This window comes from Rhodococcus sp. P4_F3_2, from assembly GCF_056401335.1.
This window is the reverse complement of record NZ_JBFUJN010000018.1, coordinates 1-57,671: the sequence shown is the minus strand read 5'-3', so window position 1 is coordinate 57,671 and position 57,671 is coordinate 1. Positions and strand designations below refer to the sequence as shown.

General features: G+C 63.3%; 50 protein-coding genes, 1 tRNA gene, 1 pseudogene and 1 riboswitch (1 of these 53 running past the window's edge). Of the genes and pseudogenes, 25 read left to right on the top strand and 27 right to left on the bottom strand.

Features of this window, described 5'->3' with window-relative positions; genetic code table 11:
- From AC1DWA_RS19520 to AC1DWA_RS19510, 3 genes and pseudogenes are all read left to right on the top strand, one after another.
- Positions 1–214: the end of a TIGR02677 family protein gene (locus AC1DWA_RS19520; protein WP_019748531.1), read on the top strand. The gene continues 1,292 nt to the left of window position 1, outside the view; 214 of the gene's 1,506 nt are visible here — the last part of the coding sequence; the start codon falls outside the window, past its left edge; it ends in the stop codon at positions 212–214.
- Positions 211–1,653, top strand: coding sequence for a TIGR02678 family protein (locus tag AC1DWA_RS19515; protein WP_019748532.1), 1,443 nt, complete (start codon positions 211–213; stop codon positions 1,651–1,653). The genes AC1DWA_RS19520 and AC1DWA_RS19515 overlap by 4 nt, the downstream gene beginning before the upstream one ends.
- Positions 1,650–5,651 (top strand): annotated as a pseudogene (locus tag AC1DWA_RS19510) (TIGR02680 family protein); the annotation flags it as partial. The gene AC1DWA_RS19515 and the pseudogene AC1DWA_RS19510, both read left to right, overlap by 4 nt.
- Positions 5,652–5,694: 43 nt before the next feature.
- Here the strand turns inward: AC1DWA_RS19510 and mshC are convergent.
- Together mshC and AC1DWA_RS19500 are read right to left on the bottom strand one after the other, a co-directional pair.
- A complete protein-coding gene (gene mshC / locus AC1DWA_RS19505; protein ID WP_020969678.1) occupies positions 5,695–6,936 on the bottom strand; it encodes a cysteine--1-D-myo-inosityl 2-amino-2-deoxy-alpha-D-glucopyranoside ligase in 1,242 nt (413 codons plus the stop codon).
- A gap of 10 nt (positions 6,937–6,946) precedes the next feature.
- The gene (locus AC1DWA_RS19500) at positions 6,947–9,136 is read right to left on the bottom strand and encodes an MMPL family transporter (RefSeq protein ID WP_257209740.1); all 2,190 of its coding nucleotides are present in this window, start codon (positions 9,134–9,136) and stop codon (positions 6,947–6,949) included.
- Positions 9,137–9,166: 30 nt separating this feature from the next.
- On the opposite strand from AC1DWA_RS19500, the gene AC1DWA_RS19495 reads away from it, so the two are divergent.
- Entirely contained in the window at positions 9,167–9,628 is a 462-nt protein-coding gene (locus AC1DWA_RS19495; protein ID WP_003946187.1) for a MarR family winged helix-turn-helix transcriptional regulator, read from the top strand.
- Here the strand turns inward: AC1DWA_RS19495 and AC1DWA_RS19490 are convergent.
- The 4 genes from AC1DWA_RS19490 to AC1DWA_RS19475 are packed head-to-tail and all read right to left on the bottom strand — an operon-like array spanning position 9,625 to position 12,690.
- Positions 9,625–10,431, bottom strand: a complete 807-nt coding sequence (locus AC1DWA_RS19490) for an SCO1664 family protein (protein WP_003946172.1) — start codon at positions 10,429–10,431, stop codon at positions 9,625–9,627. The two genes, AC1DWA_RS19495 and AC1DWA_RS19490, sit on opposite strands and share 4 nt — an antisense overlap.
- A gap of 4 nt (positions 10,432–10,435) precedes the next feature.
- Positions 10,436–11,035: a DUF3090 domain-containing protein gene (locus tag AC1DWA_RS19485; protein WP_019748537.1), complete on the bottom strand. Its 600-nt coding sequence runs from the start codon at positions 11,033–11,035 to the stop codon at positions 10,436–10,438.
- Between the two features lie 55 nt (positions 11,036–11,090).
- Positions 11,091–11,786: a histidine phosphatase family protein gene (locus tag AC1DWA_RS19480; RefSeq protein ID WP_019748538.1), complete on the bottom strand. Its 696-nt coding sequence runs from the start codon at positions 11,784–11,786 to the stop codon at positions 11,091–11,093.
- A gap of 58 nt (positions 11,787–11,844) precedes the next feature.
- A complete protein-coding gene (locus AC1DWA_RS19475; protein WP_019748539.1) occupies positions 11,845–12,690 on the bottom strand; it encodes an undecaprenyl-diphosphate phosphatase in 846 nt (281 codons plus the stop codon).
- Between the two features lie 228 nt (positions 12,691–12,918).
- On the opposite strand from AC1DWA_RS19475, the gene AC1DWA_RS19470 reads away from it, so the two are divergent.
- The 5 genes from AC1DWA_RS19470 (at position 12,919) to AC1DWA_RS19450 (ending at position 17,658) form a co-directional block, all read left to right on the top strand.
- Complete coding sequence (locus AC1DWA_RS19470; protein WP_003946175.1) at positions 12,919–13,854, top strand: aldo/keto reductase; 936 nt, start codon at positions 12,919–12,921, stop codon at positions 13,852–13,854.
- A 92-nt stretch (positions 13,855–13,946) separates the two neighbouring features.
- Positions 13,947–14,633 carry a biliverdin-producing heme oxygenase gene (locus tag AC1DWA_RS19465; protein ID WP_141487250.1) on the top strand — a complete coding sequence of 229 codons (687 nt, stop codon included), beginning with the start codon at positions 13,947–13,949 and terminating at the stop codon, positions 14,631–14,633.
- Positions 14,630–15,637: a heme/hemin ABC transporter substrate-binding protein gene (locus tag AC1DWA_RS19460; protein ID WP_019748542.1), complete on the top strand. Its 1,008-nt coding sequence runs from the start codon at positions 14,630–14,632 to the stop codon at positions 15,635–15,637. The genes AC1DWA_RS19465 and AC1DWA_RS19460 overlap by 4 nt, the downstream gene beginning before the upstream one ends.
- 63 nt (positions 15,638–15,700) lie before the next feature.
- Positions 15,701–16,798 carry a FecCD family ABC transporter permease gene (locus AC1DWA_RS19455; protein ID WP_019748543.1) on the top strand — a complete coding sequence of 366 codons (1,098 nt, stop codon included), beginning with the start codon at positions 15,701–15,703 and terminating at the stop codon, positions 16,796–16,798.
- Positions 16,795–17,658: a heme ABC transporter ATP-binding protein gene (locus AC1DWA_RS19450; protein WP_020969682.1), complete on the top strand. Its 864-nt coding sequence runs from the start codon at positions 16,795–16,797 to the stop codon at positions 17,656–17,658. Before AC1DWA_RS19455 ends, AC1DWA_RS19450 begins: the two co-directional genes overlap by 4 nt.
- On the opposite strand, the gene AC1DWA_RS19445 is transcribed toward AC1DWA_RS19450, so the two are convergent.
- On the bottom strand, positions 17,639–18,061 hold the full coding sequence (locus AC1DWA_RS19445) for a hypothetical protein (protein WP_019748545.1): 423 nt from the start codon (positions 18,059–18,061) through the stop codon (positions 17,639–17,641). The genes AC1DWA_RS19450 and AC1DWA_RS19445 overlap by 20 nt on opposite strands.
- A 183-nt stretch (positions 18,062–18,244) precedes the next feature.
- Between AC1DWA_RS19445 and AC1DWA_RS19440 the strand changes: the two genes are divergently transcribed.
- The 3 genes from AC1DWA_RS19440 (at position 18,245) to AC1DWA_RS19430 (ending at position 20,586) form a co-directional block, all read left to right on the top strand.
- A complete protein-coding gene (locus AC1DWA_RS19440; RefSeq protein WP_019748546.1) occupies positions 18,245–19,270 on the top strand; it encodes an NHL repeat-containing protein in 1,026 nt (341 codons plus the stop codon).
- Positions 19,270–19,518, top strand: a complete 249-nt coding sequence (locus AC1DWA_RS19435; RefSeq protein WP_003946171.1) for a DUF5703 family protein — start codon at positions 19,270–19,272, stop codon at positions 19,516–19,518. Before AC1DWA_RS19440 ends, AC1DWA_RS19435 begins: the two co-directional genes overlap by 1 nt.
- Before the next feature lie 75 nt (positions 19,519–19,593).
- A complete protein-coding gene (locus tag AC1DWA_RS19430) occupies positions 19,594–20,586 on the top strand; it encodes a quinone-dependent dihydroorotate dehydrogenase (protein ID WP_477916929.1) in 993 nt (330 codons plus the stop codon).
- Here AC1DWA_RS19430 and AC1DWA_RS19425 read toward each other — a convergent pair.
- Positions 20,525–21,061, bottom strand: a complete 537-nt coding sequence (locus AC1DWA_RS19425; RefSeq protein ID WP_007733394.1) for a YbhB/YbcL family Raf kinase inhibitor-like protein — start codon at positions 21,059–21,061, stop codon at positions 20,525–20,527. The genes AC1DWA_RS19430 and AC1DWA_RS19425 overlap by 62 nt on opposite strands.
- A 65-nt stretch (positions 21,062–21,126) precedes the next feature.
- A complete protein-coding gene (locus AC1DWA_RS19420; RefSeq protein WP_477846597.1) occupies positions 21,127–22,479 on the bottom strand; it encodes a M20/M25/M40 family metallo-hydrolase in 1,353 nt (450 codons plus the stop codon).
- 118 nt (positions 22,480–22,597) lie between these two features.
- On the opposite strand from AC1DWA_RS19420, the gene AC1DWA_RS19415 reads away from it, so the two are divergent.
- The 7 genes from AC1DWA_RS19415 to AC1DWA_RS19385 all read left to right on the top strand — a co-directional run bounded on the left by AC1DWA_RS19415 (position 22,598) and on the right by AC1DWA_RS19385 (position 31,555).
- A tRNA-Leu gene (locus AC1DWA_RS19415) sits at positions 22,598–22,683 on the top strand.
- 108 nt (positions 22,684–22,791) lie between these two features.
- Positions 22,792–24,333 (top strand): SDR family NAD(P)-dependent oxidoreductase, encoded by a 1,542-nt coding sequence (locus AC1DWA_RS19410; RefSeq protein WP_003946151.1) that lies wholly within the window; start codon positions 22,792–22,794, stop codon positions 24,331–24,333.
- A gap of 157 nt (positions 24,334–24,490) precedes the next feature.
- Entirely contained in the window at positions 24,491–24,922 is a 432-nt protein-coding gene (locus AC1DWA_RS19405; RefSeq protein WP_020723653.1) for a universal stress protein, read from the top strand.
- A 44-nt stretch (positions 24,923–24,966) separates the two neighbouring features.
- Positions 24,967–26,217, top strand: a complete 1,251-nt coding sequence (locus tag AC1DWA_RS19400) for a saccharopine dehydrogenase family protein (RefSeq protein WP_021333498.1) — start codon at positions 24,967–24,969, stop codon at positions 26,215–26,217.
- Between the two features lie 152 nt (positions 26,218–26,369).
- Entirely contained in the window at positions 26,370–28,553 is a 2,184-nt protein-coding gene (locus AC1DWA_RS19395; protein ID WP_019748551.1) for a malate synthase G, read from the top strand.
- A gap of 159 nt (positions 28,554–28,712) precedes the next feature.
- Complete coding sequence (locus AC1DWA_RS19390) at positions 28,713–30,407, top strand: VWA domain-containing protein (protein WP_020969686.1); 1,695 nt, start codon at positions 28,713–28,715, stop codon at positions 30,405–30,407.
- Positions 30,407–31,555, top strand: coding sequence for a metallophosphoesterase (locus AC1DWA_RS19385; protein ID WP_046378593.1), 1,149 nt, complete (start codon positions 30,407–30,409; stop codon positions 31,553–31,555). The genes AC1DWA_RS19390 and AC1DWA_RS19385 overlap by 1 nt, the downstream gene beginning before the upstream one ends.
- Positions 31,556–31,577: 22 nt before the next feature.
- Here AC1DWA_RS19385 and gcvP read toward each other — a convergent pair whose 3' ends face one another.
- From gcvP to AC1DWA_RS19330, 11 genes are all read right to left on the bottom strand, one after another.
- Positions 31,578–34,436, bottom strand: coding sequence for an aminomethyl-transferring glycine dehydrogenase (gene gcvP / locus AC1DWA_RS19380; protein WP_477846595.1), 2,859 nt, complete (start codon positions 34,434–34,436; stop codon positions 31,578–31,580).
- 53 nt (positions 34,437–34,489) lie between these two features.
- A riboswitch (glycine riboswitch) is annotated at positions 34,490–34,619 on the bottom strand.
- 220 nt (positions 34,620–34,839) lie between these two features.
- A complete protein-coding gene (locus AC1DWA_RS19375; RefSeq protein ID WP_021344354.1) occupies positions 34,840–35,394 on the bottom strand; it encodes a MerR family transcriptional regulator in 555 nt (184 codons plus the stop codon).
- Between the two features lie 335 nt (positions 35,395–35,729).
- Positions 35,730–36,203: a bifunctional nuclease family protein gene (locus AC1DWA_RS19370; protein WP_003946194.1), complete on the bottom strand. Its 474-nt coding sequence runs from the start codon at positions 36,201–36,203 to the stop codon at positions 35,730–35,732.
- Between the two features lie 93 nt (positions 36,204–36,296).
- Positions 36,297–37,034 carry a transcriptional regulator FtsR gene (gene ftsR / locus AC1DWA_RS19365; protein WP_003946161.1) on the bottom strand — a complete coding sequence of 246 codons (738 nt, stop codon included), beginning with the start codon at positions 37,032–37,034 and terminating at the stop codon, positions 36,297–36,299.
- Positions 37,034–37,528: a glycogen accumulation regulator GarA gene (gene garA / locus AC1DWA_RS19360; RefSeq protein ID WP_003946166.1), complete on the bottom strand. Its 495-nt coding sequence runs from the start codon at positions 37,526–37,528 to the stop codon at positions 37,034–37,036. Before garA ends, ftsR begins: the two co-directional genes overlap by 1 nt.
- Positions 37,529–37,739: 211 nt before the next feature.
- Positions 37,740–38,144, bottom strand: coding sequence for a glycine cleavage system protein GcvH (gcvH, locus tag AC1DWA_RS19355; RefSeq protein WP_020969688.1), 405 nt, complete (start codon positions 38,142–38,144; stop codon positions 37,740–37,742).
- Positions 38,145–38,188: 44 nt separating this feature from the next.
- Entirely contained in the window at positions 38,189–38,968 is a 780-nt protein-coding gene (locus AC1DWA_RS19350) for a DUF881 domain-containing protein (RefSeq protein WP_021344355.1), read from the bottom strand.
- 3 nt (positions 38,969–38,971) lie between these two features.
- The gene (locus tag AC1DWA_RS19345) at positions 38,972–39,322 is read right to left on the bottom strand and encodes a small basic family protein (RefSeq protein ID WP_003946178.1); all 351 of its coding nucleotides are present in this window, start codon (positions 39,320–39,322) and stop codon (positions 38,972–38,974) included.
- A gap of 13 nt (positions 39,323–39,335) precedes the next feature.
- Positions 39,336–40,202, bottom strand: a complete 867-nt coding sequence (locus tag AC1DWA_RS19340; RefSeq protein WP_019748559.1) for a DUF881 domain-containing protein — start codon at positions 40,200–40,202, stop codon at positions 39,336–39,338.
- The gene (locus AC1DWA_RS19335; RefSeq protein ID WP_020969691.1) at positions 40,199–40,798 is read right to left on the bottom strand and encodes a CDP-alcohol phosphatidyltransferase family protein; all 600 of its coding nucleotides are present in this window, start codon (positions 40,796–40,798) and stop codon (positions 40,199–40,201) included. The genes AC1DWA_RS19340 and AC1DWA_RS19335 overlap by 4 nt, the downstream gene beginning before the upstream one ends.
- 109 nt (positions 40,799–40,907) lie before the next feature.
- Positions 40,908–41,522 carry an NUDIX hydrolase gene (locus tag AC1DWA_RS19330; protein ID WP_477846594.1) on the bottom strand — a complete coding sequence of 205 codons (615 nt, stop codon included), beginning with the start codon at positions 41,520–41,522 and terminating at the stop codon, positions 40,908–40,910.
- Positions 41,523–41,661: 139 nt separating this feature from the next.
- On the opposite strand from AC1DWA_RS19330, the gene AC1DWA_RS19325 reads away from it, so the two are divergent.
- A complete protein-coding gene (locus AC1DWA_RS19325) occupies positions 41,662–43,797 on the top strand; it encodes a bifunctional lysylphosphatidylglycerol flippase/synthetase MprF (RefSeq protein ID WP_047888134.1) in 2,136 nt (711 codons plus the stop codon).
- Positions 43,798–43,801: 4 nt separating this feature from the next.
- Entirely contained in the window at positions 43,802–46,069 is a 2,268-nt protein-coding gene (locus tag AC1DWA_RS19320) for a DUF2254 family protein (protein WP_021344358.1), read from the top strand.
- On the opposite strand, the gene AC1DWA_RS19315 is transcribed toward AC1DWA_RS19320, so the two are convergent.
- The 5 genes from AC1DWA_RS19315 to AC1DWA_RS19295 all read right to left on the bottom strand — a co-directional run bounded on the left by AC1DWA_RS19315 (position 46,031) and on the right by AC1DWA_RS19295 (position 52,146).
- A complete protein-coding gene (locus tag AC1DWA_RS19315) occupies positions 46,031–47,320 on the bottom strand; it encodes an alpha/beta hydrolase (protein ID WP_007731985.1) in 1,290 nt (429 codons plus the stop codon). The genes AC1DWA_RS19320 and AC1DWA_RS19315 overlap by 39 nt on opposite strands.
- Before the next feature lie 65 nt (positions 47,321–47,385).
- On the bottom strand, positions 47,386–49,869 hold the full coding sequence (gene pepN, locus AC1DWA_RS19310; RefSeq protein ID WP_477846593.1) for an aminopeptidase N: 2,484 nt from the start codon (positions 49,867–49,869) through the stop codon (positions 47,386–47,388).
- Positions 49,870–49,917: 48 nt separating this feature from the next.
- Complete coding sequence (gene thiD, locus AC1DWA_RS19305) at positions 49,918–50,718, bottom strand: bifunctional hydroxymethylpyrimidine kinase/phosphomethylpyrimidine kinase (RefSeq protein ID WP_003946192.1); 801 nt, start codon at positions 50,716–50,718, stop codon at positions 49,918–49,920.
- A 94-nt stretch (positions 50,719–50,812) separates the two neighbouring features.
- Positions 50,813–51,427, bottom strand: coding sequence for a class F sortase (locus tag AC1DWA_RS19300; protein WP_477846592.1), 615 nt, complete (start codon positions 51,425–51,427; stop codon positions 50,813–50,815).
- Positions 51,424–52,146: a hypothetical protein gene (locus tag AC1DWA_RS19295; RefSeq protein WP_477846591.1), complete on the bottom strand. Its 723-nt coding sequence runs from the start codon at positions 52,144–52,146 to the stop codon at positions 51,424–51,426. Before AC1DWA_RS19295 ends, AC1DWA_RS19300 begins: the two co-directional genes overlap by 4 nt.
- Positions 52,147–52,483: 337 nt before the next feature.
- Between AC1DWA_RS19295 and AC1DWA_RS19290 the strand changes: the two genes are divergently transcribed.
- Together AC1DWA_RS19290 and AC1DWA_RS19285 are read left to right on the top strand one after the other, a co-directional pair.
- On the top strand, positions 52,484–52,927 hold the full coding sequence (locus AC1DWA_RS19290) for a DUF7144 family membrane protein (protein WP_047888130.1): 444 nt from the start codon (positions 52,484–52,486) through the stop codon (positions 52,925–52,927).
- Between the two features lie 21 nt (positions 52,928–52,948).
- Positions 52,949–53,770 (top strand): class II glutamine amidotransferase, encoded by an 822-nt coding sequence (locus AC1DWA_RS19285; protein WP_477846590.1) that lies wholly within the window; start codon positions 52,949–52,951, stop codon positions 53,768–53,770.
- 84 nt (positions 53,771–53,854) lie between these two features.
- Here AC1DWA_RS19285 and AC1DWA_RS19280 read toward each other — a convergent pair whose 3' ends face one another.
- Positions 53,855–54,070, bottom strand: a complete 216-nt coding sequence (locus tag AC1DWA_RS19280) for a QsdR family transcriptional regulator (protein ID WP_477846637.1) — start codon at positions 54,068–54,070, stop codon at positions 53,855–53,857.
- Between the two features lie 579 nt (positions 54,071–54,649).
- On the opposite strand from AC1DWA_RS19280, the gene AC1DWA_RS19275 reads away from it, so the two are divergent.
- Both AC1DWA_RS19275 and AC1DWA_RS19270 read left to right on the top strand, forming a co-directional pair.
- Complete coding sequence (locus AC1DWA_RS19275) at positions 54,650–55,294, top strand: hypothetical protein (RefSeq protein ID WP_477846589.1); 645 nt, start codon at positions 54,650–54,652, stop codon at positions 55,292–55,294.
- 293 nt (positions 55,295–55,587) lie between these two features.
- Positions 55,588–56,091 carry an ATP-binding protein gene (locus AC1DWA_RS19270; protein ID WP_477846588.1) on the top strand — a complete coding sequence of 168 codons (504 nt, stop codon included), beginning with the start codon at positions 55,588–55,590 and terminating at the stop codon, positions 56,089–56,091.
- A 507-nt stretch (positions 56,092–56,598) separates the two neighbouring features.
- Here the strand turns inward: AC1DWA_RS19270 and AC1DWA_RS19265 are convergent.
- Positions 56,599–57,671, bottom strand: a 1,073-nt coding sequence (locus AC1DWA_RS19265; protein WP_477916926.1) for a GMC oxidoreductase, incomplete at its 5' end; no start/stop codon positions are given.

Below are 57,671 nucleotides of genomic sequence, written 5' to 3'. Positions count from 1 at the left end.
TCAGCGTGAACTCAACGAGCAGGAGACCGAAGTTTTGCTGAGTCTGCTCAATGCAGCACTGACCGCGCGCGTTCCGGTAGTGGGACGCGTCAAGAGCTCCACCGGTAGTGAGAACGGGGTGAAGCTGACGCTCAGTCCCTCGGACGGTTCGACCACCATCAAGACCGCCCGCGGGCGTATGCACCTCGACGGCATCGAGGTCAGTGTTCGATGAGAGCTCGCGAGATCACGCCCCTTGCCCTCGACTCGTATCAACGCGCGGCGCGAGTGATCCTGTCCAACCACCTGATCACCTCGACGTACCCGGATCGAATTGCGTTGCCGCTCTTGCGCCGGTGGGCCACCGAGCTGCGTGACGACCTACTCGAACTGTTCGGCTACCGCCTCGAGGTGACGGAGACCACCGCGCGCCTGTTCACGGTGTCGGATCGACTCAACCCGTCGGCACCGGCCCGAACTGCCTCCGAGCGAACCTTCGATCGCACGCGTTACGCCTACCTGGCACTGTGCCTGGCCGCGTTGGGCCGCGCCGGGAACCAGATCACGTTGTCGGAGTTGGCCGATCACGTCGCGGCCGACGCTGCACAAGTCGACGGCGTCGAACTCTCCACCGATCGTGCGTCGGACCGCGACGCCTTCGTCGACGCAGTGGGCTGGCTCGGCGTCAGAGGCGCCATCGCACTCGCCGACGGTGACGCAAACGGCTGGGCGTCCAATCCCGAAGCGGGAGAAGCGCTCTACGACATCGACCGTTCCGTCGTCGTAGCCCTGTTCCGTCCGCCGCGCGCCCTGCAGCACCTGCACTCCATCCGCGGACTCCTGGCCACGGAGACCTCGAGCGCTGCCGAGGACGACGGAATTCCTGTGGACGCGAAAGAGATCGGACGCCGAGTGCGTCGGGCACTGGTCGAGCGGCCGGTCGTACTGGCGGGTGAACTCGATCAGCACGAATTGATCGCCTTGGCGCAGCCCAAGACCGCGTCGGAAGTCGAACTACTGACGGGGTTGGTGGCCGAGCGTCGCGCCGAGGGAATCGCGATGATCGATCCCACCGGTCGCCTCTCCGACGTCCGCTTCCCGAGCACCGGAACTATCGCCCAGGTAGCTCTACTCCTCGCCGGCGAGATTGCCGACCGCGTACTCGACGTCGACGCTCCGGAGCTGCCGAAACTTCCGATCCCGCACGTGTCGGACGATCACCTGATCGAACAACTCGATGCCGCCATCCCGGAGGCCGGGATCTTCGAGGACCTCGCCGACGAGGACGACGACTTCGTGTTGCCTGCCGGCGAACCGGCCGAGCCCCCGGAACCCGTCACGTACCCAATGATCGACGACGACTGGCTCGCCGACAAGGTCAGCGAGTTGGTGGACCAGTTCGGACGCACGTTCGCAGCGCAATGGCAGGCCGATCACAACGGGCTGCGCAAGCAGGCGCTCGGGTTGCTGCAACGTCTGCGCCTGACGCATGCGGTCGACGGCGGCGTACTGGTGTTGCCCGTCCTTGCCCGGTACCGCGACGTCGTGGTCTCCGTACGCGAACGCGATCCTCAGATCGACTTCGCGGTAGACAACTCCGCACCGGATCCGGTCGACGAATTCGGCCCCGAATCTTCCACCAACGGCGAACTATCAGAGGTAGAGAACGTATGAGCAACGCCCGCTTCCGACCTACTCGGGCTGGAATCATCAACCTCTGGGATTACCGAGACCAGGAGTTCTCGTTCGCCGACGGTCGACTGGTCCTACGAGGGCCAAACGGATCCGGTAAGACCAAGGCCCTCGAGGTCTTGTTCCCGTTCGTTTTCGACGGCCGCATCGAACCGCGGCGCCTCAACCCCTTCGCCGGTGAAGAGCGCACGATGAAGTCCAACCTTCTCTACCGGGGCCAGGACAGCGCGCACTCCTACGTGTGGATGGAGTTCTGCCGCGGCTCCCTCGAAGATCCCGAGTCGGTGACCGTGGGAATCGGCATGCGGGCAACCCGCACCAACGACAAGGTCACCCGCTGGTACTTCGTCGCCGACGGCCGCGTCGGAGTCGACTTCTCGCTGATCGGCAACGACGATCGTCCTCTCACCAAGAAGCAGTTGGCCGAACAACTCGGCAGCGATTCCATCACCGACCGTCCCCTCGACTACCGCACCGCGATCGACGCGCGAATGTTCGGTCTCGGAGTGCAGCGCTACGACCAGCTGATCAATCTCATTCTCACGCTTCGCCGTCCCCAGCTCGCGAAGAACCTTGATCCGAAGGGCCTTTCGCAAGCGCTCACCGACGGCCTCCGTCCACTCGACGACCAACTCGTCCTCGAAGCTGCGCGTTCGTTCAGCGATATGGAAGAGGTCGGCCGCGCGCTCGAGGGGCTCGCAGCCGCCGATCAGGCAGCGCAGAGTTTCATCGGCGTCTACACCAAGTACCTGCGTCAGCAGTCGCGCGGAGAGATCGAACAGGTCAGCACCCGCCTCGCAGCAGTCACCAGAGGCGTTGCCGCCATGGACGAGTCGTCGCTCGCCCAGACCCGCAGCCGTGAAGCCCGGGCAGCAGCCGAGGAGCGCTTCAACCAGGCCGAGCAGGCACTCGAGAACGCGCGCGCCAATGTCGAGGCGTTGCAACGCTCGAGCGCCTACGAAGGCAAACAGCAGCTCGACGATCTCGCCCAGGCCGTCTCGACGCTCAAGCTCTCGACCGAGCAACAGGCAGACAAGTCGAGGAAGGCGCAGGCTGCACTCGCGCAGCGCGGCGACGAAGCCGACAAGGCCGCATCGTCGGTCAAGCGTGCAGCCGAGGCACTCTCACGTGCCGAGGACGAACTGCAGGCAGCCGCCGAGGACGCCGGCATCGTCTGGACTCCCCTGCCCGACGGCTCACGCAGCGACCAGATCACCGCAGCAGTGCGTGGCCATGCCGAGGAGCGTGACGGCGACGTACGCGTAGTCCGCACTGCGCTCGCGACCGTCGAGAAGGCCGCTACCGAACGAACCCGGGCCGAAAACAGCTCGCGCCGTGGACAAGAGCTGCTCGAAGCGTCCAAGGCCGCTGTGCTCGAAGGCGAAGCTGCCGTGGAACTCGCACGCAGTCAGTGCGCCAGTGGGCTGCGCGCGTGGTGGACCGATCACTCTTCCTTGTTCTCAGCTGTCGGCGCAGACACGTCGCTGTTCGAGGCTCTCGACGCGGCGCTCGCCGAGGTCGGCGACGAGGACGCTCCGGCGCTGTCCGCAGTTCTCACCGAGCACACCGAGGCAGGCACCGAGACGCTGCGCGAGCGACGTCGTGAGGCCGAAGCTGAAATATCTGCATCACACGCCTCCATCGCAGCTCTGAAATCCGAGCGCAAGGCCGTCTCGGCGGAACACGAGGACGCTCCGCCGGCCTTCCACGCACGGACCGACAACCGCAGTGATCTGGGTGGGTCGCCGCTGTGGCAGCTGGTGCGCTTCGCCGATTCCGTCGAACCAGACGTGGCCACGGGAATCGAATCCGCACTCCAGGCGGCAAATCTGCTGGACGGATGGGTCTGCCCGGACGAAACGATTCCAGATCACGTCAGTGAGCAGTTCCTGACCGCTCTGCCGGTCAAGCAGCGCCCCAAGGGACGAACGCTGGCCGACGTCCTCGAGGTCGAAGGCAATGCCGACGTACCCGACGCTCGGGTACAGGACATTCTCGCGTCGATCAGTCTCGTCGAGGCACCGGGCGACTCCGATGCCAGCGTCGCGATCGGCGTCGACGGCCGCTTCTGGCAAGGTGTTGCGCGTGGCCGGCACGTCAAGGCCGACGCCGAGTACATCGGCACGACAGCGCGGGCGCGTCGACGCGAAGCTCGGATCACCGAGATCGACGCAGCTCTGGAAGAACTTGCCGCCGCTGTCGATGCAGCCAAGGCACTGGTGACGCAGACCAACGAGCAGCTGAGCCGAATCAACTCTGCGGCAAAGGAATTGCCGAAGACAGGGTCGATCCTCCGCGCACTCAAAACCGTCACCGAATCCGCCGGTGCACTCCGCACTCGCTCGGAGGCCACGGAAACGGCACAACGCGAACTCGATGCGGCGATCGCCGATCTGGCGGCGAAGGAAAAGCAACTCCGGGCGACGGCGTCGCAGCACCGGACCCCGCATATCGGCCGTGAACTCGACTCCCTCGCGGCGGCGATCCGTCATTTCGAGAAGCAGGGCGAACTGGCGCTGCGCTGCCGACGCGAGCATGCCAAGGAAGTCGAACTCGAACGCGAGTCTCGCGACCGTCTCGACGAATCACGCGCCAATGCGGAGGAATTCGCCGAGGAAGCCGCCATCGCCGAGGAGAGTCTGCTTCAGCAGGTCCAGCGCCTCGAGACACTGCGCGACACCCTCGGGGCCAGCGCCGAGCAGATCGACCTCGACCTGGCAAAAGCCCGCGCGAAGATCGAAGAATGCAAGGTCGAACAGCGTGCTGCGCGAAAGGCGTACGACGCTGCCGTCCTCCAGATCGGCACGGCAGAGGGTGCGTACAACACCGCCGTCGAGACTCTTCGGCACACCCTGACCGAAACCCGCAGTGATGCAGAGCGACTCGCACCCTATGCGCGCCCGGACCTTCTCGAGTTGTTGGGCGTCAAGGAACATCTGAGCTGGCCGGCAAGTTCAGCGGCGTGGATGAGCCCTGATCAGTTGGTCTACCGCATCCAGAACGAAGACCGCAGCGAGGACGCGGCCCACCCGCCCGTCCTCCCCGAAGACGTCGACAAGTTGTACCGAGCGCTCGAGGCTGCGACCTCGGCGGTACGCGTCACCGACGGAGCCCGCAAGGCAACCCGCACGGCACTGACCTCGGCGTTGCAGGACTTCGACGCCCAACTCGCGGCGGCCGGACAGGACTACCGCCTGCAGTGGGATGCACCGGACGGACTGACCGTCGTACGAGTGCAGGACGATCAGGGCTATTCGTCGATCGGTGAATTCGCAACGCGGATCCACGATGCTCGTGGCGATCAGGAGCAGTTGCTCACCGAATCCGAGCGTCGCATTCTCGAAGATGCCCTGCTGACCGGATTGGCTCAGCAGATCCACGAGCGCACGGTCGATGCACGCGTGTTGATCGCACAGATGGGCACGGAGATGCGTGAGCGTCGGATGTCCTCGGGCAACACCATCGGCGTTCACTGGGTGCTCGCCGACAACCTCGACGACAGCTCGCGGGCGATCTCCAAGCTGCTGGATCGAGACGCGTCGGCCCTCGGCGTCGATGAACTAGCTACTCTGCGAGCTCATTTCGCGACCCAGATCCGTACCGCCCGCGCGGCGCACCCCGAACGCTCGTACCCGGAAATCCTGTCCTCGGCGCTCGACTACAGGCAGTGGCGCGTGTTCTCGTTCACCCTCATCAGCGGTGAGGGCAAGGAAGACCGCCTTACCGTCGCGCGGCACAGCGCGCTGTCCGGTGGCGAGCAGTCGGTTTCGCTGCACCTTCCTTTGTTCGCCGCGGCGCACGTCATGCTGGACTCGGCCGACCCGCACGCCCCGCGTCTGCTGGCACTGGACGAGGCCTTCGCCGGTGTCGACGACAACGGTCGCAGCGAGCTGCTCGGCTTGAGCGTTCAGTTCGACCTGGATCTCTTCATGACCGGCTACGACCTGTGGATCACGTACGCAGACGTCCCCGGCTGTGCGCCTTTATTAACCGCCCGCGGTTAATAAGGCGCACAGCAGGGGTTCAGCGAAGCGAAATACCCAGCAGGGCGTCTACGGCATCGGCGAACTCGCCGGGTGCCTGCGTGTCGGATCCGCCGCCCTCGATGGCGCGGCGTGCCCAACCGTCGAGCGCGTCGAGCGCCTTCGGGGTGTCGAGATCGTCGGCCAAATGCTGACGCAAACGCGCAACAGTGTCGGTGGCTGACGGCGCGGAATCGAGAGCCGCTGCCTCGCGCCATACCTTCAGACGCGACTGAGCATCCTCGAGGACCTGATCGGTCCACGCGCGATCCTGGCGGTAGTGGCCGGAGAGCAATCCGAGACGAATTGCTGCGGGATCGACCCCTTCACCGCGCAGTTTCGAGACGAAGACGAGGTTTCCGCGACTCTTCGACATCTTCTCGCCGTCGAGGCCGATCATGCCGGTGTGCACGTAGTGCCGCGCGAAACGGCGATCACCCGTTGCCGATTCGGCATGTGCTGCCGAGAACTCGTGGTGCGGGAAGATCAGGTCGCTGCCACCGCCCTGGACGTCGAAGCCGGAGCCGATGCGGTTGAGAGCAATGGCCGCGCACTCGATGTGCCAACCGGGGCGCCCCGGCCCGAAGGGTGAGGGCCACGAGGGCTCGCCCGGACGCTCCGCCCGCCAGACGAGTGCGTCGAGCGGATTGCGCTTTCCGACGCGATCGGGATCTCCGCCACGTTCGGCAAAGAACTTCTCCATCGTCGCGCGGTCGTAGCCCGACTCGTAGCCGAACTGCTCGGTCGCGTCGGCGCGGAAGTAGACGTCGGGGAACTCCGCGTCGTCGACGATGTACGCGGCGCCGGACGCCACGAATTTCTCCACCAACTCGACTACTTCGTTCACCGATTCGACGGCGCCGATGTAGTCCTTCGGCGGAAGCACGCGCAGCGCTTCCATGTCCTCCCGGAAGAGCGCGGTCTCACGCATGCCGAGGACGATCCAGTCCTCGCCGTCGCGATTGGCGCGCTCGAACAGCGGGTCGTCCACGTCGGTCACGTTCTGGACGTAATGGACGTCGTGTCCGGCGTCGCGCCAGATGCGGTTCACGAGGTCGAACGTGAGGTAGGTGGCCGCGTGACCGAGGTGGGTGGCGTCGTACGGGGTGATGCCGCAGACGTACATCGTCGCTTTCTTGCCCGGGGTGACGGGGCGAACCTGACGGTCGGCTGTGTCGTACAGCCGCAACGGCGGCCCCTGACCGGGAACGGACGGGAGTGCGGTATCGGACCAAGACTGCATGCTGCCGAGCCTAGTGGAGACTGCTCTGAGGCTGGGAAGGTGCTGGCTGATCCTGCTCCGGTTCGGGCGTCGACGCGAGCTTGCTCGGCCACCAGATCTTCTGACCGATGTCGTAGGTCAGGGCCGGGACCAGCAAGGATCGGACGATCAGAGCGTCGAGCAGGACACCGAACGCCACGATGAACGCGATCTGCGCGAGGAACAACAGCGGGATCACCGCCAACGCCGAGAAGGTTGCTGCCAGAACAACTCCGGCAGAGGTGATCACCCCGCCGGTCACGGTGAGTCCCCGCAGCGCACCCGCCCGAGTGCCGATCTTCAGCGCTTCCTCACGCACCCTCGTCATGAGGAAGATGTTGTAGTCGATTCCCAGAGCCACCAGGAACACGAACGCAAACAGCGGGACCACCGGATCCGCGCCGGGGAACCCGAAGACGTGGTCGAACACCAGCGACGAAATGCCCAGTGTCGCAGCAAACGAGAGCACAACGGTGCCCATGAGAAGCAGCGGTGCGAGAAGCGAACGCAGCAACAGGGAGAGAATCACGAACACCACGATGATCACCACGGGAATGATGAGTGTCCGGTCCCGTGTCGAGGTCGTCTTCGTGTCGAGGTCGGTCGCAGTGACGCCACCGACCAACGCGTCGGCACCGTCCACGGAGTGAACTGCATCACGTAGTCGCACGATGGTGTCTTCGGCCTCGAGTGAGTCGGCAGCGTCAGTCAACGTCGCCTGCAGGGAGACTCGTCCGTCGACAACCAGTGGGGCTCCCCCGTTCTGTACGACGCTTACGTCGCTGACGCCCTCCACGCGACTGGCTGCCGCAACGGCGTCCACCTGGTCCGCATTCGCGATGACCACGGCCGGTGAACCCGAACCCGCGTCGAAGTGCTCGCCGAGAATCTCCTGGCCTGCAACCGAATCGACGTCGAGCAAGAAGATGTCGGACGAAGAGACACCGCTGGCTTTGAACTGCGGCATCATCAGCGCGAAGATCACAAGCACCAGCGTCGACGCCACCCAGAAGCGGCGCGGGTGCCTACCGATTCGAGCAGCGAGCCCGGCCCAGAACCGGTGATCGTTCGCCTCGTCGTGGTGCTCGCGGTCGGCGTCGAACTTCGGCTTGGTCGGCCAGTACGCAGTCCGCCCGAACAGAACGAGGACTGCAGGTAGGAACGTCATCGATGCGAGGAAGGACGCGGCGATACCGATGGCGGCCACCGGGCCCAGCCCGCGGTTCGAGTTCAGGTCGGAGAGCAACAGGCACAGAACGCCCGCGATGACCGTTCCGGCAGACGCCGCGACGGGTTCGAGCGTCGCGCGCCACGCAGTCCGCATTGCTGCGTACTTGTCCTTCTCGATCCGCAATTCCTCACGGTAGCGAGAGACCAGAAGCAGCGCGTAGTCGGTGGCGGCACCGAACACGAGGATGAACAGGATGCCCTGGCTCTGACCGTTCAGTGCGATGACGTCCGCGTCGGCGAGCAGATACACGAGCAAGCTCGACAATCCGAGTGCGAAGATCGCCGAAAAGATCACCACGAACGGCAGGATCGGGCTCCGGTAGACGATGATCAGGATCAGGATCACGACGGATCCGGCTACCAACAACAGCAGTCCGTCGATACCGGCGAATGCTGCCGACAGATCCGCAACCTGCCCAGCGGGGCCGGTGACCTTGACTGTCAGTCCGTCAGGGCTCGACTCCAGCGCCGCGCGCAGCGCTTTCACGCTGTCCTTGACCTCGAGGGTGCTGTCGACCGGCAGGAACATCTGCAACGCCTGGCCGTCGGCCGACGGGATCGGCGGCGATGACGCGTCACCGAATCCCTCGGTACCGACAAACGAATCGACGGTCTGGGACAGGAAGGTGGAGTCGGCGGGCTCGAGGCCACCTGGTCGTTCCGCCACGACGATGGCCGGCACGAAGCGGGTGTCCGTGAAGCTCTCTTGAAGCTTTGCCACCTCGGTGGCTTCGGCCGACGCCGGCAGGAACGACGTGTTGTCGTTCTGCTGCACCGTGCTGAGCTTTCCGGCGAACGGGCCGCCGAATCCTCCGATTGCCAGCCAGCCGATCACAAGGAGAGCTGGCACAATCCATCGAAGGCGACGAACAGGACGATTTTGTACTGGTGTGCTCACTGGGTCTCCAGGGATCGGCAGCAGAGAGGACTTGCCGACTATTTTGTTCAGCATGCTGAGTAATTGCAAACGGAAGGCAAAAACATGAGCAGCGACGGCCTGGACGACTGGCCAACCGGCCGGCTGTTGTCCACCGCTGCGCGCCTGGTAGAGCACTCGTGGGAGAAGGTTCTGCGGTCTCAGGACATGACGCACGCGGGCCTGATCGTGCTCCACTCGATCGCCGGTGGGGCGGCGTCTCAACGCGACATCGCGAAGAACGCCCGCGTCACCGATCAGACGATGAGCCGCACGATCGACCGTCTCGAACGAGCGGGTTACGTCACGCGTGACACCGATCCGCGGGACGAGCGTCGGCGCGTGATCGCGATAACCGACGCCGGAAGACTGACGTACGAGCGACTACTGACGCTCGAGAAGGAAGATGCGGCGTTGACCGTCGGGGTCGGGGACGTCGCCGCGCTGCGCGAACAACTACTGCGATTGGTTCGCTCACCCGGATTGAAGACGGCAACTCGCGAACAGCAGGAAACGTCTCGAGACTAGAAAGCCGGCCAGGGAATCGTTCGATGGCCGTTAGGTTCGGGCATTACCGCGGACTCGGCGAACTGCATCGCCCGGACCGCCAAGGCCACGATTTCCTCTTCGGTGATCAGTTCGGACAACTCGTCCCCGAGATCTCCATCGAGAGTTGTCGCGAATTCGGCGACGTCGGCGATCAAAGCACCGGGTACGGGCTGCCCGGCCCACCCCCACAACACGGTCCGCAGCTTGTTCTCCGAGTGAAGACAGATTCCGTGATCAACGCCGTACACCGAGCCGTCGACGCCTTCGAGGGCGTGACCACCTTTGCGGTCGGCGTTGTTGATGAGGACGTCCAGAACGGCCATTCGCTGCAGCCGTGGATCGTCCGCATGGATCAGAGAGACTGGTTCACCCTCCGAGTCGAAGGCCTGCAGGACCTCGAACCACCCTGGCGGAACATTGCCCGGACTGCACAGGTCGACCATCTCGAGTCCGCCAGATCCATCCGCGCGGCGATCGACGGTGTCAATCCAACGCTGCACCATGCCTGGCCCGAAAGGGCCGTCCCGCAACACTGTTCGCGGAATCACTCCCCAGCCCAGCGCCTCGGACACGCGGTACGACGCAACCTCACGCCCGGCCAGAGTGCCGTCCGGGAAATCCCACAGTGGGCGTTCACCCCGCACCGGTTTGTAGACCACACGGGTGGACTGCTCCCCCAGAGTCGACTCGCACACCAGCGTGGCGTTGCTTGCCGTGGTGATCTGGCCGATCAGGGTCAGATCACCCTCGAGCAGAACGTCCGGCACACCAGGTTCGGACACGACGTCAGACCTCGTCGTCGTCTGCGTCGTCGATCGCAAAACCGAAGGACTCGCCGCGGCGGTATCCGTTGGTGCGGATGCACACGTGCCCCTCGGGCGCCAGCGGCTCACCACACAGCGGGCATGGCGCGCGTCCCGCCGCGATGACGCGTTCGGACCGCAGCGAGAATTCGCGCGCTTGTTCCGGGGTCAGGAACACACGGACCGCATCCGGACCGTCGTCGGCGTCGTCGAGGACAACCGATTCGTCGAACTCCGTCTCGCTGACGGCAAGCAACTCCACGACGACCGCACCGGCATCGGCGTCCCAACCGAGCCCCATCGTGCCGACCCGGAACTCCGCGTCGAGCGGTGTGACCAGCGGGCTGAGATCGGAGACATCGTCGGCCTGCGGCGGAACCTCGGTTCCGAAGCGTCGATGTACCTCTTCGAGGAGAAGGCCCATGCGATCGGCGAGGACCTGAACCTGCTGCTTCTCGAGCAGCACACTCACCACCCGTGAATCGTGCACGGCTTGGAGATAGAAAGACCTGTCACCGGGCTCGCCCACCGTTCCTGCGACAAATCGGTCAGGAGTGCGAAATACGTGAATCGCGCGCGACATTGCACCTCCTCGAGTTCGAGCAGAACATCACTGAATACCCATTATCCGTCACAGCTCACGCACCGACCTCTCCACCGGGGACGGACTCCTGCGCGGGAGCCGAACCGTTGGTCGCGGTCTTCGCTGCACTGATCGCTGCGAGCACGTCTCCGGTGTCGTTGACTCGAAGAACGAACGGCAGTGTGGCCGTGTAGCGAATCACGCTGACCGAGGCCGGCTCGGCGACGATCCGCTGGAACGAATCGAGGTGCATCGCAAACGCGTCGGCGAGAACCGATTTGATGACGTCACCGTGTGTGCAGGCGATCCAGACGACGTCTTTGCCGTGTTCTTCGGCCAGCCGTGCATCGTGCTCTCGGATCGCGGCAACGGCTCGCGCCTGTACCTGGGCCAGCCCTTCACCGCCGGGAAAGACCGCACCGGAAGCGTGGCGCTGCACCACTTTCCAGAGCGGTTCTTCCAAGAGTTCCTTGAGCGGGCGACCCGTCCAGTCGCCGTAATCGACCTCGATCAGGCGATCCTCGACCACCGGCGTCAGACCACGGTCGACGGCAATGGGGCCGACCGTCTGCTCGCACCGCAACAGCGGCGAGCGGACGATCTCCGCGATGTCCAGACCGACCAGCCGATCGACGACGCCTTCGGCCTGTTTCCGGCCGTGGTCGTCGAGTTCCACACCCGGCGTTCGACCGGCCAGGGTATGGGCAGTGTTGGACGTCGACCGCCCGTGCCGCAGTAGGACAACTGTCATTCCACAACCCTAATGGGGCGGTGGCCGCACGGACGGGTGGTCGACGTCGAAACGGGCTCTATGTCGCGGACACGACCCCTGTGGCCAGCAGCGCAAGGACGACTACGCCGAGAGCGATTCTGTATCCCACGAACCAGTACATGGAGTGATCGACAACAAATCGAAGCAGCCAGGCGATCGCTGCGTAACCGACCGCGAAGGCGATGACGGTTGCCACCAGCAACTGCGGACCGCTCGCGTTCAGACCCTCACCGGCCGGCTCGAAGGCATCCGGGAGGCTGAACAAACCGGAGGCGAGAACCGCCGGGATCGCCAGCAGGAACGAGTAACGAGCTGCGGCCTCACGGGTGAGTCCGAGGAAAAGACCGGCACTGATCGTGCCACCCGAACGTGAGACACCCGGGATGAGCGCTAGCGCCTGAGCCGAACCCATGATGATGCCGTCGCGCGCTGTGAGCGATTCGATCGGGCGCGTCTTGCGTCCGTAGTACTCGGCAGCGGCGATGACGAGCGCGAACACGATCAACATCGTGGCAATCAGCCACAGATTGCGTGCGCCGGTACGGATCTGGTCTTTGAACAGAAACCCGAGGATGCCGACCGGAATGGTACCGATGATGACGTACCAGCCCATCCGGTAATCGAGATCGCCCCGGTGCTCGGCATTGAACACACCCCGGAACCAGGCAGTGATGATCCTCACGATGTCGCGCGCGAAGTAGATCAACACAGCCAGTTCGGTGCCGAGCTGCGTCACCGCGGTGAACGACGCACCGGCGTCACTGCCGAAGAATATCTCCGACACGATTCGCAAATGTCCGGAAGACGAGATGGGCAAGAACTCGGTCAATCCCTGCACGAGGCCCAGGATCACGGCCTGGAGCCAGGTCATCGCTTCGCCCATCACTCACCGATCCCGGCTGATTCGAATGGGGTTACTGCACACAGGTTTCGTGTGTCGGGTTCACGTTTCACCGGCGCCACGCTACCGGGGCCCACGACGCCGCGCCGCGCCCGGCACGTCCGTGTCCGAATACCCCGACTCGAGGCGAGCGCCTACTAGTCTGCACGTGGTGAGATCTCTCGGGTGCCGCACTTGCGCACACGAGTCGGGCGCGAGATGCAGGCGGTTATGAAGCACAGATCTGTCGGAACGAGCGGACTTCGGGTCTCGCGACTTGGGCTCGGCACACTGACATGGGGACGCGACACGGACGGCGACGAGGCTGCGGCGCAGCTGCTCGCCTTCGCCGAGGCCGGCGGAACCTTGGTCGACACCTCGCCCGCATACGGCGCCGGTGCGGCGCAACGGATCCTCGCGGAGTTGCTCGACGACGTCGTTCCACGTGACGAACTCATCATCAGCTCGAGCGCCGGCATCGATCCCACTCCGATCGGCACCGACCGCGTCGACTGCTCGCGGCGCGGATTGCTCCGCCAGCTCGACGCGACTCTTCGTGAACTCGGAACCGACTTCCTCGACATGTGGCAGGTCGCAACCTGGGATCCGCTCACGCCCGTCGACGAGGTTGCAGCAACCCTCGACTACGCGGTCTCGAGCGGCAAGGTGCGGTATGTGGGCGTGCGCGGCTACCTCGGCTGGCAGCTCGCGACGGCCGTCGGAGCCGGTGGCGCAACAACACTCGCCGCGACGCAGGCCGAGTACTCGTTGCTCGCGCGCGGCGTCGAGGAAGAATTGTTCGCAGCGGCGGCCCACCACGGCGTCGGAGTGTTCGCCGCAGTACCCCTGGCGGGCGGTGTTCTGACCGGCAAGTACCGCGACGGCATTCCCGTCGATTCCCGCGGCGCCGACGAAGCACATTCGCAAGATGTACAGAGCTATCTGACCGATTCCTCGATCCGGGTGGTCGACGCCGTCGTTACCGCCGCCGACGGTCTGGGTACTTCCCCACTGGCGGTGGCACTGGCCTGGGCGCGCGATCGCGCCGGGGTGGCCAGCGCCGTCGTCGGCACGCGGGATCTCGCCCAGTTGACAGGAGTACTGGCAACCGAAGAATTGGAACTTCCGAAAGCGATTGCCGCGGCTCTCGACGATGTGAGCGCTTGATCTGTCCCGCTGATCGAAATACCGAAGGTATCGTGTTGGCGAGGGCAGGCTAACCTAGTAGGCAACGCTTGACTACAGCCTCAGGAGAATCAATGACCACGCTCGACGTAGACAGCCTTTCCGCAGACGCAGGCCCCGCCTTCTCCGAACGAATCAAGACCGAGACGGACGCAGCACACCGCGAGACGGAGCAGTCCCGATTCGTAGGCGCGCTTCTCGGCGGTGAGCTGACCACGGCTGGCTACGCCGCTCTTCTGCGACAGACGTACCTCGTCTACACGAGCCTCGAAGAGGCCGGCCGCACACACGCCGACAACGAGTTGGTCGCTCCGTTCCTGTCCGAGGATCTGTTGCGGGTGGCTTCGCTCGAAGCCGATCTCGAGTTCCTCGGCGGACCGAACTGGCGCGACGAACTCGTGGCCTTGCCGGCAACCGAGCGTTACATCGCCCGCCTGAAGGAAGTGGCGTTCGACTGGCCCGCCGGCTTCGTCGCACATCACTACCTGCGATACATGGGTGACCTCTCGGGCGGACAGATCATCCGCCGGATGCTCGAGCGCGCCTACGGATTCGAGACCGACGGACTTCGCTTCTACATCTTCGAAGGCATCCCCAAGCCGAAGCCTTTCAAGGACGACTACCGCTCGAATCTGGATGCGCTGCAGATTCCGGCCGAAGAACAGCAGCGTTTCATCGACGAGGTGAATCTGGCGTACCGCCTCAACGGTGACCTGTTCGCCGACCTCGAAGGCGACATCGAGAGCTACCTCGTCAAATGATGAAGCGCTTGGCCGCGGCGGCACTGGTCGCAGCAGCCGGTTTCGGTCTGGTGGCTTGCGGATCCAGCGACAACTCCACGACATCTCAGGGTGCCCGGACCGCAGTACTCGAAGATTCCAGCCCGGTTCCCGTGTCCGACAACCCGACCGCAACGCTGCCCGTGACGGTGAAGAGCTTCGACGGCGTCGACGTGACCATCACCGACAACAGCCGGATCGTTGCGGCCGACCGCTACGGGACGCTCGCAACGACAACGGTGGCGCTCGGCCTCGGTGACAACCTTGTCGGCCGCGACACCGCCGCCAAGTTCCCCGCGGTCGCGGACGTACCGGTTGTCACGGTCGGCGGCCAATCGCTCAATACCGAAGCCATCCTCGATTTGAATCCCACCGTGGTTCTCACTGACACGAGCATCGGGCCCAAGAGCGTCCAGGATCAGTTGCGCGCCGCCGGTGTTCCCGTGGTGTTCTTCGACCCGACCCGAACCCTCGAAGGTGTGCCGGGGCAGATCCAAGCAGTCGCCGACGCGCTCGGCGTTCCGGCCCAGGGCGCAGCGCTGATCGATCGAACCGAATCGGAGATCGCTGCTGCGCGCGATCTGGTTCCCAACGACGGCGATCCACTGAAGATCGCGTTCCTCTACATGCGCGGATCGGCCATCACCATGATCGGCGGTGAAGGTTCGGGTGCCGATTCCTTGATCGAGGCCCTCGGCGCCACAGATGCGGGTACCGCCTCGGGCATCACACAACAGTTCGTACCCATCACCAGCGAAGCGCTCATCGCCGCAGCGCCTGACGCCCTGCTGATGATGACGGACGGATTGGCATCGATCGGCGGAATCGACGGCCTCGAAAAGGTCCCTGGCATCGCTCAGACGCCGGCCGGAAAGAACAAACGAGTAGTCGACATGGAGGACGGTGTCCTGCTCAGCTTCGGGCCGAACACCGGACGCGTCATGGCGGCACTCGCCGAAGCGATCTACGAGCCCGGTGGATCGTGAGCAAAGATTTGTGAGTGCTGATTCGTGAGTACAGAAACAGGTAGTTCCGAAGCAGGTAAGTCTGTGTCCGCAGCCGAGGATTCACATGACGTCGGGGGCGCCGACAAATCGGCGTCTGGCCCCGCGTCGCGGTCGCGGGTGAGTGCGGTTCTGGTCAGCTTGACTCTCGCCCTGGTGATCGTCGCAGTGCTGTCGGCGTGCATCGGTCAAGTTCCGACATCGCCTCTCGAGGTTTTGGGCAGCATCCTGCACCGCATCGGGATCGATCTCGGTCCGATGCCCGCCCATCCCAGCGGTGAAGTGACTTTGTGGGAGGTTCGCTTCCCCCGCGTCGTGCTCGCCATCTGTGTCGGCGCGGCGCTGGGATGTTCCGGTGCGCTCCTGCAGGGTGTGTTCTCCAATCCACTCGCGGAGCCCGGGGTGATCGGAGTGTCCGCGGGCGCTGCAGTTGGCGCGAGCGCTGTCATCGTCGTCGGCGGCACGTTCGTGGCCGGCTGGGCCGTTGCTGCGGCAGCGTTCGTCGCCGGGCTGTTCACCACCGCGGCGGTCTACCTGCTTGCGCGCCACGAAGGCCGAACCGAAGTAGTGACATTGGTACTGACCGGCGTCGCGATCAATGCGTTCGCCGGCGGACTCATCGCGTTCTTCACCTTCGTCGCCAGCCCGTCCGCTCGCGATCAGATCGTGTTCTGGCAACTCGGCTCACTCAACGGAGCGTCGTGGAATGCCGTCATGATCGTGGCGCCGATGACCGTTGTCGGAATTGCCGCGACGGTCATGATCGCTCCGCGTCTGGACCTTCTCGCACTCGGTGAACATGCAGCTCGTCACCTGGGTGTCAACGTCGAACGGCTGCGCCAGTTCGCGGTTCTGATCGTCGCTCTCCTGGTCTCGGCGAGTGTTGCCTTCACCGGCATCATCCTCTTCGTCGGACTGATCGTTCCGCACCTGATGCGCATTCTTGTCGGCCCCGGCCACCGCGCGCTGATTCCGGCGAGCGCCCTTGCCGGCGCACTGGTTCTGCTTGTCGCAGATCTCGGCTCGCGGTCGCTGATCGACAACGCAGACCTGCCCCTCGGAATGCTGACCGCTCTGGTTGGCGGCCCCTTCTTCTTCTGGCTTCTCCGACGAACACGCGCGCAACAGGGCGGGTGGGCATGAGCAGCCTCGTAAGAAACTGGCGCGAACTGTTCGGCCGCGTCACCCCCGAACCGGAAAGCCCTGGCGTCGGTGATGTCACCCTCGAAGCGCGCGACATCACCGTCGAACGCGGTGGTCGACACATTCTCGAAGGCGTATCCATCGAAGTCCGGGCAGGCGAGCTCGTCGTCCTCGTCGGACCGAACGGCGCCGGTAAGTCGACTCTTCTTGCGGCGTTGGCCGGTGATCAGCCCGTCATCGCTGGGCGGGTGGACGTCGAAGGCACCGACCTCACTCAGTGGTCGCCGATCGACATGGCGCGCCGACGCGCGGTGCTCCCCCAGAAACACACCATCGGATTTTCGTTCAGCGCTCGCCAGGTCGTTCGCATGGGACGTGCGCCATGGGCCGGAACTCGCCGAGAAGACCGCGACGGCGCTGCTATCACCGCGGCGATGAAGACCTGCGATGTCGAGGGGTTCGCCAATCGGCCGTTCGCCGTGCTGTCCGGTGGCGAGCAGGCGCGGGTCGCTCTTGCCCGGGTACTGGCACAGGAAACGTCGACCATCCTGCTGGACGAGCCGACTGCAGCACTCGATCTCGGACACCAGGAAGCGGTGATGTCCGTGGCGCGCGCTCGCGCTGCGGACGGCGATGCCGTCGTCGTCGTGTTGCACGATCTCGCGTTGGCAGCGGCGTATGCCGACCGAATCGTCGTACTCGAGAATGGACGCATCGCCGCCGACGGTCCCCCGGAATCGGTGCTGCACGAAGAGCTTCTGACCCGCGTCTACGGTTATCCGGTCGAGGTGTTCCCGCATCCGACAACCGGAGCAACGCTGGTTATCCCGCGCCGAGAATTCACCGAACAGAATCGATGATCGATCCCAGCCTGTTCAGGACTGCTCTCACCGTCGGCAGGCTGCGACCCTCGCCCTGACGAACGCCGTCACCGACGTCCGGATGTGACCAATCAGTCTCGGTCGAGAGAACTGCGTCGCGCACCACACCGGCGATGCTTCGCTCGTCGGTCAGATCGATGTCGGTGACCGATCGCTCCGCCGTGGCGACAACGTCCGAAGGGGTCGGCACACTGTGCTCGCAGTATTCGCCGTATACCTCGACGAACAGCACGCTCTTGCGTACGCGGAACGCGAAAGTTCGACCGTCGGACCTGCCGAAACCGTGTGCATGAGCGCCGACGGTGAGGTCCTCGATCTCGAAGCCCGGCCGCGCCGGTTCGGGCGGCTGTGCGCCGGAATCGGTGGGTCCTGTGGGAATCACAATGATCTCCTCGGTGATTGCAGCGTCAACCGCAACCGCTGTTCGTACGGTATCGCGTCAAGGGTGTGAGCGGAATGGTCGGTAGTTCCTCGACGCGATGAACGGCGCCCGACTGCGATCAGGGATGATCGATGACAGTCGCACTGCGTGAAGAACAGATGACAAGAAAAAGAGGAACTACACATGGCTCGCCTAGGGATCCGCACCACTGCAGCAGCAATGGGGGCGGCGGTTCTGCTGGTCACAGGATGTTCTTCCGGAGATGGCGGAGACGACCTCATCACGATCGATCCCGCTACGGCAGCGGTCTCACCGGCCACCACCAGCACCCCGGACGGCGTGGTTCACCCGTATTCAGGTCTGATCGATTCCATCACATTCGACCCGATCACGCGCAGCGCTGTTCTGGTTGCCAACGACCCACGATCGGTGCTGGTCGTTCCTTCGGACAGTTTGGCCGGCGCCGACCCCGCCTCCGCAGGTCGTCCGATAGCTCTGGATTCAGACGTACGCGACGTTTCGATCGGCTCCGACGGTAGCGCTCTGCTGGCGATGGATCGCCAGGTAGTGAAGCTGAATCTGACATCGGGCGAACAGACGTCCATACCGGTCGACGGCCAGGCGAACTCCGCGGTCGAGCTGACCGACGGCCGCATCGCGATCGGCACGGACAATGGTTCAGTTCACATCGTCGACCCGAAGACCGATCAGTCACAGACGGTTTCGGGGTTTGCATCCGTCGACGAACTTGCGGTGACCGGCGACAACCTGAGCGCCCTCGATCACCGTCAGACCTCGCTGACGGCGATCAATCTCGAAGACGGCAAACTCGGCGTCGCTCTCCGCGCCGGTGAAGGCGCAACTCATCTGGCCACCGATCGCTTCGGACGCATCCTTGTCACCGACACCACCGGCAACGAACTGCTCGTCTTCACGGCCGATCCGCTCCTGATGCACCAGCGCTACCCCGTCGGCGAGTCGCCATACGCCGTCGCCTACGACGAGACCGCGGATCGGGTGTGGGTGACGCTGACCGCGACCAATGAAGTGGTCGGCTTCGATCTGTCGTCCGGCATCCCCGTGGAGACCGGACGGTTCAAGACGGTGCGACAGCCGAATTCGTTGGCCGTAGACTCTTCCAACGGCAATCTGATCGTCGGATCGGCAACCGGTGACGGGCTGCAGGTCATCCCGTCACGGGAGAACTGATGGAAAAGCGTACGCGCGGGATCCCCGCGCAGTGGGAGACGTCGGACGACAAGTTCGACTACGTGCCACTCCGGCTACCGCCGAACGTTTCGCGGGTCACGGCGTCGATGCGCCTGGCGATCTCCGCCGAGTTCGGCGGGTGGGAACTCTCCCGAGTCCGTCTCTACCCCGACGGCAGCCGTCGCGTGCTCCTCAAGCGAAAGAAGACGCCGCTGCACGTGACCGATCCGGACGGCATTCAGCACTGATCGTTCAACAGACGACCAGAACCCGCCGCTATCGAAACCGCTGACAAAATCACACCATCGAAGAGCTGGAGAATCGTGTACCAACTGCTGCTGAGCCTGATGTTCCGAGTCCCACCGGAACGCATCCACCACATTGCCTTCACCGCGATGAAACTGGTGACACGGTTCGCTCCCCTTCGCTGGCTGGTCGCAAAAGTCCTTGTCATCGACGACCCGGTTCTGCGCAGTCAGGCTTTCGGTCTGACGTTCCCGGCACCTCTCGGTCTGGCCGCAGGATTCGACAAGGACGCCACCGGAGTCGACGCCTGGGGCCCGTTGGGATTCGGTTTCGCCGAGGTCGGAACAGTAACGGCCCAAGCTCAGCCCGGTAACCCGGCGCCGCGTCTCTTCCGACTTCCGGCCGACCGCGCTCTGATCAACCGAATGGGCTTCAACAACCACGGCGCTGGTCACGCGGCGAATTTCCTGCGACAGCGCCGCGTCACGGTGCCGATCGGTGCCAACATCGGCAAGACCAAGATCGTCGAAGCTGCCGACGCCGCTGCCGACTACACCGCCAGCGCACAGCTTCTGGGTCCGCTGGCCGACTTCATGGTCGTGAATGTCAGCTCGCCGAACACACCCGGACTCCGTGATCTGCAGGCCGTCGAATCTCTGCGCCCGATCCTGCGGGCCGTGCTCGACACCGTCAGCGTGCCGGTACTGGTGAAGATCGCGCCCGATCTCTCGGACGAGGACGTCGACGCTGTCGCCGATCTGGCAGTCGAGCTCGGGCTTGCCGGAATCGTCGCGACCAACACCACGATCCGCCGCGACGGTTTGAAGACCCCGGATGCCGAGGTAGCTGCACTCGGCGCTGGCGGGCTGTCGGGTGCACCGGTGGCCGACCGCTCGCTCGAGGTGCTCCGGCGCCTGTACGCCCGAGTCGGCGACAAGCTGACCATCATCTCGGTCGGCGGTATCTTTATTAACCGCCCGCGGTTAATAAAGGCGCACAGCAAAGTGATTACTCGACCTCGAACGTCCCGGTCAGGGTTGCACGCGCAATCGCGTGATGGAACACGTTGAAACCGAGGAACGCCGGCGACGAGTCAGGGGTGACTCCGTCGAGCGTCTCCACGTCGAGGGCATGCACCGCCACGATGTAGCGATGCGGACCGTGCCCGGGAGGCGGGCCTGCGCCGATGAAACCGAACCCGCCACCGTCGTGGCGGAGGGTGACGGTTCCGGCAGGCAGGACATCGCTGTCCGCCGCGCCGGCACCGGCCGGGAGTTCTGTGACGGAAGCGGGGATGTTCGCCACGGCCCAGTGCCAGAATCCTGACGCCGTCGGTGCGTCCGGATCGAACACCGTCACCACGAAGCTCTTCGTCTCGGCCGGAAAGCCGGACCACGAGAGCTGCGGTGAGATGTCTTCGCCACCGGGAACACCGAAAGCTCCACTGGCCTGAGCAAGCTTCAGCGGCTGGCCCGCAGTGATGTCGTCACTGGTCAGCTCGAAACTCGGCAACTTCGGCAATGGTTCGTACGGATCGTGCGCCATGCGAATCCTTTCTGTGACAAGAGAGCTCGATGTGCGTCGAGCTCACGGATCTATCTACGTGCTCGTCAGGAATTGAGCAGGAAATGTTCCAGAACACGTGTCCCGAACAGTAGTGCGTCCACCGGAACTCGCTCGTCGACGCCGTGGAACAGCGCACTGAAATCGAGCTCGGGCGGCAACTGCAAAGGTGCGAAGCCGAAGCAGCGAATGCCCAGTTTCGCGAATGCCTTCGCGTCGGTTCCGCCGGAGAGCATGTACGGAACTGTGCGACCCTCCGGATCGTGGGCGAGGATCGCCTCGTTCATGGCGTCGACGAGGTGGCCGTCGAACGTTGTTTCGTACGAATCGAGCTTGGTGATCCACTCGCGGGTCACGTCGGGGCCGATCAGCTGGTCCACCGTGCGCTCGAATTCGGCCTGACGTCCCGGCAGCACGCGGCAGTCGAAGACTGCCTCGGCAGTCTGCGGAATGACGTTCGCCTTGTATCCGGCCTTGAGCATCGTCGGGTTCGCCGTGTCACGGAACGTCGCCCCGATGATGTTGGCGATCGTCCCCAGCTTCGCGAGAGTCCCGTCGATGTCGGGTGATCCCGGATCGAAGTCCAATCCGGTCTCTTCGCCGACGGCGGTGAGGAACTCGGCAACCGAATCCGAGATCACGATCGGGAACTGATGAGCAGCGAGTCTCGAGACCGCGCCGGCGAGTGTCGCGACTGCGTTGTCGTCGTGGAGGAAGGAGCCGTGCCCGGCACGTCCCTTGGCCGCCAGACGCATCCAACCGAGGCCCTTTTCCGCAGTCTCCACGAGGTAGAGCCGGCGGTCGGTTCCGTCCGGCCGCGGAACCGTCAGCGAGAAACCGCCCACCTCACCGACGGCTTCGGTCACTCCCTCGAACAGATCCGGGCGGTGCTCGACCAGCCACTGGCATCCGTACTTTCCGCCAGCTTCCTCGTCCGCCACGAAGGCGAACACCAGATCACGCGGCGGTACGACGCCTTCCGCCTTGAACTGTCTGGCGATGGCCAGGATCATCCCGACCATGTCCTTCATGTCCACGGCGCCGCGCCCCCAGACGTAACCGTCCTGGACGGTGCCGGCAAAGGGATGGACGCTCCAGTCGGCGGGCTCGGCCGGAACGACGTCGAGGTGACCGTGAAGCATCAATGCGCCTCGACCCGACTCAGCTCCCTTCAAGCGGGCAAAGACGTTCCCGCGTCCGGGTGCACCGGACTCGACGTATTCCGTCTCGTAGCCGACTTCTTGAAGCTGCGCGGCAACCCACTCCGCGCACGCACGCTCACCCTTGGTGGTTTCGAGTTCTCCCGTGTTCGAGGTGTCGAAGCGGATGAGAGAACTGACCAGTTCGACTACTTCTGCTTCGGCTCTGCTCGGATTCGGATTATTCGGGGTTGTGGTCATTCCACTTTCCTACCATCGAATCAAACGACGCGGGCGACCGGAATGCCCCGCAACCTGGCGATTTGGGGCAGCTGACCTAATCGGATACTCTTTCCCAGCACCGAGAAATCGGGGCCGAGTCCGAGTGGCGGAATGGCAGACGCGCTAGCTTGAGGTGCTAGTGTCCTATTAACGGACGTGGGGGTTCAAGTCCCCCCTCGGACACTCTGTGTTGAGACAGACAGGAAAAGCTCCGGTTCATCGAACCGGAGCTTTTCTCGTAATTGGCGAAGTTCCCGCACCAGGGAACAGTCCGCGCGAGCGGCGATCGAGATGGAACAGAAGTTCGAAGTGGATACAGACACCAAGAAGTCGGATGCACTGCAGGCAGATTCGCTGGAAACAGCCGATTCAGAATCTGCTCGAGCCGAACTCACCGGCCTCGACCCCGCAGAACTCGAAATCTGCCTGAAGGTCCTTTCCGAAGCCGCCGAACTCGACGACGAGCATCCCGATTCGATCACCATGCAGCGCGCTGTCGGCCATCTGTTCAAGCGACTCAAGAAGAAGCGCCGCCTCGCCTCGCGCGCAGCCGTCAACGAAGCGGACCGCCAAGTAGTCGCCGCGACTGCCACAGGTTCACCCGATCGCATCGACGACGAGACCGCAGGCATTCCGATCAAGTCGAACACCGCCGGCGCTTCCGCCGGCACGCTCATCAAGGCGCGACCGTGCTACATCTGCAAGCAGCGCTACACCGCAGTCGACGCCTTCTACCACCAACTGTGCCCCGAGTGCGCTGCCACCAGCCGCAGCAAACGTGATGCGAGCACTGATCTCACCGGCCGACGCGCACTTCTGACCGGCGGCCGCGCGAAGATCGGTATGTACATCGCGCTGCGCCTGCTGCGTGACGGCGCACATCTGACCATCACGACGCGATTCCCCAACGACGCGATCCGCCGATTCAAGGCGATGGAAGACAGCAACGACTGGATTCACCGTCTGCGCATCGTCGGCATCGACCTCCGCGACCCCGCCCAGGTTGTTGCACTCGCGGATTCCGTTGCCGCACAGGGTCCGCTCGACATCCTCATCAACAACGCCGCGCAGACCGTCCGACGCTCCCCCGGTGCCTACGGCGCTCTGGTTGACGCCGAGTCCGGAGCACTGCCCGCCGGTGAACTCCCTGATGTCCTGACCTTCGGCAAGACGAGCGACGCCCACCCCGCGGCTCTGGCCGGATCGCTGTCGGACGTCGCAAGCATCACCTCCGGAAATCTGTCCGCCGACGCGGTCAGTTCGCTCGCACTCGTCGCCAAGTCGGCTTCACCCGATCGCATCGAGCAGGGCATCGCCATCGACGCCGGCGGGCTGCTGCCGGACCTCGCGCACACCAACAGTTGGGTCCAGACCGTCGAGGAGGTCGATCCGATCGAGCTTCTCGAAGTCCAGCTCTGCAACTCGGTCGCGCCCTTCATCCTCGTTTCACGCCTGCGCCCGTCGATGGCCGCGGCAGCTGCGCGACGCAAGTACGTCGTGAATGTCTCCGCCATGGAAGGCCAGTTCAGCCGCGCATACAAGGGCCCTGGCCACCCGCACACCAACATGGCCAAGGCAGCACTGAACATGCTGACCCGCACCAGCTCCAAGGAAATGCTCGACGACGGCATCCTCATGACCGCCGTCGACACCGGCTGGATCACCGACGAACGCCCGCACTTCACCAAGATGCGGTTGGCCGACGAAGGTTTCCACGCGCCGCTCGACCTCGTCGACGGTGCAGCCCGCGTCTACGACCCAATCGTTCAGGGCGAGTTGGGCGTCGACCTGCACGGCTGCTTCCTCAAGGATTACAAACCCTCGCCGTGGTGATGGGCGGCACCCCGTAGTGGTGACAGGCAGCACCTAGGCGCCCCGATGTGGCGATCTCGTCACCGCCAAACCCCCGTGTCGAGTAGCTCAATTCAGGTAGGGCACAGCATTGCAGGCGATAATGGACTGCGAACCTGCTCACCGACTCGGAGGAACCATGACGATCGCCGTCGTACACAAGGACAGCCCGGAAGGCCGCGCCGCAATCGTGGCCGCCGCACGGGAATCCGTGGGTCGAAGCGAGGAACTGCTGGTTCTGCACGTCCTGGACGATGTCAACATCGGGGACACGGCCGACACCGGAGACACCGAGGACGATCGGGCCGCTCTTCGCGGCGAGATTCAGTCAGCGCTCGACGCCGGTGGATTCTCGGAGACGAAGTGGGATCTGCGCACCACCGAGCACGACGGCGATCCGGTGACCGCGCTCGTGAACCTGGTCCACGGCGCGGGTGTCGATCTCCTGATCGTCGGAACACGCCGGATGTCCCCCATCGGCAAGTTCCTCCTCGAACGCCCGCTGCAGCGTCTCCTGCTCGAAGTGGAGGCTCCGATCCTCGTCGTCAAGGAACCCCTCCCTGCTGAGTGACCTCTGTCACATCACTTTCGAGTGCGCGTTTGTAGGCTGGCTCCATGACTGGAACCTCGCCCGCCCGAGAACTCGACATCATCGTCTACGGAGCGAGCGGCTTCGTCGGAAAGCTACTCGCCGACTACCTCGTCAAACATGCTCCCGAAGGCACGAAAATCGGCCTCGGTGGCCGCTCCCTCGAGAAGTTGGCAGCCACTCGCGCCGATCTGGGTACCGCCGCGGCCGATCTCCCCTTGATCATCGCCGACGCCGACGACGCCACCGCATTGAAGGCGCTCGCGCAGCGAACTCGGGTCGTCGCCACCACGGTCGGCCCGTACGCCAAGTACGGTCACACCCTTGTTCACGAATGCGCCTCCGCCGGAACTCATTACGTCGACCTCACCGGTGAGGTGCTGTTCCACCGCGAGAGCATCGACGCCAACCATGAACTGGCGGTCTCGACCGGCGCAAAGATCGTCCATTCCTGCGGATTCGATTCCATCCCTTCCGATCTCGGAGTTCACGTCCTCCACGAGAAGGTCACTGCCGACGGCGCCGGTGAGCTCACCGACACAACGCTGGTGGTCACGGCGCTGCGCGGCGGCGTGAGCGGTGGCACGATCGATTCGCTTCGCAATCAGATCGACGTGTCGAAAGACGATGCGCGCCTGCGGAAACTCGCGGCCTCGCCGTATTCATTGAGCCCCGATCGTGACCGGGAGCCCGACCTCGGACGACAGAGCGACGTGAGCGTGGTCGACGGCAAGAAGATCGATCCGTCGTTGAAGGGTTGGAAGGCACCGTTCGTGATGGCGTCGTACAACACACGAGTCGTCCGTCGCAGCAATGCGCTCCGAGAGTGGGCGTACGGCAAGAAGTTCAAGTACAGCGAGGTGATGAGCGTCGGCTCCTCGGTGGTGTCACCGGTAATCGCGGGCGGTGTCGCAGTCGGCCTCGGCGCGCTGGTCGCCGGACTCGCTCTACCTCCGACGCGTTTCCTTCTCGACAAGGTATTGCCTGCACCCGGCGAGGGCCCGAGCGAGAGCACCCAGAAGAAGGGGCACTTCACGCTCGATGTGTTCACCACGACCACGACCGGCGCTCGATACACCTCACGAGTGAAGGCGAAGGGCGACCCGGGATACAGCGCGACGGCGGTAATGCTCGGCGAATCTGCGTTGTCATTGGCGAAGGACCACAAGGATCTCCCCCCGGCCACCGGCGTTCTGACTCCAGCGACAGCGCTCGGCGACGTCCTGGTCGAGCGTCTACGCGCGGCTGGTTTCGAGATTTCCGCGCGCAAACTCTAGACAGAACGAATTTCACTTGATCGTTTCAGCTCTTCGCGCCCGATTATCGCAGCTCAGGGCGCGGACAGCGGTGGGAATACTCCCAGGTAACATTGATGTTGGTTCATGGCATCCATATGTGGTGCTCCGCTTTCGGAAAAGTGAGGCTATTCATGACTGAGCGCGTTCAGGTCGGCAGTCTTCAGGTTGCCAAGGTTCTCTACGACTTCGTGGTCGAGGAGGCTCTTCCCGGCACCGGTGTAGACGCCGAGACGTTCTGGGCCGGCGCCGACAAGGTCATCACCGAGCTCGCACCGAAGAACCGCGATTTGCTTGCCAAGCGTGACGATCTGCAGGCTCAGATCGATCAGTGGCATCGCGATCATGCCGGCGCTCCCATCGACGCTGCCGCATACAAGGCGTTCCTGCAGGAGATCGGCTACCTCTTGCCGACGCCTGCCGAGTTCTCGGTCACCACCGCGAACGTCGACACAGAGATCACCTCGACGGCCGGCCCGCAGTTGGTCGTGCCGATCCTCAACGCGCGCTTCGCTCTCAACGCGTCCAACGCCCGCTGGGGTTCGTTGTACGACGCGCTGTACGGCACCAACGCCATCTCGGAGGAGAACGGCGCCGAGAAGGGTTCCGGCTACAACAAGGTCCGAGGCGACAAGGTCATCGCCTGGGCGCGTGAATTCCTCGACGCGGCAGCACCTCTCGCGTCGGGGTCGCATGCAGATTCGACCAAGTACGTGATCGACGGCAGTGAACTGAAGATCACGTTGGCAGACGGTACGGTCACCACCCTCGCCCAGCCGGAGAAGTTCGTCGGCTACCTCGGCGAGAAGGACGCACCGACGAGCATCCTGCTGCTCAACAACGGATTGCACGCCGAGATCCAGATCGACGCGTCCTCCCCGATCGGCAGCACCGACGCCGCCGGTGTCAAGGACGTCGTTCTCGAATCGGCCGTCACCACGATCATGGACTTCGAGGACTCGGTCGCCGCTGTCGACGCCGACGACAAGGTTGTCGGTTACCGGAACTGGTTGGGCCTCAATCGCGGTGATCTGTCCGAGGAGATCAAGAAGGGCGCCAAGTCCTTCACTCGTACGCTCAACGGCGACCGTAAGTACACCGCCGTCGACGGCAGCGAACTCAGCCTGCACGGTCGTTCGCTCCTGTTCGTCCGCAACGTCGGTCACCTCATGACCAACCCCGCGATCCTCGATGCCGACGGCAACGAGGTCCCCGAGGGCATTCTCGACGCTTTGATCACCAGCACCTGTGCAGTGCACGGCCTCTCGATCAGTGACGCCAACGGCCCGCTCGACAACAGCCGCACCGGCTCGATCTACATCGTCAAGCCCAAGCAGCACGGCCCCGAGGAAGTTGCCTTCACCACCGAACTGTTCGGCCGCGTCGAGCAGGTCCTCGGGCTTCCCGAGAACACGCTCAAGGTCGGCATCATGGACGAGGAGCGTCGCACGACAGTCAACCTCGCTGCCTGCATCAAGGAAGCCGTCGACCGCGTCGTGTTCATCAACACCGGCTTCCTCGACCGCACCGGCGACGAGATCCACACCTCCATGGAAGCCGGCGCGATGGTGCGCAAGGCCGAGATGAAGAAGCAGAAGTGGATCGGTGCGTACGAGGACTGGAACGTCGACACCGGACTGGCCTGCGGCCTGCAGGGCAAGGCGCAGATCGGCAAGGGCATGTGGGCCATGACCGAGCTGATGGCAGACATGCTCGAGCAGAAGATCGGCCACCCCAAGGCCGGCGCCAACACCGCGTGGGTTCCTTCGCCGACCGGCGCAACGCTGCACGCGACGCACTACCACCGCGTCGACGTGTTCGCTGTTCAGGACAGCCTGAAGGGCAAGCCGCGTGCGAGCGTCGACGACATCCTGACCATCCCGCTCGCTCCCAGCACCGACTGGACGGACGCGGAGAAGAAGGAAGAGCTCGACAACAACTGCCAGTCCATCCTCGGCTACGTCGTCCGCTGGATCGACGCGGGTGTCGGCTGCTCCAAGGTTCCCGACATCCACGATGTCGCGCTCATGGAGGACCGCGCCACCCTGCGCATCTCGAGCCAGCTGCTCGCCAACTGGCTGCGTCACGGCATCGTCAGCGAGAGCGACGTTGTCAGTGCACTCGAGCGCATGGCCCCGGTTGTCGACCGTCAGAACGAGGGCGACGCCGAGTACCGCAACATGGCACCTGATTTCGATTCCAACATCGCGTTCCAGGCTGCCAAGGAACTCATCCTCGAAGGCGCGAAGCAGCCCAGCGGATACACGGAGCCGATCCTGCATCGCCGCCGCCGCGAGTACAAGGCTGCCAACGCCTGATTTCACCTTCTTCGAACTCGAAGCTGAACCCGAACAGCCTCGGCACCGCTACCGGTGTCGAGGCTGTTCGCGTAGGCCCCGAAGATTCGTCACTAGACTGGCCGAGGACACAGTCCGTTCAGCAGACATTCTTCGAGTGACCAAGGTAGGGCAAGGTACGTGGGCGAACATCGCGGCGGGTCAGGCGCCAGAGGTATCAGCAAGGGGCCGATTCTCGTCGTCGTGCTGATCGTCTTGATCGTTGCAGGCTTCTTCGGGTGGAAGGCCCTCAGCAACCGGATCGACGATCAGGGCCAGCAGGCAGCAGGTACGTGCGTCGAAGGCAACAAGACACTCGACGTCACCGCGGATCCGTCCATCGCCCCACAGATCGAGGAACTGGCCAAGCGGTACACCCAGACCTCTCCGGTCGTGCGCGATCACTGCATCACCGTCGTGGTGCACGGTGCGCCGTCCGCGTCGGTCTCGACGGCACTCGAAGCCGGTCCGGCGGCATCCTGGGACGACGCAGCATTGGGACCGCGTCCCTCCCTGTGGATCCCGACGAGCTCGTTCGAACTCGCGCCGCTGGCGGGCAAGGCCGTGATCAACGGTGATCCTCGCTCGCTCGCGAGTTCCCCGATCGTTCTGGCAACCGGCCCCGAGACCGCGGCAGCATTGGCCGGCGCAGCATCGAGTTGGAAGTCATTGCCTTCCGATCTGACGGTCGCCCTGCCGGTCGGAAGTACCGAAACCTCGATGGCCGCACAGGCAATCGCTGCCGACGTCGCCGATGCGGGTGCCGGTCCGGTCACGACGGATCAGGCGAAGTCCGCGCAGGTCAACGCTGCGCTCAGTGCGCGGGCATTGCAGTTCCAATCCTTGCCGACTCCCCCGACGTCCACCGCCGAAGCCCTCGGAGCACTGAGCGCCGGAACACCGGATTCGGTGAAAGCCGTTCCGGCCACGGAACAGTCGATAGCGCAGAGCGCGAACGCGGCGATGACGACGTACTCCCCCGCCGGCGCAACGCCAGTCGCGGACTATCCGGCGGTCATCGTCTCGGGCAGCGGGATCGACGAAACCGCCTCGCGCGCAGCGGCGCAGTTTGCCGATTTCATGCGTGAGCCGAATCAGTCACAGTTGTTCGTCGGCGCCGGTTTCCGGGTCGAGGGTCAAGATCTTCCCGATCTCGGTGCGGTGTCTCCGGCCAAGATCTCGTCCACGTTGAAACCGGCTTCGGCCGAAACCGCAGCTGCGCTCGGTGACATCGTCGCCAATCCGGTCTCTCCGCGTAGTGCCACCATCCTGATGGACACGTCGGCGTCGATGGGTACCGACGACGGTGGCACTACCCGCTTGGCGAACGTTGCCGCGGCAGTGAACACGCAATTGGGTCGCAGCCCTGACGCTTCGGACATCGGCCTTCGCGAGTTCAGCACGGGCACCGACGGAAAACCGTCCGAGCGCATCCTGGTTCCGGGCGGTTCACTGTCCGAGCCGAATCGGCGTGCCACCATCACCGATTTCCTCAACGGGCTTCGAGCCGGCGGAAAGACCTCCAAGTACCCGGCGCTTGCCAGTTCGTACAAAGCCGCGGTTGACGGTTTCGACGCGGGACGAGTCAACTCGGTGCTGCTGATCACCTCGAGTACACCTGACGAATCCACCACGACGCGAGCCGAGCTGCTCAGCGCGATCGCCGCTGCGGGCAATCCGTCGCGTCCGGTACAGGTCGACGTGATCGTCGTCGGTGCGGGCGACGACGTCTCCACACTCCAAGACGTCTCGGATCGGACCGGCGGAACCTTGGTTCGCGTCGATTCGACGTCCGACCCCGCTCTCGCGGCCACAGTGACCAAGATGCTGTCCTGATGGGGCGCGTCGCGGTTTTTGCAGTCCTTCTCGCCCTTCTGACCTGGTTCCTGCACCGCCGACTCGTTCGCGCCACCGGCATCCCGAGGCGATGGGCTCGTCTTGCCGACACTGCGCTTGTCGTCTTGGCGGTCTCGACGCTCATCGGGGTCGGCAGCGGCGAAATCTTCCCGACGTCCTGGGCGCGACCGATCGGATTTCTCGGATGGGTCTGGCTGGCTTCGTGGCTGTACCTGATTCCCGGACTGCTCGTGATCGGCCTGTTTGCCGGGATCAGTCGACTACGTGCACGCCGCACGGATACCACGACCGAAGTCGACCCGGCCAAGCGTCGTACGTTGCAGTTGGCTACAGCAGCAGTCACTCTCGCGGCGATCGGCACCGCCGGCTACGGCGTCTACGAGGCGTCGGGCCCCAAGATTTCACGCGTCCGCGTGCCGCTCGCTCGCCTGCCCGAGGGCTTCAACGGATACCGGATCGCCTTGATCACCGACCTGCACGTGGGACCGGCCCGCGGGGTCGACTTCACCCGCAAGGTGGTCGAGATCGTGAACTCGCAGAATGTCGATCTGATCGCGATCGGCGGCGATCTCGTGGACGGCACCGTCGCAAAAGTTGCTCCCGATCTTGCTCCGCTCGCCGATCTTCAGGCGCCGGACGGAATCTTCGGAGTCAGCGGAAACCACGAGTTCTACGCGGACGACGGTGGCAAATGGCTCGACGTGTGGGAAACATTGGGGATCACCACACTTCGCAACAGCCGCGCCTCGATCCAGCATGACGGCGACACCATCGACATCGTGGGCATCCACGACTACACGTCGCCGGCCCCGTACGAGCCGAACCTTACTGCCGCGCTCGCAGGTCGCGATCCGAATACTTTCGCCTTGCTTCTCGCGCACGAACCGCGTCAAGCGATCGAGGCGTCCGAGATGGGTATCGATCTGCAACTGTCCGGGCACACTCACGGCGGTCAGATGTGGCCGCTGAGGTATCTCGTTCCGCTGCAGCAGCCCTCGGTGCAAGGCTTGGACAAGGTCGGAAACACAGTGCTCTACACGACGCGTGGCGCCGGGGCTTGGGGCCCGCCGGTACGCGTCGGCGCACCGCCGGAGATCACCGTTCTCGAACTCGTACGCGAGAGGTGATGATCTCCGGCGGGCACACGCCTTAGTTGCCTGCGAACGCTTCGATCGGCGGGCACGAGCAGACCAGGTTGCGGTCGCCATGTGCACCGTCGATACGACGCACGGACGGCCACACCTTCGGGCGAGCCTTGCCTCGCGGGAAGACGGCGATCTCACGCGAGTACGGGTGATCCCACTGCGCTGCAATGCTTCCGGCAGTGTGGGGAGCACCGCGTAGCGGGTTGTCCTCCACCGTCCACTCGCCGGCGCCGACGCGATCGATTTCGCCGCGAATAGCGATCATCGCCTCGCAGAACTCGTCGATCTCTTCGAGGTTTTCGCTCTCGGTGGGCTCGACCATCAGTGTGCCGACCACGGGGAAGCTCATGGTCGGTGCATGGAAACCGTAGTCGGCCAGACGCTTTGCCACGTCGTCGACGGTGACGCCAGTGTCCTTGGTCAACCCACGGAGGTCGAGGATGCACTCGTGCGCGACCATGCCGTTCTCGCCGGTGTAGAGAACCGGGAAGTACTCGTCGAGTCGACGCGCGATGTAGTTGGCCGACGCGATGGCGGTCAGGCTGGCGCGGCGCAGGCCCTGAGCACCCATCATCCGGATGTAGGTCCAGGTGATGGGCAGGATGGACGCACTGCCGTACGGCGCTGCCGAGATCGTGCCTCTACCACCGAGTTCGGGGGCCATCGGATGTCCGGGCAAGAACGGCGTCAAGTGTGAGCGCACACCGATCGGGCCGACGCCGGGTCCGCCGCCGCCGTGCGGGATGCAGAAGGTCTTGTGCAGATTCAGGTGGCTGACGTCGCCGCCGAATCGGCCCGGACGGGCAAGGCCGACAAGCGCATTGAGGTTGGCCCCGTCGACGTACACCTGTCCACCGGCGTCGTGTACCGCTGCGCAGATGTCGGAGATCTCATGCTCGTAGACACCGTGTGTTGAAGGGTAGGTGATCATGATCGCGGCGAGACGCTCGGCGTGATCGGCGATCTTCGCGCGCAGATCGTCGACGTCGACGTCACCGTTGGGACGGCAGGCGACTACCTCGACGCGCATCCCGGCCATGACGGCAGACGCCGCGTTGGTGCCGTGAGCACTCGACGGGATGAGGCAGGTGTCGCGGTGGTCGTCGCCCCGGCTGAGGTGGTAGTTGCGGATCGCGAGCAGGCCCGCGTACTCCCCCTGGCTGCCGGCGTTGGGTTGCAGGCTGACGTTGTCATAGCCGGTGACCGCGACCAGCCAGTCTTCGAGATCCTTGATGATCTTCAGCAGACCGGGTGCATCCGACGTGGGCGCGAACGGATGGATCGCGTTGAACGCGGGCCAGGTGATGGATTCCATCTCGGCGGTCGCATTGAGCTTCATGGTGCACGAACCCAGCGGGATCATGCTGCGATCGAGGGCGATGTCCTTGTCGGAGAGCGCGCGCAGGTAGCGAAGCATTGCCGTTTCCGTACGGTAACGGGTGAAGGCTTCGTGCTGCAGGTAGTCGGAGGTGCGCTCCTGAGCAGCCGGAACCGAGTTGCCCTCGGCTTCGATGGCAACAACAGCATCCTCGATCCCGAACGCGTCGAGCACGGCAAGGACGTGGTCGGCGGTGGTGGCCTCGTCGCAGGAGATACCGACATGATCGGCATCGACCAGACGCAGGTTGATCCCGGATTCCTTGGCCGCAGCGACAACGCTGGCCGCCTTACCCGGAACCTGAGCCAGCACGGTGTCGAAGAACGAATCGTGGACTACGGTCACGCCGCCCTCACGCAGGCCGTTTGCCAACGCGTGTGCGCGGGCAGCGACGCGCAACGCAATCGCCTTGAGTCCCTCGGCGCCGTGGTAACTCGCGTACATCGCAGCGAGGATCGCGAGGAGCACCTGCGCGGTACAGATGTTGGACGTCGCCTTCTCACGACGAATGTGCTGCTCACGTGTCTGCAGCGCGAGGCGGTATGCCTTGTCTCCGTCTGCGTCGATGGAGACGCCGACCAAACGGCCGGGCAGCTGACGCGCGTGCTTGGAGTGCACGGCCAGGTAACCGGCGTGCGGTCCGCCGTACCCCATGGGAACACCGAAGCGCTGGGTGGTGCCGAAGCACGCGTCCGCACCCAGTTCACCCGGCGAGGTGATGAGCGTCATCGCAAGAAGGTCGGCGCCGACGGCAACCAGTGCGCCGCGCTCGTGAGCTTCCGCGATGATCGAGGTGTAGTCCACGACGCGTCCCGAAGCGCCAGGGATCTGGGCGATGACACCGAAGAAATCACCTTCGGGCAGTCCGGTAGTGAGATCTGCGGAGACGATCTCGATGCCGAGCGGCTCGGCGCGTGTCTCGATGACGGCGAGGGTCTGCGGGTACAGGTCCGCGTCGACGACAAAGCGTGGGGACTTGCTGCGGTTCGCGCGGCGCAGGAGCGTCATGGCTTCGGCAGCGGCGGTGGCCTCGTCGAGCATCGACGAGTTGGCCAGTTCCATGCCGGAGAGATCGGCGACCATGGTCTGGAAGTTGAGGAGGGCTTCGAGGCGGCCCTGGCTGATCTCCGGCTGATACGGGGTGTACGCGGTGTACCAGGCCGGGTTCTCGATGATGTTGCGCAACAACACCGGCGGCGTCAACGTGTCGAAGTAGCCGAGGCCGATCATCGACGTCGCGACAGTGTTCTGGGCTGCAAGTGCAGTCAGTTCGGCAAGTGCCTCGTGCTCTCCAACCGGAAGCGGCAGAGCGTCGAGTCCGGCCGCGATGCCGTTCGGGGCAGCGTCGAGGATGACGGAGGGAACGGCCTTGGTTGCCAGTTCGTCGAGTGAATCGACACCGACGAGTTCGAGGATGCGCGCGAGTTCCGCGGCGTTCGGACCGACATGGCGGTCGGCAAATATACGGCTTGCAGCGTCGATCACGACAACTCCCAGACAGATCGGAGGATCAGGACACACACCGAACTGCGGTGCGTTCCTCCCCCTCTGTCGCATGCTCGATTCCCGAGCGCCTGAGAGATTCGGTAGTGATCCGCCGATAGACGGAAGCCACAGCCTTTCCCCGTCGGCGGGTGGGTTGTCCCACCGCTTTCCAGAGGCGTCGGAGCCCGTACGGTCCTTGGTGCCTGAGAGATTGACGGGGAGGTATTGCTCCTTCGGCGCCCTGATCCCGCTCACGACTGACCTTTGAGACAAAGACTGAAACAAAGACAAGTTCGGTGAATCGGTATCCGAGGCTCTCCCGTACGCCGGCGACGCAGGCCCAGTCTAGTTGACCGAAACGCCTACCTGCACCGTGGCATCCTCCAAAGAGATGTGACGTGCGTTATCCGGTTTTGCGGCTGGCGCGATTCTTGCGTCGCGAAGCCAACTCGTCTTCCGGGTTGGGATCGCTTTCGCCGCCGTCAGCCCGCTCGGCTGGGAAGTCGGCGATCGTTCCGGTGAGTTCACGCATCGCTCCACTGACTGCGATGCCGAATACACCCTGCCCACCCTGGAGGAGGTCGACGACCTCTTCGGGAGACGTGCATTCGTACACGGTGGTGCCGTCGGAGAACAGGGTGATGTTGGCAAGATCGCGGACGCCACGCTTACGGAGGTGATCGACGGCAACGCGGATGTTCTGCAGTGAGATGCCGGTGTCGAGCAGACGCTTCACGATCTTCAGAACGAGGATGTCCTTGAAGGAGTACAGACGTTGGCTACCGGATCCGGCAGCGCCACGGATCGACGGAACAACCAACGACGTCCGTGCCCAGTAGTCGAGTTGGCGGTACGTGATCCCGGCGATCTGGCACGCACTGGGTACTCGATATCCGACGAGGTCGTCAGGGATGGAATCGTCCGGGAACAGGCCTGGCTGCAGCTCTTCGGAAGACATTTCTGCAGTCGGCTCGGCACTATCGGCTATGCCCGTTCCGCGCTCATTCGACTGTTCTTCCACTGCCGTCTCCCTCTCGCTTCGCCATCATGTAACCAACCTGTGCTATCAGCAGTCACGAGAATCCCGTGCCGACCGAACTTTCAGATGTGAATCCAAGGCAGGTAATTCCATGAGTGGACTTACCCAGAGTACGCCTCGATCGACAAGGCGAGAAGATCTCCACCGCACGCAACGGTAAGACCACGAGGGTGCTCGGTCAACGCAACACGCCGACCGAGACTCAACCTCTACTTGAGAGTTGAAGACTAAAGCCTGATTACGGGCAAACAGGACTAACCGTCAGTGGCCTTGAAGTCGTCCGGCGAGATGGTGTCAAGGAATTCCTTGAACTTCTCGACCTCGTCTTCGCGCTCGTCGGGAATGACCAGACCGGCCTCGGCGAGAACAGCCTCCGACGCGAAGATCGGAACGCCGATGCGCAGGGCCAATGCAATCGAGTCCGACGGACGTGCCGAGACGGTGGTCTGCTCGTCGAAGACGAGATCCGCGTAGAAAGTGCCCTCTTGCAGGTCCACGATCCGCACTTCCTTGAGGCTCCGACCGAATGATTCGATCAAGATCTTGATCAGGTCATGAGTCAGCGGCCGCGCCGGCTCGACTCCCTGTTGTTCGAGAACAATCGCGGTAGCTTCGGTTTGCCCGATCCAGATCGGCAGGTACCGATCGCCGTCGGACTCTCGCAGCAACAGGACCGGCTGATTCTGAGGCTGCTCGACACGAACTCCGATCACACGCATTTCGCCCATCGAGCTTGCCTCCAACCTGACGTGATCCAGCCGACCGACTCCGATGCGGTCGTACTGAAATTCTATTCGAGTGTGCCCCGCTGATCGAGGAACTCAGCGATCGAGACTTCCCCGAACCGCCGACTTGACCAGACATGTGTGCAAAGTCAGCGACAGCGCAGCCAGTTCCCGGACCATTTCCTCGGCACGATCACGTGCTCCGGCGTCACGACCCTTGGCAACCGGTCCGGCGATCTGGGTCACGAGTCCCGCTTCACGATCAGCAGCCAACTTGAACGCCCGCAGATGACGAACCTCCAAGCCGTACTCGGACATCGCCTTCGCGGTGCGCGCCAGCGTCACGGCGTCCTCGTCGAAGAAGCCCGCTGCGCCGGGAACGACCAAACCGGTGCGGATCAGATCGGTCAGAAACCGATCGTCGATGTCGGCGCGAGCGAGAAGGTCCTGACGACCGACTCGAACTTCGCGATCGACCCGGAACGCCTCGGGTGAGACATCGCCCGTAGCGATCGACAGGACGCGAGCACGACGAGGCGCAGGAACTTCTGCACTCACCGTCGCTGCGCCGCTGTCGATCGCTTCGAGTTGTTCTTTGATCACTTTGAGCGGCAGGTACTGATCACGTTGAGCGGTCAGCACGAAGCGAAGACGCTCGCAGTCCTCGACAGAGAATCTGCGGTATCCCGACGGTGTCCGTTGTGGGCTGATCAAACCCTCGGACTCGAGGAAACGGATCTTCGAAATCGTCACGTCGGGAAAATCTGGACGCAACCGATCCAGCACGGAACCAATCGACATTCCGGGCTGGCTCTGCTGCCGCACTGCCGTCATTAGCTACCCGCACCTGCTGACGACTCGCCGACCTGCGAACCGCCGGCACGAGGGCCGGTGAGGAACACCAGACGGAACTTGCCGATCTGAACCTCGTCACCGTTCGCGAGAACTGCCGAATCGACAGGCTCACGGTTGACGTAGGTGCCGTTGAGGCTTCCGACGTCGACGACGTGGAAATCCGCATCTTCCTGACGGAACTCGGCGTGACGACGGCTGACGGTCACGTCGTCGAGGAAGATGTCGCTGTCCGGGTGCCGACCTGCCGACGTCGTCGGCTGATCGAGCAAAAAGCGGGATCCTGCATTCGGTCCCCGCTTGACCACCAGAAGGGCGGCTCCGGCGGGAAGGCCTTCCACGCCCGAAACCGGCTGCTCGGCGGCCGGTGCTGCAGAGGAGGTGTTGTCGAGCTCATTGAGGAAGTCCGCACGGAAAACCGAAGTGGTCTCCGCCGGCGACTCCCCATAGCCCGCGTCGTTACCGTTCTCGCTCACTGTTTCTCCTCCTGGGTCAATCATCCAGATCATGAATCACTGGACTACGCAGTGCACTTTCTTCACGAGCATCTTTCACAGTCACGTTCGATACGGCCCTGCGCCCCGACTCGGCACATGCGTACCTAACGACCGTACCCTGCGCAGACCGCCGCGTGCAGCGAGACAGGCCGCGACACAACACGAGTTGGCCGGTCCACGCGCAGGTTTTCTACTCGGACGTGAGTCCCTTGTATGCCTCCGCGTCCAGCGTTGCCGCGAGTGCGGCGTCGAGTGTGGCCTCGTCGACGACCTCGAGCTCGACCAACCAACCCGTGTTGTACGGATCGGTGTTGACGAGGTCAGGCTGTCCGTCCAATTCACCGTTGGCTGCAAGAACTTTCGCAGTGAACGGAGCAAAGATGTCGGAGACGCTCTTGGTCGACTCGACCTCACCGAGCGATTCACCGGCGGTCACGTCTTCGTCGACAGCAGGAAGCTGGACGAACACGACGTCACCGAGCTGCGACTGAGCAAAGTCGGTGATACCGACTCGAACTGAGGTCGGGCCGGTCCGCTTCACCCACTCGTGCTCCGCGGTGTAGCGCAGATCGGTAGGTGTATCGAGCTCACTCACAGTGGCTTCCTTTCACAGGCCGTCCGAAAGTCGGACGCAAAAGATCAATTTCCGGGTTGAGCGTATTGGCGCGGATTCAATTGTCGCAAGACGGAGATCGTGACCTGCTGCGATTGGTCGACTGAGGAAGTTCCGCCGTTGCGTGCGACGTTGTCGAAAACGCCTCCGGGAATGTTCAACGCTGCTGCCAACGTCGGTGGATCCCCGATTGCGGTCACAGTGTACGGCTGCTCGATCCGGGTTCCGTCCAATTCGATCTCGCCGCCGCGCCCGCTCACCCACGAGTTCACGCCGATACGAATGGGTTCGCCGTTCGCACCTGCGATCGAGATGGCTTCGGCACCGGCAGCACGTAGTTCCTGGATGAGATCGAGAATCACTTCGGAGCCGACGCCCCCTGCTGGATCCGTCAGGGTCATCGTCACACCCGGTCCGGTAGCAGGAGCGGTCCCCACCTGAATGGAAAGCGAGGTCAGCCGCGCCCGCGCCTCGTCGAGCGCTGCTCCGGTGTTGCCGCCGGCTTCCAAAGTGGCAAGCGATTCCTGAAGATTCGCGACTTCCTGCCTCAGCGCGGCTTCACGCCGATTCAAGTTGTCGAGAACCACCAGGAGGTCGGCAGGGCGCGCGGCGTCGAGTGAATCTCCGGCCACGGTGCTGCGTACCTGTGTGGCAATCGCGACACCGAGCACACCCAGAAGCACGGCGGCGAGGATCGCGAACACGACGTTCGTGCGATGTTTCGACGGCGAACGCAACTCGTGACGACCTTCACCCGTAGTCGTCACTGGTGGTTCTTCGGGGTCAGTCGTGGCGTGGTCGGACATGGCTCACGCTCCGAACAGTCGTCGTCGCAATGCCGCTGCGTTGCCGAAGATCCGGATACCCAGCACGACGACGATTGCCGTCGAAAGTTGAGTACCCACACCCAACTGATCGCCGAGCCAGACGATCAACGACGCGACGAGCACGTTGAAGACGAAGGAGACCACGAACACCTTTGCGTCGAAGATCTCGTCCAGATACGCGCGTAGTCCGCCGAAGACGGCGTCGAGTGCCGCAACGACAGCGATCGGAAGATAGGGCTGGATGACGTCGGGGACCTGCGGGCTGAAAACGACGCCCAAGACGATGCCGACGACCAGTGCTGCGAGTCCGTACAGGGCGGAACCGGCCTTCATCGAACTCCTTCTGTCACTTGGGTTCTGTGGGTTCTGTTGCCACCCGGACCGCACGAGGCGTCGCGGGTGGCAGTGTCAACGAGTCGTCCTCGGCCACTGCGAAACCGACTCCGTACAGTTGCGAGACGCTCGACATTCTCACGTAGGCGTCGCTGACGACGAACTCTCGCTGCAGCGCGCGCGTGTCGCCGATCGCCTCGACGCGGTACGGCGAGAAGACAGGTTGGTTGTCGACGAGCATCGCGCCGCCCGCCTGACGGATGGTCACCGTCGGCCCGATTCGCACGCCGCCGACGGCGATTGCCTCCGCTCCGCCAGCCCACAGGGCGTTGACGACGGTCTGCAGATCGCGATCGAGGACAACTGTCTTACCGCCGACGCTGCGCTGGGACGCATCCGAGAGGTTCGGGCGCCCGGCCGGGTCCGTCAACGTCACCACCAGCCCCTCCCCGTGAACAGCTTCGGCTCCTGCGCCGGATTCGACCGCTCGCAATTGATCGAGGACCGCGCTGCCTCTGGCATCGCCTTCGAGCGCCAGGCCACGGGCGGCGTCGACGTCGCCGCCGAGTGAATCGCGGGACGCGGCCAGCGAATCGATTCGATCCTCCGCGTCACGGACCTTGGCGACCAACTCGCTTCGAACCTCCTCGGTGCCGGTCACCTGCTTGGTGGCCTGAACTGCCGAGACCGTGACGATGAACCCGATCAACAGTGCACCGAGGGCCAGCCACGGCCCCGTCTTCGAGGATCTGTTCGTCGTGTGCTCGTGTTGGCGTTCGAATGCCGTCGCTTCGTAGCCCGGATCGAGATGTTCGGTCATGAGCGACCGAAGCAGCGACGGTACCGGGTTACGACGGACGTCCTCCCCGGTCGACTTCATCGAGGCACGACCTCGTGCGTTCGCGCAACGTCAACGGCTTTGAGCACGTAGATCGCAGCAGTCCACACGTACAGGACGGTTCCCCAGATCAGGAAAGCGAAACCGAAGGCATGGGTGAACGGTCCGATGGCCCAGTCTCCGTGTCCGGCAAGAATCAAGGGCAGAGCGAACATGAGCAGGAAGGTCGCGGCCTTGCCGAGGTAGATGACCTCGGGCGGTGGCAGTCCACGCCGGCGGTAGATCGGCAGCGTCAACGCGAGTAGAAGATCACGGCCGATCAAAATCGCCGCGACCCACCAGGGAATGAAATCGCGGGCAACGAAGGTGACCAGTGTCGTCACGACGTACAGGCGATCGACCAACGGGTCGAGAAGCGCTCCCAGACGCGAGGTCTGCCCGAGCACCCTGGCCAACTTGCCGTCGAGCCAGTCGGTGAACCCGCTGAGCATCAGCAGCGCCAATGCCCAGCCGTCCGAGTGCGTGACGAGCAGCAGATAGGCGAACAGCGGCAGAGCGAGTAGACGCACGATACTGAGCACGTTGGGAACAGTGAGAATCCGATCCGTTGGGACCAGTTCTTGTTCGCCAGAGTTCACTGCACACACCTCGCGTCTTTCGATTGCCGTGCGGCCAGCTTTCCACAGCACGACGGACTATTCGCCGAGGCGCCGTAGCCCGAACTGTCCCGAGCGTGTCGAGCTGACCTTATCGCCAGGCGAACACCGGCTGCTCGAGGTTGTCGATGCGCGTGTTCCGTCCGTTCAGCACTTCGCGGAACTGATAGATGACGGCTCCGGTCGGCGCATGGATCAGGCTCGTTCGGAAAGGCCATTGGATCACCGGGTTCGGTGATTCCTCGATGGTGACGAATCGCGAGTCCACGTCGAGTTCCTCCGACGTCACGGCATACACCTGGGCCACCTCGTCGGGATTGGGTACCAGTCCCCCGATGTCCTCACCGGACCAGACGACGAACGGTCGGATCACAAATCCCGAACGGGTGACGTAGTCGTCGAGCCGGCCGATGATGTTCGACTCAGGGACGTCGACGCCCAACTCTTCGGACAGCTCCCGAACCGCTGCTTGTTCGGATGACTCACCCGGGTCGACGCTTCCGCCTGGCAACGCGAACTGACCGGGGTGAGCGCGCATCTTGCTCGGCCGCTTCGTCACCGGGAACACGGGTGTTCCGTCCGCACTCCGCATGACGACGATGACCACCGACGCCGAGCGCCTTCCGTCCAATTCGACCGACCGAGGTTCGAAAGCGGCAAGTGAGGCGACCACGTGGTCCCGATTCAGTAAATCTCCGTTCACCATGGCTCGACAGTAGCGCCACGAGACTGAGACCCCCAGCCAGTCTCGTCCATTTTGACCGCTTCGCCTGATTATCGGTCTGTATTCCTGTCATGCTGAACAGGCAGAATCCACCGTGCGGCATGGCGAGAAGAGAACCTCGATGGCTGAGCAGTCCCAGACCCCCACCCCGCAGACCGACCAGAGCGCCCCGGGCGCGCCGAATCGGGCCTCTCGCTTTGCCTCCGACGCGCTGAGCGTCCTGCGGCGCGTGCCGTTCACCTCGATCGTCGTGCTCACCATCACCGTCGTCGGGATCGCGACCGGCGCCTTGTGGAATCACGTCCGTACCTACTCGTGGTTCGACGACATCGCCTACGGAGTCCCTGCCTTGCAAGAAGGTAAGTGGTGGACTCTCGTCACGGGTTGGTTCTTCGGCTTGACGCCGGGTCAGTATGTTTCGATCATCGTCGTTTTTGCCTTCGCGGTCGGCTGGTGCGAGTGGCGCCTGGGAACCAAGAACGCGGCCATCGTCACGATCAGCGGTCAGTTGGCGGGCGAACTGGGTGCATCGCTCCTCCTCTGGGTGGGCAGCCACACCGATTGGGATTGGGCTCGCAACCTCGCCACCCACCGCGACGTCGGTGTCACCACCGCAATCATCGCCGCACTCGCCGCGACCACCGCAACTCTGCGCTCGCCCTGGCGAATGCGAGTGCGCGCCATCCTGTGCGCGTACATCGCGATCGCCTTTCTCTTCGAAGGTCGCCTCGCCGACGTACAGCACCTCATCGCGGTCGCGATCTTCCTTCCGGTCGGCGAAAAGTTCTTCGGCGACGGAGAGCGCGGGTTCATCCCCCGAACGCGACGCGAGATCCGTCTGCTCGGATTCATCGGCCTGCTCCTGATCGGAGTGGTCGAGATCGCCGTGTGGTTGTTCCCCGGCAGTGGACCCTTCGGGCCGACGGAAGCCGAAACCGGTTCGGGCTGGACCGCATTGGTCGACGTGATCATCGTTGCACTGATCGCGGATCAGTTGCGACGAGGTCGCCGCTGGGCCTGGTGGGTTGCCGTGGTGTTCGGTTCTCTGACGGTCTTGGCCACCGCCCTCGTCCTCGGTTCGGTCATCTTCTTCGACTACGAAAGCGCCGGAGCCGTCACGGTCGGTACCGCGCTGCTCTGGCTTCTCGAACTCATCTTGCTGATCAAGGGCCGTCACGCTTTTCACGTGCCGATGCGGCGCAAGATTCGAGGCGGACCGCTGTCCGGGAACGATCCTCGCGCCACTGCTCGGGAACTGCTCAAACAGCACGGCGGCGGAACCATGTCGTGGATGACGACGTGGGACGGCAACAGTTACTACTTCGGCGAGTCGGGTGAGAGCGTCGTTGCATTCCAACGGCATGTCGGTGTCGTCGTAGTGCTGGCCGATCCGATAGCGAGCCCCGACCGACTTGCCGCGGCGGTCGACGAATTCACGACGATGTCCGAAGCCAACGGCCTCACTCCCTGCTTGTTCTCCGTAGGGAAGGAAACAGCCGATGCCGCCACACGGCGCGGGTGGCGCACCGTTCAGGTCGCCGAGGACACGATCGTCGACCTGCCGGAATTGCAGTTCACCGGAAAGTCCTGGCAGGACATCCGCTCGGCGCTCAACAAGGCCAAGAAGGACGACATCACCTTCCGGATGACAACACTGGCAGACGAGCCGTTTTCCGTCTTGGCTCAAGTGCGCGCTATATCCGAGGAATGGGTGGGCGACAAGGGACTCCCCGAGATGGGGTTCACCCTCGGCAGCGTCGAGGAGGCGCTCGATCGCGACGTCCGGGTCGGTTTGGCCGTCGACCCGACGGGAAGTATTCACGGCGTCACCTCGTGGTTGCCGGTGTACGGCGAAGGCGGCGTGGTCCGGGGTTGGACGCTCGACGTCATGCGTCGACGCCCGGACGGCTTCCGGCCGGTGGTCGAGTTCCTCATCGCATCGTCGGCCCTCGAATTCAAAGAACAAGGTGCCCAATTCGTCTCACTGTCCGGCGCGCCGCTGGCCCGCAGCGACGACGGCGCCGACGCCGCATCGATGGACCGCCTGCTGGACATGCTCGGAGCCGCGATGGAACCGCTGTACGGCTTCCGGTCTCTTCACGCGTTCAAGAAGAAGTTCAAGCCGAGATACGAACCCGTTTTCCTGTGTTTCCGCGACGAGGCCGACCTGCCTCGAATCGGAATCGCGCTCACGCGTGCTTACCTTCCGGACGCGACGGCTCCTCAGCTGATCAAGCTCGCCACCAGCAAGAGCTGACGCCGTGCGGTCCTGGTTCGAGCACACGGTCGTCGACACCGGCAGACTCCCGCTGTTCTTCCTTCTGCTCGCCTTTGTCCTGACGTTCCTGTTCATTCGGTTCAGCGTTCGAATGATCCGAGCTGAGGTCTCGTGGTGGCCAGGCAATGTCACGCCCGGTGGAATGCACATCCACCACATGGTTTTCGGTTTGATGATGATGCTCGTGTCCGGCTTTGCCTTCATCGCTCTGGCCGACTATCACACCCCGATCGCCAACTGTGTTCTTGCGTCGGTGTTCGGTATCGGCAGCGCGCTGGTCCTCGACGAGTACGCACTCGTGCTACATCTGCGCGACGTCTACTGGGCCGAGGAGGGTCGCTCGTCCATCGACGCGGTGTTCGTTGCCATCGCGATCTCGTTCCTTTTCCTTCTCGGAGTCCACCCGATCGGGTTCGCGGGAGAGTTCGACCCGTATGAGCAGGACCGTAGCCTGGCGACGTTGATCGGCGTTGTCGTCGCGATCGTGATCCAACTCGGACTCGCCGTGATCACGTTGATGAAGGGCAAACTCTGGACCGGCTTGATCGGACTGTTCTTCACCCCGCTTCTGTTGGTCGGAGCAATTCGGTTGAGTCGCCCGGGTGCGCCGTGGGCGCGTTCGCGTTACCGCGACAAGCCCGCGAAGATGAGCCGGGCAGTCGCCCGTGAGCAGCGGTATCGCGAGCCGATGATCCACGCGAAGATCTACGTTCAGGAAACGGTGTCAGGAAGTTTCGGTTCCACTCCTCCGACCCCACCACCACTCCCCGTCGTCGACACCACGACGCCTACGACGAAAGTCGGACTAACACGGCGGCTTTCGGACAGAATTCGCTGGCGCCGAACTCGCCGACGATTACGAACAGTCCCGGTCTGGCGCCTCCCCGTGATCCTCGTCGTGCTGTCCGTCGTCACCGCGAACATCCTCGTCGGGATCGACGGAGACCTGGTGAGCGACGGCGACGTCGGTACCATTTCCGAGGGCGTGGACGCCGGTGCCACCGCAACGCTGCTCAGCGTCATCGCCGGCGGGATGATCACTCTCACCGGTCTGGTGTTCACCGCCATCACCCTCGCAATGCAGTTCGGCGCATCGCAGATTTCGGTGCGGGTGGTCCCGATGCTTGCGCAACAGCGAGTGATGCGGTGGTCGATCGGCATGTTTCTGGCCACGTTCGTCTTCTCCTTGATCATTGCGCTCGATCTGGCGCTCGATTCGGAGAATTCCTCACCGACCATCTCCACGGCGATCGCACTGCTTCTGGCATTGGCCAGTGCGATCCTGTTCATCGCGTTGGTGGCGAAGGTCGGGTCGATCCTCAATTCCAGTCGGTTGCTGCGTTGGATAGCGGCCCAGGGTCGCAGCGCGACGATTCGTGCCTATCCGCTGTACGAGGACTTACCTTCCGGCGCACCGAAACCCAGTCAGCCGCTCCCACTCCCCCAACCGCGCGAGTCCGAAACCTCCGAGAGCGCCGACGCACTGGTGATTCGCCTGCGCCACCTCTCACCCGACGGCCGGATTCTGCTGGCGATCGATCTCGCACGACTGCAGCGGTTGGCGAGCCGCTGGGACGTCTCGGTCGAGGTCGTCCCCAGCATCGGCGAGTTCGTCGCCCAGAACGCGCCCCTCTTCGAGGTACGCGGACCGTCGCTGAAGGTACGTCCTGACACCTTGATGTCGTGCTTGATCTTCGGTGACACGCACAGCCCGGTCGTCAGCCCCGGTGCAGCGCTTCAGTCGATCGTGGACATCGCGCTCAAGGCACTGTCACCCGCCATCAACGACCCGGGCCGAGCCGTGCAGGCTCTCGACCACATCGAAGATCTTCTGGTACTTCTCGCCCCGCGGGTCCGCTTCGACACGTCAACCTCGGATCTCACGCTGATCCGAGGGCAGCAACGCACCTGGACCGATTACGTGTCCGTCGCCACCGACGAGATCCGGCACTTCAGTACCAATTCCGCGCAGGTCCAGCGCCGTCTACGCGCGGTATTCGCGACCTTGCTCGAAGCCTGCCCGCCGGACCAGCACCCTCCGCTACTCGAGCGCGTCGACGCACTCGATGCGCAATTGACCCGAGAATGGACCGGCGCACTCGACCTTCGGCTCGCGAGTGTGGCGGATCCGCAGGGATTGGGCTCCGAAGCCGGGGCGACCGGAAGAATTCACCCGCTGATCATCGGGTCTTCGGAACTTCCAGACGATCGTTCATCCGGGCAGACCGAGTCGCGTTCCCAGCCAACCTAATTGACTCGCCAAACCAGCGGACCACACCTGGAAGCTGTGTCCTCCGTCGACCTCGGCGTACTGGACGTCCATTCCTGCGGCTTTTGCGGCTTCGTAGAGCGTTTGAAGACCTGGGCGGTAGTCGTTGTCCTGTTTGCCGACCACGAACACTCCGGCGCTGTCGGGGAACTTCTTCTCCCGGAGCAGATCCTGCGGATTCACTGCCACGAACGCGGCTTCGTTACCGCCGAACGCTGCATCGACCGTCTGCTTCCGATCACCGAGGGTGGGTTCGATCTGACCGGACAGATCCAGGAACGTCGGATATACCGCGGGGAAGTTCGTTGCCATCTGGAACGCGCAGGTACCGCCGTAGGAAAGTCCCCCGATCGCCCACTTCCTCGGGTCGGGATCCACCTGGAGGTTCCCGCGCACCCAGTCGGGGACATCGCGCGAAAGGTACGTTGCGACGTTCCCGAGTTGGGAATCGACGCAGAGCGGATTCGCCAGTTCCGACCCGGTCCCGTCAGCAACGACGACAACGGGAGCCAAGCCCGAATGCGCAGCGGCGTAGGCATCCATGGTCTGGACGAGACGTCCGCCCTGTAGCCAGTCCTCGGGCGCGCCTGGTTGGCCGGCAAGCAGTACCAACACCGGCAACTCCGGTCGTGGGTTGGTGAAATACGCGGGCGGTAGGTAGATCTCGGCGTCGCGGGCGCTGAATCCGGAGACCGTCCCCGCAATCGTGACCGTGCTGACCTTGCCGGCCGACGGCATGTCCGCTGGAGCCTTCCATTGCGAAACCGGTACCGCCCCGTCCTTGCCGTCGTCCAGGTCGGCGAGTGAAACCTTCTCCGCGTCCGAGAGTCCCAGCGCTGTTCCCAACGTCGGATACGACTGGAACTGCAGATTCACGTGAGCCGCGCTCGACACGACCACCAGGAGCACGGAGACCACGGTGAGCACGCGGCCGTCGATCCGCGTCGCCGCAAAGACCCGCGAAACACCCAGCAGCACGCCGAGAATGCCCAACCCGATCCACACGTAGACCGGACGGGCAATCGGATCGGGGAACGGGTGCCACACCTTCTCGATCAGCCAGTACAGCACGAGAGTGATCGCAATTGCCGCGACGATGCAGACCGGAATCGAGATCAGCACGTGACGCCTCGATCTCGAGAAGATCAGCCACAGAAGTGCCAGAATTCCGAGCACCGTCACCACGGGCGGAACCGGGCCCGTGACCAGCGACAGATCCGTGATCGTGTGCACGTCGTCTCCCGTCGCAGCCCTGTTTAGACAATATCCAAGAACAGGACATTTCGGAGCTGATGGCGTCAGATCACTGCGTTCGACGCCTGGGCACGTAGGTCTCGGGCCAGGTGATCCCGACGCTCGAGAACAAGCCTCCGCAGCGACGCGGGCGCCTCCGCATTGGCCTGGATCCAGGAATCGACAGCAGAGGTGTCTTCAGCTGCCGGGAAGAGCCCGTTCACCAACCGTCGCGCGATCTCGATGCTGCGTTCGGACCACCACTTCCCCAGGGACGAGAAGTACTCGACCGCATATCCCTCGATCAACGACGGGTCCGTGCCCGAACGGAATCCGGCGATCGTCGCATCCAGGCGGTCGTTCGAGAGTGAGGCATCGGTGGTCGCCGACGCCCAGGCAGCCGCCTTGGTCTCGGCATCGGGAATCGACGCCGCGGCGCGGACGTACGCCGTTCGACCCGCTGACGTGCTGTCCTTGCTCAGCTCACTGTCAAAGTCGCTTACACTCGCATGCCCGGTCGCGGACAGGGCGATCCACAATGCCCACCGCAGATCAGGATCGAGAGCCAGTCCGACCGGTCCCGGGCACGTGCCGTCGAGTATCGACCGCAGCTCGCCGGCACGAGCATCGTTGACCGCTGCTGCGGCCGACAGAGCCCGTGCCCACGCCAGCTGTCTTCCGGACTCCGGTTCGGCTTCGAACACCGCCTTCCAGGTCGTTTCCAACCAGCCCGCACTGACATTGGGCCGCAAGCTTTTCGGAACGTAGTGAAGAACCGCGTATTGGGCATCGGTCAGGATCGCGCTGAGAATCGCAAGATCTGTCTCTGCGGGAGCGAATCGTTCCACCATGTCGAGGTATCGGAACACCGAGAGCTGCGCATCGCGCACCGAGTTCCACAGCGACGACCAGATCACACCGCGCGCAAGCGGATCGCTCACGCGGTCCAGGGACGCCTCGACCGTGGACAGAGATTCCGCGTCCAATCGCACCTTCGCGTAGGTGAGGTCTTCGTCGTTGAGCAGTGTGAGCGCTCCGGGCGGAAGGTCAACCGACGTGCGGGATTCGGTGATGTCGAGTTCGACGCGTTCGGTGCGAACAAGATCTCCGGACTCGTTGTAGTCGTAGATTCCGACTGCGAGCCGGTGCGGCCTCGGGTCCGTCTGGACCAGGTCTGTTCCGTCGAGCGACAGCGTGGACACTCCGGTGGTCTGCAACCAGATTCGGGCCCATTCGCGCACATCACGTCCAGAAGTCTCCGCGAGCACGTCGAGCAGATCAACAAGCGTGGTGTTCCCGAAGGCGTGGGCCTTGAAGTACCGTCGTGCCGCTTCGAAGAACGCGTCACGGCCGACGAAAGCCACGAGTTGCTTGAGGACACTAGCGCCCTTGGCGTAGGTGATTCCGTCGAAGTTCAGCTTTGCAGCTTCGAGATCGACGATGTCGGCGACGATGGGATGCGTGGTCGGCAGCTGATCTTGGAGGTACGCCCACGCCTTTCGCTTGATGGCAAATGCTACCCAGGCATCGGTGAAGCGAGTGGCTTCGGCGCTGACCAGCGATCCCATGAAGTCGGCGAAGGATTCCTTGAGCCACAAGTCATCCCACCAGACCATGGTCACGAGATCGCCGAACCACATGTGCGCCATTTCGTGCAGGATCGTGTTGGCGCGACGCTGATGCTGCTCGTCGGTTGCGGTGCCGCGGAACACATACGCCTCGGTGAAGGTCACCAGTCCCGGGTTCTCCATGGCGCCGAGGTTGTACTCGGGGACGAAGATCTGGTCGTACTTGCCGAACGGATACGGATAGTCGAAGTGCTCGGCGTAGAAGTCCAGCCCCTGACGGGTGATGTCGAAAACATTGTCCCCATCGAGATGAGGAGCCAAAGACGCCCGGCACAAAGCGCCCAACTCGACAGTGAGTTCGCCGCGACTCCACGACGAGGCCACGCGGTGATACGGCCCGGCCGCGATCGCGGTGATGTAAGTCGAGATCGGCAGCGTCGGCGCGAAAGTGACGCGTTGCGCACCGTCGACGGAGAGAGTCCGTGTCGCGGGCTGATTCGACAGGACTTCCCAGCCGTCAGGTGCTGTCACCTCGAATGTGAAGGGCGCCTTGAGGTCCGGTTGCTCGAAGCAGGCGAAAACACGCCTGGCATCGGCGGGCTCGTATTGCGTGTACAGATACGTCTGATCGTCAGCGTCGTCGACAAATCGGTGCAGCCCTTCGCCGGAACGGCTGTAGTGGCCGTGTGCTGCCACCCGAACGACGTTCGATCCGCCGAGTCCGCGCACCACAATCCGGGACCCGTCGTACTCCACCGGAATGGACGCACCGTCGACCTCTACGGAATCGACTGCAGCACCGATGAAGTCGAGCCACGTGGACTCCGCCGACGACTTCAGATCAATTGTCGTGACGGTCGAAAAGGTCTTCGCGGCAGAGTCCGCCGCCGATCGCAGATCCAACTCCACCCGGTACCCGGTGACGTCGATGGTTCGAGATCGTTCGGCGACTTCGCTTCGATTCAGGTTCGCAGTACTCACGCACTCGATCCTGCCAGGCCGCACGCGGCGATGTGAGCCGCAGTGTGCCTATCCCTTGAAAGCGCCCTGCCAGACGGTGTCGAACGGCGTGTGTGCCGAGACGCGGCCTTCGATGCCCGCCGTGACGAACTTCTTGGCCAGAGCGACGGCTTCTCCCACGTCGGCGCCCTTTGCCAGTTCGGCGGTCACCGCGGCGGCCAGCGTGCAACCGGCACCCGAGACGCGCTCTTCGCCGACCTTGGGGGCGGAGAGAACCGTCACGTCGGTGCCGTCGAACAACACGTCGACGGCGTCGCCACCGGCGAGTTCGACACCACCCTTTGCGAGCACGTACTTGGGTCCGAGGTCGTGGATACGACGTGCCGCCTCGATGAGGTCGTCCACGCTTTCGATACTGTCCATTCCGGCGAGGGTGCGTGCCTCGAACAGGTTGGGTGTGACGACGGTGGCGAGCGGGAGGATCGAATCACGAAGTGCTGTATCGGTATCGAGAGCCGCGCCGGGCTCCTGGCCCTTGCAGATCAGGACCGGGTCGAGGACGACGTGGCGCCAGGACTGCCGACGCAGACCCTCTGCCACAACCTCGATCGTGGCGGGAGTGCCCAACATGCCGATCTTGACGACGTCCAGATCGTGAGCCGCAGTGGCAGCCTCGATCTGATCAGCGATCACGTCAGGAGCGATCGGCACGAAGCGATGACCCCAGTTGTTCTTGGGATCGAACGAGACGATGCATGTGGTGGTCGCTACGCCGTAGACGTCCAATGCCTGGAACGTCTTCAGGTCGACCTGCAGGCCGGCACCGCCAGTCGCTTCGGACCCAGCGATGACATAGGCGAGGTCAACCACAGCACAATCTCCTTCTTCGGACTTTCGAAACGTGCGTGGATGGCCCACGAACGCGGGGCTCAGTTTATCAACCGTTCCGACGTCTGGTTTTCGCCTATGCAGGCACCGGAGTTCCCCACGCGACGTCGTTGTCCTCGTATCCGAACGGCGGACCGACGAACTCGCCGCCGCAGGTGATCAGCGCGAGGGTTTCCGGTCCGTCGAGGCTGTTCAATCGCTCGACCGGCAGCTCGCCGTCCTTGCCGTAGTGATCGACCGCATCGATACGGTAGTTCCAGGTCTGTCCCCCGGCACCCGCAACGGTCACGATCGAGCCGATTTCCAGTGTCGAGAACTTCTTTCCGAAACCGTCACCCTGATAGATGTCGTTGATGTGTCCGGTGATCACCACGGTGCCCGCGCCCGAACCCGGGAATGCCGAATCTGCCCACCATCCGATCTCACTGACATCATCGGGCGGAATGAGCGAGCCGTCTGTCGTCGTCTTGATCGACAGAACGTCAGCGGTGCTGTCGACTATGCGAAGCGTGGTCGGGACATCCGGACCGTCGACCACAGCGCGAATCTCTGGCGGCAAATCTTGTTGGCCGGTCGCGAGGACGCGGGTCGGCGAGTCACCGTCGTCGGAACATCCGCCGATCAAGAGCATTGTCGCCACTACTACAGCGGCCCATGTTCGACGGACCGTGAATCCAGGTGCCGCTGTCACGGGCGAGAAGTCGGGCCGGACGGAATCTGGGAAATTGGTACTCGGTTTCCTACGTCACGACCGGGAAGTGCGTCACCGGAATCCCCACCGTTCCCACCGGAACCGTCACCACCGCCATTCCCGCCGCCGCTTCCATTCCCACCGCCGGGGCCCGGGCCGGGGCATTCACCTCCCGGATCAGTGGTGTCGCCTGCCAAGACAATCTTGACTGCCGAGAGGTTGACCGTCTGGTTCTGTGCCACTTGTCCAGGCGTTGTGACGTCGAATGCGAGCTTGGCACGAACCGGAATGACCGAGCCGTCGTCGGCATCGGTGACCGTCGATCCTGAGCGACCGAGATCTTGGGTCAACGTCATTCTGGAGATCAAATCCTGATCTCCGGTCAAGCCGGCGCCGTCGATCCGAAGGGTCCCTCGGACGGGACTTCCGTGGGCTCTGATCGTCACCGACGCGCGAAACTCGAGGATGTCTCCCGGCACTGTCCGCCACGCCTCGATCGAGTTGATCTTCGTTCCCGGCGAACCAGTCGAGATGTCGTACCAACCGTCTATCACTGCCGGATCGAGTGACATCGAATTGTCGTTGATCTCGGGAGTGCACGCGTGAGTGAGTGCGACCGGTGCTGCCGACCCCACCGCGGGAAGTGCCGTCGATACAACAGCTGCCAAGACGAAGGCCGTCGCGGAGATGCCCGCGGAACGCCTGCCGAAGATCGTCATTCTCTCGCTACTCTTTTCCGCGGACCGTAGCTTCCGGTCAATTCAGTCAAAATACCAGTACAGCTGGACAAATAGGTCGAATTCCGTGCCGAATTCTTCTTGTTTTCTGTGAACTTCGGCTACGAGCAATTCCTCCGCACACGCGTTCCGGCAAGGGGTACATCGCATCAACAGGGGCCAGAAGTTACATTTCGCCCGCACATCGGAGCAGAACGCACTGATTTCTCCCCGAACCGGACCCGCATTTCCGTTTCACGGCAGTCAGCAGGTGGAACAACGATCGGTACAACGTGCCGGGCACGTGTCCGGTCACCCCACCGAATCAAGGGAAACCGCCATGTCGGATACAACGTCAGTCAAGCAGGGTTTCGCGGTAGGAACATCAATCGGGGCAGCAGTCATCCTGGTGACGGTCGGTATCGTGCAGTTCTTCCAAGGAATCGCTGCCGTCGCCGAAAACGAAGTGTTCGTGGTCGGGATCGACTACGTCTATCAATTCGACCTGACGACGTGGGGTTGGATTCATCTCGTGCTGGGCGCGCTCGTCGCTCTCGTCGGTCTCGCACTGTTCACCGGAACGGCGTGGGCACGGGTATCGGCAGTCGTGATCTGTGCGATCTCGATCATCGCGAACTTCTTGTGGCTGCCGTATTACCCCTGGTGGTCGACTCTCATCATCGCCCTGAACATCGTCGTGATCTGGGCTGTGTCGACATGGAAGCCCGCCCAGACGACGCACGCCGCTGCGCATGCACCGACAACGCCGACTCAATCTGTTTGAGTTGAAAGCATGTGTAGGTGGATGGCGTATTCGGGAGAACCGATACTCACCCATGACTTGTTGTTCCGACCACAGCACTCGCTGATCGACCAGAGCCTGCATTCTCAACTCGGGGCAACGACGACAAATGGCGACGGCTTCGGAATCGGTTGGTACGGCGAGGGGTCCCAACCAGCAGTGTTCAAGAGCATCGAACCCGCGTGGAACGACTCGAACCTGCGCGAGGTCGCCTCTCAACTGCGCACCCCTCTCATGTTCGCCCATGTGCGCGCTTCGACGGGAACTGCGGTGCAGCGCAGCAACTGCCACCCATTTCGGCTCGGCAATTGGTTGTGGATGCACAACGGTTCACTACGCGGATTCCACGACATGAAAAGGGAATTGGTGACTGCCATTGATCCGTCGCTCTTTCCGGATCTCGAAGGATCGACGGACTCGGAAACCTTGTTCTTCCTCGCGCTGACGTTCGGCCTGACCGACGATCCGTTCGAAGGTGTCGCGAGGGCCGTCGGATTCGTCGAGCACACGGCTCGCTCGCAGGGAATCGACAATCCGGTGCAGATGACCGTTGCCACGTCGGATGGCATCTCCACCTGGATCTTTCGCTATTCGAGCGAGAACCGATCGAGGTCACTGTTCTTCTCCACCGAGATCTCCACGTTGCGCAAGCTCCATCCTGAGGTGGATGCCCTGCACCATCTGAGTGAGGAGACCCGAATCGTCGTATCCGAGCCTCTGCGCGACCTTCCTGGAGCATGGAACGAGGTTCCCGAGTCCGCCGCAGGCGTCATCCGGCCCGGACGGGACGAGATGCGGAACTTCGCGCCGATCCCACCCGCCTGAGTTTGTCACACAACCAGCATAGCTGTGAAATAGCTTGCATTCGAAGCGCTTTCACGAAAACTTAGAAAACGAAAACTCGGCGCGCTAGTCACGCGAGAGGATGAGCCGGAACGCCAGGCGAGCCTTCTCTGCGTCCGGAGTGCCACCGGTGAGCAAATCGTTGTAGATGAACGACTCACCCACGCGAACCAGCAGATATGCCATGTCCTCGACGGGCAGGTCGGGCCGAATCTGCTCCGGTATTTCGGCTTCGATCAGCCTCCGCACGGATTCGACCATCGTCCCCTGAACCGGCCCCAGCCCCGTTGTAAGACCCGGTACGACGTCGGCGTCGGACCCGGAGTCGCCAAGGGATCAGCAATGTCCAACGCCCCGGATGCACGGAGCGCGAGGACCGGAAATCGACAGTGCCCTAACGCTAGTCCCACACACCCACAACAACCGCTCCCGGGGACGGATCTTCACAAGGACGGCTGGAAATCGCGGCTCGCACCGCCATCGGCGCAACCGACTCGTGGGCCACCAAACCAGCGACATCGGATCCGCGAAACGGTGGGCGAATCGCCGGAGCAGTCGTAGCCGCCCCAGCATTTGTGACGCCGGAGGTGTCGGAGTCGGTGCTTGCCACAGTCGAGGTACCGGCATCGTCCGCGCATCCCGCAACAAGGCTCGCGAAGGTGGCCGATGTGAGGATTGACTCCGGCGCCAGCCTTCCGGCGGGCGTCGGCCTACTACTTCGGGGTCATCGCATACATCTTGCGGTCGGCGTTCAAGCTTTTGAGGCTCGAGCTCGTAGACGATCAGCCCGCTGAGAAGCTCGATGCCGCGCTGGGACAACGCCTGCCTCACAGCGGCCCGGGAAATGACTAACATCGAGAGATGAGCTACGACTTCTGGCTTTTACCCGCCGAGCACTGCCAAAACGCCGCAGCCGCCCGTGCCTTCGCACTGGCCCAGGACGAGGCCGACGAACCGGCGACATCGATTGCCTCCAGCCTTGCCGCGGACATCAGCGCAGTCAACGCAGATCTGACAGAAGAACAGGGATTCTTGTCGGTCACTCCATTGAGTGGAACCGGCGCCGCGGTGTTTGTTCCATCTCCGTGGCGACGCATACAGGATGCTCGCGATGTGATGGTGCCTCGAGCATTCGCCGCCGACTATGGCATGTATGATCCACAGCTCGACATAGTGCTGAGTCCGCGCAGTTCGGTCGCCGGCAGGTTCTCGACCTCTCGCGAAGGGACCTTTCCCACGATCACTCCAGATTTGATCGACCACTTCGTTGGAGCAATGAAGGTGGACGATTTCGTCGTCGTCGAAACCAGTGACGAGGTCTACATACAAACCACGCGCGTTGATATCAAAGCCTTCGCCATTGAGCACCGAGCAGGATCTGCAGACCAGCATTTCGGTACCGAAGTGGTAGCGGCGCCGGAGGTCGTCGGCATGATGAAAGCGTGGCTGGCGAGTGGCGATGTCGCGATCACCGATCAACACTCGTGGACCAAAACTGCTTTGTAACAAAAAGTCCCGAATCGAGCAAGGCCGATGCCGACTGCCGCCGGCGGAGACCGGTTGATGCGGAACCTGGGCGACTACGACCGATCCTTTGGAGTCGAATTCCCCTGTACTGCATCGTGTAATGATGATTGGGTGCACCCCACGTCAACGCCGCGGCTGGCCGAGCAGGCACGCAGCGACGGATGGAGCCACGAGGACTACCTTGCGGCCGTGCTGTCGAGAGAAGTCACGGCTAGGGAATCGTCCCGTACTCAGAACCGGATCCGATTGGCCGGATTCCGACGCGAAAACCATTGGAGGAGTCCAACTTCGACTATCAACCGTCACTCAGTCGAAAGATGGTGGCATATCTGGGAACTGAAGTCTTCTTGACGCAGGCGCGCAATGTGGTGCTTCTGGGGCCGCCGGGCACTAATACAACGCTTCTGGCGATCTGGTTGGGGATCAAAGCGGCTCAGTCCGGACATCGCGTTTCATTCGCTACCGCCGTCGATTGGGTGACCAGCCTCAAAGCCGCACACGCCGGAGGAAAGCTACCTGCAGAGTTGGCGCGGCGACGGCAAATAGGGTTGATTCTCGTCGACGAAGTCGGCTACATCCCGTTCGAACAGGACGCCGAATTCGGAGCTTGTTATCCGATCCCCCTGATGGCCCTCTTGTTGCGTCGGCGCCGCAGCAAACCCCTCGACCAGGGACCACGCATGAGGCTCGCCCACACGGGCGACGGTCCCGATCGCGGCACCGTCGGCCACTCCAGCTCATCGCGTTCCCTTCGCCGGAATCGCCAGTTCGCCTGACAGCGGCGGCGCAGGTCGAACCACTCACTGCACGCAGCACGAACCTCACCCACCGCAGCGCCAGATGGCCCGTAAGGTCGAGGTGTAGGCATTCGGGATCACTTGCCCGGCATCTACCGGCCTCGTCGGTCCCCTGCATTGCGTGGCCGTCGAGGTCGCCCGAACCCGCCCGCAACGTGCACGGACGAATCCGTGCAGGACTCGACCCGTAAGGCTCCAGAGGGTAGGGAAATGCTAGCGAGAATCTGCTCCCGAATCTCGTTCGCCTCTGCAACCCGGGCACACTTCATCGGGCGGGTTCGCGCGCATGTCGTGGCGCAGCTGAGAAAGGCAGTTTCGAGAACCACGCCTGCTGATCTGGGGGTGGCGCCATCCTGTCCCAGCTCTGTGATTGCGAACCCTTGACTACGCTGTATGCCGGCCGCGGCGTTTCGCCGACAAACAGGACAGCCCCGGAAACCGCTGCAGTACAATGACTTCTGTTTCTTGCAGGGGATACTGGTCCCGTCAGAGGTAAGTGGCGAGGATGTTGTCCATGCACCGCTCTGCCATCGCGGTAATCGTCAGAGCGGGATTGACCAGAGCAGACGACCCAGGAAGCAGCGCGCCGTCGATCACGAAAAGATTCGAATATCCCTCGACCTTGCCCTCGAAGTTACAGGCCTGCCCCATCACCGCGCCGCCCAGTCCATGCCATGTGCAACCTGAACCGAAATCCCCCAAGCGGGTGAAAATGGGGATTCCCGTCACGGGCGAGCCGAATCGGGTTTCGGTGCGGTCGTGGAAACGGCCCGCAAAGTTCCGCGCGCGTGCATCGACGTCACTGTTCGCCTCACCATAGGGATAGTTGAGTTCGGCTCTACCCGAAGCGGGGTTGTAGTCGATACTGCCACGCTCATTAGTGATGACCTGGATCAGATTGGCCATAGTGCCGCCACCTGCGATATCAGGGAAAGGAGAAGCCTCCCACGAGATGGAGACCGGCCCCTCAGGGTTGTCGTCGTCGTACATAACCGCGACACCGGGGCCGCCTTGTTTGGCGCCGCAGTCGCGCCGCAGCAGCGTTCGCGAGAGCAGGAAGTCGCCGTTGGTTCCGTATCCCTTGCCGATCTGATCGTTCAGCCGAGGCAGGGTGCCTTTCGCCTTCGCAGTGACCAGCAGAGAGGTGGTGTAGAACGAACCAGCAGCCATGAACACATAGTCAGCAACAACTGTCGTACGCTCGAGCACCGCACCCGACTCGTCGATTCTGTTGACCGACACCTCGAAGCGGTCTTGTCCGGACACCTCCCGGATTTCGGTCACCTCGTGCAGCGCACGAATCGTCACATTTCCGGTTGCTTCTGCGGCGGGCAAGTAATTGCGGTCGACGCTGTTTTTCGCGCCGGAATTACTGCCGTACGGACCTTCGCCGATCGAGTACGACGCAGGCGCGCGCCCTTCCAACTCGTCGCGGACGACATCCCAGTCCACACAGAAATCGTGGAGTACCGGTTCGCCACCGAAGTCCTCGATGTAGTCGAGCCAGGCGCGCGCGCCGCGGTAGTTGGGGTGGGCGAGTAGATCCGCGGGCAACGGCG

Coding starts and splice junctions, on each gene's coding strand:
- AC1DWA_RS19515 (WP_019748532.1), top strand. CDS start 211: ATGAGAGCTCGCGAGATCACGCCCCTTGCCCTCGACTCGTATCAACGC.
- mshC (WP_020969678.1), bottom strand. CDS start 6,936: ATGCAGTCTTGGTCCGATACCGCACTCCCGTCCGTTCCCGGTCAGGGG.
- AC1DWA_RS19500 (WP_257209740.1), bottom strand. CDS start 9,136: ATGCTGAACAAAATAGTCGGCAAGTCCTCTCTGCTGCCGATCCCTGGA.
- AC1DWA_RS19495 (WP_003946187.1), top strand. CDS start 9,167: ATGAGCAGCGACGGCCTGGACGACTGGCCAACCGGCCGGCTGTTGTCC.
- AC1DWA_RS19485 (WP_019748537.1), bottom strand. CDS start 11,035: ATGTCGCGCGCGATTCACGTATTTCGCACTCCTGACCGATTTGTCGCA.
- AC1DWA_RS19480 (WP_019748538.1), bottom strand. CDS start 11,786: ATGACAGTTGTCCTACTGCGGCACGGGCGGTCGACGTCCAACACTGCC.
- AC1DWA_RS19475 (WP_019748539.1), bottom strand. CDS start 12,690: ATGGGCGAAGCGATGACCTGGCTCCAGGCCGTGATCCTGGGCCTCGTG.
- AC1DWA_RS19470 (WP_003946175.1), top strand. CDS start 12,919: ATGAAGCACAGATCTGTCGGAACGAGCGGACTTCGGGTCTCGCGACTT.
- AC1DWA_RS19465 (WP_141487250.1), top strand. CDS start 13,947: ATGACCACGCTCGACGTAGACAGCCTTTCCGCAGACGCAGGCCCCGCC.
- AC1DWA_RS19460 (WP_019748542.1), top strand. CDS start 14,630: ATGATGAAGCGCTTGGCCGCGGCGGCACTGGTCGCAGCAGCCGGTTTC.
- AC1DWA_RS19450 (WP_020969682.1), top strand. CDS start 16,795: ATGAGCAGCCTCGTAAGAAACTGGCGCGAACTGTTCGGCCGCGTCACC.
- AC1DWA_RS19440 (WP_019748546.1), top strand. CDS start 18,245: ATGGCTCGCCTAGGGATCCGCACCACTGCAGCAGCAATGGGGGCGGCG.
- AC1DWA_RS19435 (WP_003946171.1), top strand. CDS start 19,270: ATGGAAAAGCGTACGCGCGGGATCCCCGCGCAGTGGGAGACGTCGGAC.
- AC1DWA_RS19425 (WP_007733394.1), bottom strand. CDS start 21,061: ATGGCGCACGATCCGTACGAACCATTGCCGAAGTTGCCGAGTTTCGAG.
- AC1DWA_RS19420 (WP_477846597.1), bottom strand. CDS start 22,479: ATGACCACAACCCCGAATAATCCGAATCCGAGCAGAGCCGAAGCAGAA.
- AC1DWA_RS19410 (WP_003946151.1), top strand. CDS start 22,792: ATGGAACAGAAGTTCGAAGTGGATACAGACACCAAGAAGTCGGATGCA.
- AC1DWA_RS19405 (WP_020723653.1), top strand. CDS start 24,491: ATGACGATCGCCGTCGTACACAAGGACAGCCCGGAAGGCCGCGCCGCA.
- AC1DWA_RS19400 (WP_021333498.1), top strand. CDS start 24,967: ATGACTGGAACCTCGCCCGCCCGAGAACTCGACATCATCGTCTACGGA.
- AC1DWA_RS19395 (WP_019748551.1), top strand. CDS start 26,370: ATGACTGAGCGCGTTCAGGTCGGCAGTCTTCAGGTTGCCAAGGTTCTC.
- AC1DWA_RS19385 (WP_046378593.1), top strand. CDS start 30,407: ATGGGGCGCGTCGCGGTTTTTGCAGTCCTTCTCGCCCTTCTGACCTGG.
- AC1DWA_RS19375 (WP_021344354.1), bottom strand. CDS start 35,394: ATGTCTTCCGAAGAGCTGCAGCCAGGCCTGTTCCCGGACGATTCCATC.
- AC1DWA_RS19370 (WP_003946194.1), bottom strand. CDS start 36,203: ATGGGCGAAATGCGTGTGATCGGAGTTCGTGTCGAGCAGCCTCAGAAT.
- ftsR (WP_003946161.1), bottom strand. CDS start 37,034: ATGACGGCAGTGCGGCAGCAGAGCCAGCCCGGAATGTCGATTGGTTCC.
- AC1DWA_RS19350 (WP_021344355.1), bottom strand. CDS start 38,968: ATGTCCGACCACGCCACGACTGACCCCGAAGAACCACCAGTGACGACT.
- AC1DWA_RS19345 (WP_003946178.1), bottom strand. CDS start 39,322: ATGAAGGCCGGTTCCGCCCTGTACGGACTCGCAGCACTGGTCGTCGGC.
- AC1DWA_RS19340 (WP_019748559.1), bottom strand. CDS start 40,202: ATGAAGTCGACCGGGGAGGACGTCCGTCGTAACCCGGTACCGTCGCTG.
- AC1DWA_RS19330 (WP_477846594.1), bottom strand. CDS start 41,522: ATGGTGAACGGAGATTTACTGAATCGGGACCACGTGGTCGCCTCACTT.
- AC1DWA_RS19325 (WP_047888134.1), top strand. CDS start 41,662: ATGGCTGAGCAGTCCCAGACCCCCACCCCGCAGACCGACCAGAGCGCC.
- AC1DWA_RS19295 (WP_477846591.1), bottom strand. CDS start 52,146: ATGACGATCTTCGGCAGGCGTTCCGCGGGCATCTCCGCGACGGCCTTC.
- AC1DWA_RS19290 (WP_047888130.1), top strand. CDS start 52,484: ATGTCGGATACAACGTCAGTCAAGCAGGGTTTCGCGGTAGGAACATCA.
- AC1DWA_RS19285 (WP_477846590.1), top strand. CDS start 52,949: ATGGCGTATTCGGGAGAACCGATACTCACCCATGACTTGTTGTTCCGA.
- AC1DWA_RS19275 (WP_477846589.1), top strand. CDS start 54,650: ATGAGCTACGACTTCTGGCTTTTACCCGCCGAGCACTGCCAAAACGCC.